Consider the following 57,671-nt stretch of genomic DNA (forward strand, 5'->3'; position numbering starts at 1 on the left):
TGCATTGAGAGTTAGTAAAATACTAATTGACTTAATATTAGAAAGAAATCTTTAGCGGCCATTGGCCGCATTTACTTTAACATAGGCTGATAAGTTGTTGACTGATAGCTGGCAGCTTATAATTATTAAAATTACTTAAACTTTAAAGGATTATTATATTTTTTCATAGAATATGATATGATGTTATTAGTGTTATTATTAAAATAATATCAAGGAGGGTAAAGTTATGTATGATAAAATGGCGGAACCATATAAAATAAAAATGGTTGAAAGAATAAGACTGATCCCTAGAGAAGAAAGAGAAAGAAAGATTAAAGAAGTAGGTTATAATGTTTTTGGTTTAAGGGGAGAAGATATTTTTATTGATTTACTTACAGACAGTGGTACAGGAGCTATGAGTGATAATCAATGGGCTGGAATTATGCTTGGTGATGAATCTTATGCAGGTAGTAGAAACTTTTATAATTTAGAAAATAGTGTTAGAGACATAATTGGCTATAATTATGTAATTCCTACACATCAAGGTAGAGGTGCGGAAAACGTTTTATTCCCAATTCTTATAAAAAAAGGACAGTATGTTTTAGGAAATATGCATTTTGATACTACTAAGGCTCATATCGAGTTAAAAGGTGGTAGAGCAGTTAACTTAATAATTGAAGATGCTTTTGATACACAAAAAGAACATCCTTTCAAAGGAAACTTTGATATTGACAAATTAGAAAGATTTATCGAAGAAAAGGGAGTAGAAAATTGTGCTTTTATTTTAATAACTGTTACATGTAATAGTGCTGGAGGACAGCCTGTTTCAATGCAAAATATTAAGGAAGTAAGAAAAGTAGCTGATAAATATGGATTGAGAGTATTCTTTGATGCTGCAAGATTTGCTGAAAATGCTTACTTCATAAAACAAAGAGAAGAAGAGTATAAAGATAAAAGTATACCAGAGATTATTAAAGAAATGTTCTCTTACGGCGATGGCTTAACAATGAGTGCTAAAAAAGATGGTATAGTAAATATTGGTGGTATGATAGCAATTAAAGAAGATGAAGAATTATATAACTTAGTTAGACAGATGTTAGTACCGATTGAAGGATTCCCTACTTATGGTGGATTAGCAGGTAGAGATATGGAAGCTTTAGCTAGAGGATTAAGAGAAGTAGTAGATGAAGCTTATTTAAGTGCAAGAATTGGTCAGGTAGAATACCTAGGAAGAAGATTAGATGAAGCAGGAATTCCTATACAAAAACCTGTAGGAGGACACGCAGTATTTGTTGATGCTAAGAAATTACTACCACACATTCCATATCATCAATTCCCTGCTCAAGCATTATGTGTAGAATTATATAAAGAAGCAGGAGTAAGAGCAGTAGAGATAGGTTCATTCCTACTAGGTAGAGATCCAGATACAGGAGAACAAATAGAATCTCCACTAGAGTTATTAAGACTTACTATACCTAGAAGAGTATATACAAACAATCATATGGATGTTGTTGCAGAAGCACTTATTAATATAGCTAAGAGAAAAGACCAAATAAAAGGATATGAATTCGAGTACGAGCCTAAAATTTTAAGACACTTTACAGCTAGATTAAAGCCTGTAAAATAATGGGTTGATAACAATCAACCCATTTTTTTATGCAGTTGTGAAAATATAACAATTATGAATAATTAACAAAAATATTATAGTATAAACATTAAAAACTAATTTTTTTTATGATTTTTATACAAAAACATGGCTTTAAAATCTATTAAACTAAGATTGTAAATGACATTATATAAAAAGTATACATGAAGAAATGAAATCCCATTTATATAAAGACTACAAAGGAGTTGGATTAAATTAAAAAGAAACTAGATATTGCTAAAAAAACTTATGGGGGGATTTTATGGAGACAGATACTAAAACTATTATTAAAGAAGAAGAGGTGGGAACTAAAGAAGAGATAACTTATAAGATTAATGACAAACCACCACTTAAAATTGCAATTCCTTTAGCAGTACAACATTTACTTGCAGCATTTAGTGGAATAGTAGCTGTACCATTAGTTGTTGGCGGAGTATTAGGATTACCTTTTGATCAAATGACTTTTTTAGTAAATGCAGCACTTTTTATGGCTGGTTTAACAACTTTTATTCAAGCATATGGAATTGGCCCTGTAGGTGCTAAGTTACCATGTGTAATGGGAACTGATTTTACATTTGTTGGACCTTCGATAGCTGTAGGAAGTACATTAGGTCTTCCAGGCATATTTGGTGCAACTGTAGGAGCATCATTTGTTGAGATGATATTAAGTAGATTTACTAAAAAATTATTAAAATATTTTCCACCTGTTGTTACAGGTACAGTCGTTACATTGATAGGTTTAACAATACTGCCTGTTGCTGTAGACTGGGCTGCTGGAGGATATGGTGCAGCGGATTATGGCAGCTTAAGAAATATATTCTTAGCATTAGCTGTAATGGCAATTATAATTGTACTAAATCAGTGGGGGAAAGGGTTTACTAGATCAGCAGCTATCTTAATAGGTATTATTTGTGGATACTTAATTTCAATTCCTTTTGGCTTATTAGACATCAGCAAATTAACTAGTGCTTCTTGGTTAGACTTTCCAACACCAATTCGATATGGTATTAAATTTAGTATCCCTGCTATAATAGCTTTTATACCAGCTTATTTAGTTACTACAGTTGAAACAGTTGGTGATTTAATTGCTGTTGCAGATGCTAGCAATCATAAGATAACAAGTGACGAATTATCAAAAGGTCTGTTATGTGATGGTGTAGGTAGTTTTCTAGCAGGTATTTTTAATGCAGGTCCAAATACATCTTTTAGTCAGAATGTAGGAATTATACCTATTACTGGTGTAGCTAGTAGATTTGTAGTTATGATTACTGGTATAATTCTTATGTTAGCAGGTATATTTCCAAAGTTGGGTGCTTTAGTTGCTATTATGCCAAATCCTGTATTAGGTGGAGCAGGAATAATTATGTTTGGAATGATAGCATCTTCAGGTATTAAGATATTGAAAAATGTTGAATTTACGAGGAGAAATATGTTAGTAATTGCAATTTCTTTAGGGTTAGGGTTAGCAGTAGTTGTAAGACCAAATATATTGCAATATTTCCCTTCAGCTGTTAAAACTGTTTTAGAATCAGGTATAACTACAGGTACTTTAACTGCTTTATTACTTAATATATTATTGCCAAAGAATTTATAGAGCATGTAAGCTTGATGCTTACATGCTTTTTAAATTATAGCTGATACCCAAGATATTTTGTTAAAAGTGTAATTGAAAGGGCTATATTATGTGTTATAATAAATATAAATATTATTTTTATCTTCTGTTTTTGCTAGGAGAGTGGCATATATGAGAGAAGAGATTAGTGCAGGTGGGGTAGTTTATTTTGGAAATGCTATCCTACTACTTCGAAAATATAATGGTGATTGGGTATTACCTAAAGGGAAAGTGGAAAATAATGAAAAACTTAAAGAAGCTGCGACTAGGGAAGTGTTTGAAGAAGGCGGTGTCAAAGCAGAAATAATAAAGTATTTGGGTAAAATAAACTATACATTTAGACATATAAGTGAAAATGAAGAAATAGTTAATAAAACTGTGCATTGGTTTTTGATGGCTGCAAAAAATATGGAGTGTATACCTTTGAAAAAAGAAGGATTTATAGATGCAAGATTTGTTCATATGAATAGAGCTACAGAACTTGCTAAGTATGATGATGAGAGAAAGATTATTATTAAAGCTATAAAAGAAATGTAAAATTGATTAAATTATAGGAGTAGATGTAAAATGTCATTCTCGTCTAAAACTAAAAATGAGTTATCTAGATTAGAAATAAATAATAAGTGCTGTCTTATATCAGAACTGGCAGCACTTATACGTATGAGTGGTTCTATACAAATAATGGGTTTAGGAAAAGTAAATATTAAATTTGCAACAGAGAATGCCGCTATAGCTAGAAGAATTTTCACTTTGTTAAAAAAGTTGTATAATGTACAGTCTGAAGTTATGGTTAGAAAAAATAGACAATTGAAGAAGAATAATAGTTATTTGATGGTAGTAAATAATGCAGATGAAGCAAAAAAAATACTAGAGGATACAGGTATTTTTACGAAGGATAGTTGTAATCATTTTGAAATAAATTATGGAATACCAGACAAACTAATAGAAAATAGATGTTGTAAAAGAGCATACATCCGAGGAGCCTTTTTAGGTGGAGGTTCTTTAAGTGACCCTGAAAAAACATATCATTTAGAATTTGTTACTAATAGTTCCAAACATAGTGAAGATTTATGCGAATTGATAAATTCTTTTGGATTAAATTCAAAAATTGTTACTAGAAAAGATAATTTTGTTGTATATATTAAAGAAGGCGAGCAAATAGTTGATTTGCTTAATATAATAGGAGCTCATAATGCATTATTAAAGCTTGAGAATATTAGAATACTTAAAGATGTTAGGAATAATATAAATAGGATAGTAAATTGTGAAACTGCCAATTTAAGCAAAACTATTAATGCAGCATTAAGGCAGATAAAAAATATAGAATACATAGATAGAACTATTGGCATTGATAAATTGCCAGAAAACTTAGTAGATATCGCAAAACTAAGATTAATTAACAGAGAAGCAAGTCTTAAAGAGCTAGGGCAGATGTTAGATCCTCCTATAGGTAAGTCGGGTGTAAACCATAGACTAAGAAAAATAGAACAAATAGCAGAAGAACTAAAAAAAGAGAGGGGGGAATTAGATGGAAAAGAGGACGATTACAGTAAAAAATAAAACAGGATTACATGCTAGACCAGCAGCACTATTTGTACAGACAGCTGGAAAGTTTTTGAGTGAGATTACTGTGAAAAAAGATGATAAAGAAGTTAATGCAAAAAGTATAATGGGAATAATGGCTTTAGGAGTTTCTCAAGGCAATGAAATTACAATAATAGCTAGAGGTGAAGATGAAAAAGAAGCTGTTGAAGCTTTAGTAGATTTATTAGAAAATAAGCTAATAGAAGAGTAGGAAGTACCTACTCTTTTTTTGTTCTTTAATTAACTAGTAATACAGTACTATTTTTCCATATTGTCAGATGTTTTTTTTGTTTAATTTAGACATTTAAAAGTTTTTGATTTATAATATTATTAATGACTATTATGAAGAGGTTGGGCAAATATGAAATTAATAACAATTGAGAATCTGACACAAGGGATGAAAGTAGCAAAAACTGTCTATAAATCGAATGGCAGTGTTTTGCTAAGTGAAGGAATAGTACTCAAAGATTCATATATACAAAAGCTAAAGGAATTAGACATAAAACAAATATACGTTTATGATGATGAATTAAAAGGTATACATACTCAGGATATAATAAGAGAAGATACTAGAAATAAAGCAAAAATGATAATAAAGAACATAATGGATGAATTAAATGTTTCGAGTAATGTACATATTGATAAGATTCTTATTATTGTAGACCAGATTATAGAGGAAATACTTTCCCATGATGAACTTCTTATAAAGCTAGAAGAAATTAGAGCAGTAGATGAATATACTTTTGGGCATTCTGTTAATGTATCTGTTTTATCAATTATTACTGGTGCTTGTTTAGGGTATACAAAAGAAGAGCTAAAAGAATTAGGGCTTGGTGCAATGTTGCATGACATAGGGAAAGTCAGAGTACCTGATAATATATTAAATAAGCCAGGTAAATTAACAGAAGAAGAGTTTCATGAAATTAAAAAACATACAATCTATGGTTATGAGATACTTAAAACTATAAAAGATATAAGTGAAACGAGTAGACTTATAGCATTATATCATCATGAAAGAGTTGATGGTCAGGGATATCCTCTAAGTATAAAAGGAGACGAGATACACGAATTTGCAAGAATTGTATCGATAGCAGACGTATATGATGCTTTAACCTCTGATAGAATTTACAAAAAGAGGATAAAAAACTATCAGGCTGTTGAGTATCTATTAACGATGAGTGGGCATCAATTTGATTATGATATTGCAAAAATATTTGTTAACAATATAGCTTTATATCCTGTTGGTGAAGGAGTACTTTTAAATACTGGTGAGAAAGGATTCGTAATAAAAGTTAATAAAGATTTTCCAACAAGACCTGTTATAAGAATTTTATATGATAGTAAAGGAGATAGATTAATTAAACCAGTAGATGTTGACTTGATGTTTGAGAATTCAAAAGTAATAATAGATACTGTTGATGATATAAAGTAATAGTTTTTTGGTATAATTAAGATAGTGATTTATCACTATCTTTTTTTCTATTCAATTTCTGCATCATTAAGGAGTGTTTATTAAATGACTAAACATGAAAAAATAATTAAATATATAGAAGAGTTAGAAGTTGGCTCAAAAATTTCCGTAAGAAGTATTGCACAGCAATTGAATGTTAGTGAAGGTACAGCTTATAGAGCTATAAAAGATGCAGAGAGTAGAGAGCTTGTTAAAACAATGCCGAGAGTAGGGACTGTCAGAATAAAAAAAGTCGAGAAAGGTAATATTGAAAAATTATCCTTTGCTGAAGTTGTTAACATAGTAGAAGGTTCTATACTTGGTGGACATGAAGGTATCCATAAAATGTTAAATAAATTTATAATAGGAGCTATGACTATAAAGGAAATGGAAAAATATTTACAGCCTGGTAGTCTAGTTATAGTTGGAGATAGAGAGGAAGTTTATGAGGAAGCACTAAACAAAGGTTGTGCGATATTGATAACTGGTGGGTTTGGATGTAGCGAACGTATAAAAGAAAAAGCGAATATGAAAAAACTTCCTGTAATAACAACAGCTTATGATACCTTTACAATAGCTACTATAATAAATAAGGCTATATATGAAAGAAAAATAAAGAAAGATATTTTGTTGGTTGAGAATATAATGGACAAGAATCCACCATATATGTTTGAAGATCAAAATATTGGTGAATGGAAGCAAAATGTAATTACACGTAAATTAAGCAGTTTTACAATTGTTGATAAAGACATGAACGTAGTTGGAGTAGTAACTCCTAAAGATGTTACTGGTATTGAAGATAAAGTACTTTTAAAAGAAGTAATGACCAAAGAACCGATTACTTTGCCGAGAACAACTTCTGTTGCTTATGTTTCTCATATAATGACTTGGGAAAACATAGAAATAATTCCTATAGTAAAAGGTAGAAAATTAATAGGAGTTGTAAATAGACAAGATGTAATTAGAGCTTTAAGATATATGAAAAGCCAGCCACATATAGGTGAAACTGTAGAAGATATGATTATCGATAATTTTAGTTTGGAGATAATGAGTAATGGATTAAGATTCAAAGGTGAAGTTATGCCATTAATGTTAAATCAGTTAGGAGCTGCAAGCTGTGGTACAATGGCTATGGTTATGGCAGCAGCAGGGTCAATTACTCTTAAAGAGAAGAAGCATTATGATGTATTTACAGATAGTTTTATGGTATATTTTATAAAACCTTTACAAGTTGACAACAAAATTGAGATAGTTACAGATATAATAGATATGGGGAGAAACTTTTGTAAGGTTGATATAGAAATTTTACACAATAAGGGTGTAGTAGCTAAAGCAATGATGTCAGCAAAAATTTTGAAAAAATAAGTCTTGACGAATAGCGAATATCGAATGACTAACGAAAAGCGAATGGCGAACGACCAATAACGATATTAATAAGGATGTGTTAATATGGAAAGCTCTAAGAAATTTGTTCATTTGCATGTCCATACTGAATATAGCTTATTAGATGGAGCTGCTAGGATTAGTAAACTTATGGATAGGGTTAAGGAGTTAGGAATGGATAGTATAGCTATTACTGATCACGGCTCCATGTTTGGCGTTGTAGAATTTTATAAAACTGCATTAAAAAAAGGAATAAAGCCAATTATTGGTTGTGAGGTATATATCTCGAGAGGCAAATATACAGAAAAGGACCCTAATAGAGATAAGTTTCAATACCATTTAGTTTTACTTGCTGAAAATAATGAGGGATATTCTAATTTAATCAAGATAGTTTCAGAAGGGTATGTAAATGGATATTATTATAAGCCTAGAGTAGATTCAACTATATTGAGTAAATATAGTAAAGGTATAATAGCTTTGAGTGCTTGCCTTGGTGGGGAAGTTCAGTATCATATACTTAACAATAATTATAAAAAGGCTAAAGAAGTAGCACTTAAATATAGAGAAATATTTGGTGAAGATAATTTTTATTTAGAACTTCAAGACCACGGAATGAAAGATCAGAAATATGTAAATCATGAGTTAATCAGATTGAGCAGAGAAACTAACATACCGCTTGTTGCTACTAATGACGTTCATTATATTAATCAAGATGATGCAAAAGTGCATGATATTCTCTTATGTATCCAAACAGGTAAGACAATTAACGATAAGGATAGAATGAGATTTCCAACTTCTGAATTTTATTTAAAATCACCTGAAGAGATGTCGAGTCTATTCCCAAATGCACCTGAAGCAATTGAAAATACAGTAAAAATAGCTCAAAGGTGCAATGTAGAGTTTGATTTTAATACTTTACATTTACCTAAGTATAATGTACCTGAAGGATATACCAATTCACAATATTTGAGAAAATTATGTTATGAAGGACTTAAAAAGAGATATAAGGTAGTTACAGATGAGATAAAAGAAAGGCTTAATTATGAAATTAGTATTATAGAAAATATGGGCTATGTTGACTATTTCTTGATAGTTTGGGACTTTATCAAATTTGCAAAGGACAATGGAATAATGGTAGGTCCTGGTAGAGGTTCAGCAGCAGGAAGTCTAGTTTCTTATACTTTAGGAATTATAGATATAGACCCTCTTAAATATGGTTTAATTTTTGAGAGATTTTTAAATCCTGAAAGGGTTACTATGCCTGATATAGATATAGATTTTTGCTATGAGAGAAGAGAAGAGGTCATAAGCTATGTTATAAATAAATATGGAGAAGATAGGGTAGCACAAATAGTAACTTTTGGTACTATGGCAGCAAGAGGTGCTATAAGGGATGTTGGTAGAGCTTTAGATATGCCTTATGGAGATGTAGACTATATAGCCAAACAGATACCTATGGAATTAGGGATAACTATAGATAAAGCTTTAGAGACCAACAATAAGTTACTTAACTTATATCAAGAAGATGAAAAAGTAAGAGAGTTAATCGATTTGGCAAAAGCTGTTGAAGGAATGCCAAGACATACTTCAATACATGCTGCAGGAGTAGTTATTTCAAAAGAACCTATAACAGAATATGTTCCTTTATCAAAGAATAATGATTCAATAACTACTCAATTTACTATGACTGAGCTTGAAGAACTAGGATTACTAAAAATGGACTTCTTAGGTCTTAGAACGCTTACAGTAATTAGAAATGCTATTCAGCTAATTAAACAAAACTATGGAATTGAAGTAGATTTTTCTAATTCTAATTATGATGATAAAAAAGTATATGAAATGTTTAGTAAAGGTGAAACTCTAGGGGTATTTCAGTTCGAAAGTTCTGGAATGAGACAATTTCTTAAAGAATTAAAACCTACGTCATTCGAAAATATTATAGCAGCAAATTCACTATTTAGGCCAGGTCCAATGAAGCAGATACCAAAATATATCGAAAATAAGAACAATCCTAGTAAGATAAAGTATGCTCATCCAAAACTTGAGCCTATATTAGGAGTAACTTATGGCTGTATGGTTTATCAAGAACAAGTAATGCAAATAGTTAGGGATATTGGCGGCTTTAGTATGGGACGTTCAGACCTAGTTAGAAGAGCTATGGGTAAAAAGAAAATGGACGTAATGGAAAGGGAAAGAAAACATTTTATATATGGTAAGTTAAATGAAAATGGAGAAGTTGAGATTCCTGGGGCAATAAGAAATGGTGTAGATGAAGAAACAGCAAATAAGATATATGATGAGATGATAGATTTTGCAAAATATGCATTTAATAAATCACATTCTGCCGCCTATGCTGTTTTAGCATATCAAACAGCGTGGCTTAAATGCTATTATCCAGTTGAGTTTATGGCTGCTTTGATATCAAGTGTTATGGGAAATACAAATTCAGTTTCATTATATATACAAGAGTGTAAAAGACTTGGCATTGAAATATTACCACCAGATATAAATGAGAGTTATAGTAATTTTACGGTTAATGGAAGAAAAATAAGATTTGGATTAGCTGCCGTAAAAAATGTAGGAAAACCTGCTATCGAAGCTATTATTAAAGCAAGAGAAACAGATGGAAAATTTAAAAGTTTTACAGATTTCTGTAAGAGAGTAGACTTAAATTCTGTTAATAAAAGGACGGTAGAAAGTTTAATAAAATGTGGTGCATTTGATTCTTTAGGCTTAAAAAGAGCACAGCTTTTGGCAGTATATGAGAGAATTATAGAAAGTATACATCAAGATAAGAAGAGAAATATTGAGGGACAATTTTCACTGTTTGAAACTATTTCCAAGTCTGATAAACAAGTTTACACAGATGATTTACCGGATATAGAAGAATTTCCTGATAAAATACTTTTATCTATGGAAAAGGAAATGCTAGGAATTTATTTAAGTGGTCATCCATTAGCATCTTACGAAAAAGAATTAAAAAGGATTTCTAATATAACTACAAGTGAAATATATGAATCCCTTGAAAAAACTGAAGAAGAAAATGAAAGCTTTAAGCTTATTGACGGTAAAGAAGTTGTAATTGGAGGGGTTATTACAAATAAAAAGAATAAAATAACCAAAAATAATAACATTATGGCTTTTGCTACATTAGAAGATTTATATGGTTCTATAGAGCTAATAATTTTTCCTTCAACATATGAGAAATATTCAAATTATATAAATGAGGACAGTTTAGTAATAGTAAAAGGAAGACTAAGTATACATGAAGAAGAGGAGCCTAAAATTATTTGTGATAGTTTTAGACCCCTCACTAAAGTGAATATGGAGAAACTATATTTAAAGGTATCTAGGAATAAATCCTTGAGTGTGCTAAATGAGATTAAAAGCATACTTTCAAATTATACAGGTAATGTCCCTGTATATGTATATTTAGAGAATAAGAATAAAACAATAATGGCTGAGAGGGATTATTGGGTAGATGTAACAAATGATAAATTACTAAATAATTTAAAGAAACTATTAGGGCAAGATTGTGTTAAAGTTTGCTAGAGTAGTTTTATTAAAGATGCTGAAGCTATTACACATATTATTTCATCAAGGAACGTATTTATAGTATTCTTAGATAAGATATCTTTAAGTACATCATTTTTGTAATTTATTAAATATGAAAAGTATGTTACTGCTTGTGGACCAAATTGATTTATAACACCCATAGCTAATACTTTGTCTAAGTCGAATAATTGGTCTTCTCCAGAAATGATTTGAGATAGAGGTTCAGGTAGCAAGTTATTTTCTGTATAGATATCTAATATAACTCCTAGAGTTACGTAATCTTGAATTTCTTTAATAGATAAAATGTTTAATATGGATTTTTCAATATCATCAGCGTCTGATGAATCTGTTTTTAAGTATTCGGTTAATTTAATAATATCTTTTATTTGAATTCCTCTATTTTCTAGTAATTCAAGAGTTGCATTTTTCAAAATAATCCCCCCTAATAAAATTAATTATTAGCTGACAGCTAATAGCTATCAGCTGTCAGCTTGTTTTTAGTAAATTGAAAATTAATTAACGTTCTAAAGTATAGATTAATAGAAGGCTATTTTTAGTGTGAAAATCTACTTTATATGTTATAATATGTGTATTGGTTTTGTTTGGTGCATTAATTTTAGAAAATATATTGAAATATATAATTAGTTAGGGTACAATAGAAAATTATAATATTAGTATAAAAAATAATTTTTATGATACCTGGGACGTTTTATGACCATGATGGTAGAAAAGTGAGGAGGTAGTAAAATGAAAACTATAGGTGTTTTAACAAGTGGTGGAGATGCACCTGGTATGAATGCTGCAGTTAGAGCAGTTGTAAGGACAGCAATATACAATGGACTTAAGGTAATGGGAGTAAAACAAGGATATAATGGACTTATCAGTGGCAATATTGAAGAAATGAACTTATCATCTGTAGCAGACATTATACATAGAGGTGGGACTATATTAAGAACAGCAAGATGTGAAGAGTTCAAAACTGAAGAAGGTAGAAAAAAAGCTCTTACAGTTTTAAAAGTTTTTGGAATTGAAGGTCTAGTAGTTATAGGTGGGGACGGTTCATTCCAAGGAGCAAAAAAATTAAGTGAGCTAGGTGTTCCTACAATTGGTATTCCAGGTACTATAGATAATGATTTAGGGTATACTGATTATACAATAGGTTTTGATACAGCTGTTAATACAGTTCTAGATGCAATTAGTAAAATAAGAGATACATCAACTTCTCATGGTAGAGCAGTAATAGTAGAAGTTATGGGTAGACACTGTGGAGATATAGCTTTATATGCAGGTCTTGCTGGAGGAGCAGAAAGTGTTATTGTTCCAGAAGAAGGATTCGATATAGATGATGTATGTAAGAGATTAATTCAAGGAAGAAATAGAGGTAAATTGCATAGTATAATTTTATTAGCAGAAGGTGTAGGTAAAGCTTACGAATTAGGCGAGGAAATTCAGGAAAAAACAGGTATAGAAACTAGAGTTACTGTTTTAGGCCATATTCAAAGAGGAGGAAGTCCAACAGCTTTCGATAGGATTTTAGCAAGTAAAATGGGAGCTAAAGCTGTAGAATTATTGTTAGAAGGCAAATCAGGTAGAGTAATAGGTGTTAAAGGAAATGAATTATTTGACATGGATATTGATGAAGCACTTGCATTAGAGAAAAACTTTGATAAAGGTATGTATAATTTGACTAAGATACTTTCAATATAATAACAGGAGGTTATGCAAATGAAACGCACAAAAATAGTTTGTACAATAGGACCTTCATCAGAGAATGAAGAGGTTTTAAGACAACTTATTTTAAACGGTCTTAATGTTGTGAGACTAAACTTTTCACATGGTGATCATGAAGAACATAAAAAAAGAATAGATTTAGTTAAAAAATTAAGAGAAGAATTAGATATGCCTGTAGCTATTATGTTAGATACTAAGGGACCAGAGATTAGAACTGGTAACTTCGAAAAAGGAGCAGAAGAATTAAAAGAAGGGCAGGAATTTATTCTTACGACAAGAGAAGTTTTAGGTAATGATAAGATTTGTAGCATTACTTATAAAGGATTACCTAATGATGTGAAAAAAGGAGATACTATACTTATAGACGATGGACTAATTGGTTTAGAAGTTGTAGATATCATAGATGGTACTGATATAAAATGTATTGTGAAAAATGCTGGAACAATTAAGAATAAAAAAGGAGTTAACGTACCAGGAGTAAAAGTAAATCTTCCTGCTATTACTGAAAAAGATAGAGCAGATATAGAATTTGGTATTGAAAATGGAATAGACTTTATAGCTGCTTCATTTATTAGAAAAGCTGCAGACGTTATAGAGATAAGAAAAATTTTAGAAGAAAATAATGCAGAACATATACAAATTATTTCAAAAATAGAGAATCAAGAAGGTGTGGACAATATAGATGAAATTCTAGAGGTATCTGATGGTATAATGGTAGCAAGAGGAGACCTTGGAGTTGAAATACCAACAGAAGAAGTACCACTAGTACAAAAAATGATTATTAGAAAATGTAATGAGTTAGGTAAACCTGTAATTACAGCAACTCAAATGCTAGATTCAATGATAAGAAATCCAAGACCAACAAGAGCAGAGACTACTGACGTAGCAAATGCTATTATGGACGGAACTGATGCAATAATGCTATCAGGTGAGACTGCAGCAGGTAAATATCCTATAGAAGCAGTTAAAACAATGGCTAACATAGCAAAGAGAACAGAAGCATCGCTTGATTACAAGGCAATTTTAAGATCAAAAACAGTGGGTAAAGACATTACAGTTACAAATGCAATAAGTCATGCGACTTGTGCAACAGCTGAAGATTTAGGAGCTACAGCAATTATAACAGCAACTTCATCAGGATATACAGCAAAAGCTGTATCAAAATTCAGACCAAGTGCTCCAATTATTGCAGCTACACCAAACAAGCAGGTTATGAGAAGATTAGCTGTAGTTTGGGGAGTATATCCAGTATATGCAGAACATTCTGGTTCAACTGATGAAGTAATAGAGTTATCTGTAAGAAGTGCACTTGAAAAAGGTTATATAAATAATGGTGATTTAGTAGTTATTACAGCTGGAGTTCCTGTTGGAGTAGCTGGAAGCACAAACTTAATTAAAGTGCACATAGTAGGAGATGTAATATTAAAAGGTACTGGTATAGGTAATAAAGCTGCAACTGGTAAAGTATGTGTAGTGCAAAATGCAGAAGAAGCTGAAAATAAGTTTAATGATGGAGATATTCTAGTTACAGTAAATACTGATAGAGAAATGGTTAAATATATGGAAAGAGCAGCTGCTATTATAACAGAAAAAGGCGGATTGACATCACATGCTGCTATTGTTGGTATCAATATAGGAAAACCTGTAATAGTAGGAGCAGAAAATGCAACTAAAGAATTAAAAGATGGAGAAACTATAACTGTAGACTGTATAAGAGGTCTAGTATATAAAGGAAAGACACAAGTATTATAATTTAAACTAAAAAGTAGTGGTGATTTTTGCCACTACTTTTTAGTTTTTAGTAGGAATATTTAAATATTTTAGAGGATAATAGAAGTTTTTAAAGAATAAAATATTTAAATAGAAATAATATATACATATACTGGAGGGGTTTGATGATTAACGAAACAGTTATCAGAGTAAGATATGGTGAAACTGACCAGATGGGGATTGTATATCATGCAAATTACTTTGTATGGTTCGATATTGGAAGAACAGAATTTTTTAGAGAAATTGGAATGGAATATAAAACACTTGAAGAAAAAGATGTACTTCTGCCAGTAATTGATGTAGGATGTAAATATATTGTTTCAGCAAAATATGATGATGAGATAATAATAAGAACAAAAGTGACGGAGTTAAAAGGAGTTAGGCTAAAGTTTAATTATGAAATAATTAGGAAAAACGATATGGTTAAATTAGCTGAAGGTTATACAGCTCATGCTTTTGTTAATTCTGAATTGAAACCTATTAACTTTAAAAAGAAATTCAAAGACATATGGGATAAGTTAGAAAACTCAATAGAATAATTATAAAATGTTTAGGAGGTAATTATGTTTTTCAAATTAATTTTACTTTTTACAGTAACGCCGATAATTGAATTGTTTTTGCTATTACAATTATCAAAAGTAACTAGTGTGTGGACTACTATTGGTATTGTGTTAACTACAGGTATAGTAGGTGCATATCTTGCTAAAAGTGAAGGTAAGTTAGTTTTAAGTAAAATCAGAACGGAACTAAACTATGGAAGAATACCTGGAAATGAACTTCTAAATGGACTTTGTATTTTAATAGGTGGTGCATTGTTATTAACTCCAGGTTTAATAACTGACACATTAGGTTTTGTATTAGTAATACCAGGTACAAGAGAGATATTTAAGAGTATCTTAAAAAGAAAATTCAAGAAAATGATTGAATCAGGAAATATCTATTTTTACTTTAGAAGATAGGGGGTTTAATATGCACAAAAGAAGGCTTGGAAAAACTAATTTCGAGGTTTCTGTAATAGGTTTTGGAGGTATTCCAATTCAAAAAGTAAGCAAGGAAGAAGCCATAGATTTAATTATGGTTGCAAATAAACAAGGGATAAACTTTATAGATACTGCTCGAGGATATGGAAAAAGTGAAGAGTTAATAGGTTACGGTATTGAAAAATGCGGAAGAGATAAATTTATAATAGCGACTAAATCACCAGTTAGAGATTATGAAGGAATGAAAAAAGAAATAGAAACTAGTTTGAAGTTATTGAGAACTGATTGTATTGATTTATATCAATTACATTTGGTTAGAACAGAAGAGCAATATAAAATGGTTATGAGTGAAAATGGAGCATTAAGAGCTTTAAAAGAAGCAAAGTCTAAGGGACTTATAAAAGAAATAGGAATTACAAGCCATGATGTTCATATATTAGAAAAAGCTATAGAAACTGGAGAGTTTGCTACTATTCAGTTTCCATATAGTCCAGTTGAAAGACAAGGTGAAAAATTATTTGAAAGAGCCAAAAAGCTAGATATAGGAGTAATTATTATGAAACCTGTAGCTGGTGGGGCAATAAGAAATGTTAGTCTTTCATTAAGGTTTATAATAGAAAATCCTAATATTTCAGTAGTAATTCCAGGAATGGACAAAATAAAGCAGGTTATTGAAAATAGTAGTGTAGGAAAAGATGTAAGACCTTTAACAGATGAAGAAAGAGCAGTTATAATGAAGGAGGCCGAAGAACTAGGTAGTGAATTTTGTAGAAGATGCGGATATTGTGCTCCATGTCCTCAGGGGATAGATATACCTACTCAATTTGTATTAGAAGGTTATTATTTAAGATATGACTTAAAAGACTGGGCTAAAGAAAGATATCAAAAATTACAGTATAAAGCTAGTGATTGTATTGAATGTGGACAATGTGAACCTAGATGTCCTTATGATTTACCAATAAGACAAATGCTTAAACGTGTATCAAGAAACTTTAGTGATGATTAGAAAAATAAAATTTTGTTAATAATATATAGATAGTTTGGTATAATAGGGGCATACTGATTCTAATTTATCGGCACACCATAGGTGTGTCTTCTTTTTGATTATATTTGGGAAGGAGTTAAGGAATGAGCGTAATTAAATTAAATGAAATATATGAAGCAAAAATAGAAGATATTAATCATAAAGGTCAAGGAGTAGCTAAGATAGAAGGGTTTACTGTATTTATAGATGGAGGATTACCAGGAGATAAATGTAAGGTTAAGTTAGTAAATATAAAGAAAAATTATGGAGTTGGAGAGATTGTAAGTATAGTAGAACCTTCAACAAAAAGAGTTATACCTAAATGTAAACTTAGTTATGCTTGTGGAGGTTGTCAAATACAAGGGCTTGATTATCAAGAACAATTAAAAATAAAAACTAATAAGGTGAAAAATGATATTAAAAAGATTGGACATTTAGAAGATGTTACAATACATGATACTTTGGGGATGGATAACCCTTATAGATATAGAAATAAAGCCCAATTCCCTGTAGGAAGAAAAAATAAAAAAATAACAATAGGTTTTTATAAAAGAGGAAGTCATGAAATTGTTGATACGAGTTCATGTATTATACAACATGAAGTGAATGACAAGGTAATAGAGTTAATTAGAGCATATATGAAAACATATAACATAAAGCCTTACGATGAAAAAACAGGAAAGGGTTTAATTAGACATATACTTACAAAAACTGCATTTAAAACAGGAGATGTAATGGTTGTAATTATTACAAATGGCGAAAAACTACCATATAAAGATAAATTAATTGAAATTCTCAAAAGTAATATAACAAATTTAAAAAGTGTAATACAGAATATAAATACTAAAAAGACTAATGTTATTTTAGGGGATAAAACTAAAGTATTATTTGGTAGTGAAAAAATTATAGACTATATAGGAAATTTAAAATTCAATATATCAGCAAAATCATTCTTTCAGGTAAATCCTATGCAGACAGAAGTGCTTTATAATAAGGCTTTAGAGTATGCAGAACTTGAAGGAGATGAAATAGTATTTGATTTATACTGTGGTATAGGAACAATTTCTCTATTTTTAGCCCAAAAAGCAAAAAAAGTATATGGAATTGAGGTTGTAAAGGAAGCTATAGTTGATGCTAAGGAAAATGCTAGGATAAATGGTATTGAAAATGTTGAGTTTTATGAAGGTATAGCAGAAGAAATATTTCCAAAACTATATAATCAGGGCATAAGAGCAGATGTAGTTGTAGTTGATCCTCCTAGAAAAGGGTGTGACAAGGAAGTATTAGATACAATAGTTAAAATGTCACCGAAAAGAGTCGTGTATGTATCATGCAATCCATCTACGTTAGCAAGAGATCTAAAATATTTAGATGAAAAAGGATACAAAACTATTGAAATACAGCCAGTAGACATGTTTCCACATACAACTCACGTGGAGTCAGTAGTATTGATTAAAAGAAAACACAGTTAGAAAGTAAGTTCCCGCAAACAATTGCGGGGCTTTTTTGTTTGTTTTGCTATGTTTGCATAGACGATGGGAGAAAACAATAATCTTGTAATTTAATTATTATGATTTAAGAAACATTTTATTAATATTTAAAAAAAGTTGTTATGTTATAAGGATGAGAAACGAAAATATTAAGTTTATAAAATGATTAATGATATTTAAGAAATTTACAAAGCTAAAGTATAAATCTCTGGGAGATATCTATATGTAATAGATTATTATGCAAGTATAGTAAGATTGAATGAAGCAATAAAAATATAAGAAAGAAAGTAAAAAGATTAAATAATTGATGAAGTAAGTATAAAATATCTTGAGTAAGTTTTTATAGGTGTTATTCAGAGTGATAATTGAGCAAATTTAAATATAGTATGTTACTTATAGGTACTGTAAATAAAGGATCTCATAAGTAAATATAGTTGTCAATTTTACGTGTAGCTAATGAAGGGATAAATATTATTTGCAATTAGGATGGAGTTATTGTAAACTAATATGTGAGCATTTTCAAAGTTTGCACTATTTAATTATTGAAAAATTATAATTGCATTTTATATGTGGTTAGATGACAACTAATAGTTACTATATGATTATTATATTTGAGAAAGATTTCTAGATAGATATAAAAGATCGCTTCGAAGTTATAGTTTTTTCAGATAGAAATAAGAAATCAGTATAGATTTTAGAAATGAAGATAAGATAGTTTTTTATATGACTAAGGAATCTGTATTTGGAGTTATAGTTGGAATTGACTGTGGTGAATATTTTTATAATGATGTAAAAATTTGGAGTGATGAATGTGATTTATGGTTACATAAGATGTCATGTGAACTAATATGTTATGAAGATAGTATAGATAAAACAGTTTATTATTAAAGATATTTAGGATAACTTGGAAATTATAAAAACAAAACATAAGTGGAGTACTTAAGTTCAAAGGAACTCTAGAAGATTAAGTGAGCATGATTTTCTAGTTATTGAAAGAACATTAAAAAGGAGGTGTTATGAAATATGAAAATAATATCGTTATTTTCTGGAGCGGGTGGTATGGATTTAGGTTTTTTATTAGCTGGCCATAAAATAGTATGGGCAAATGATTTTGATAAATATGCTATAGAAACATATAAGCATAATATTACAAGATTCCATCCACATGAGGTTGTTTTTGGAGATATAGAAGAAATACTAAATATATCAATCGATGAAATTGATAAATTAATTCCAGATGGAGATGTAGTTATAGGTGGATTTCCATGTCAAGGCTTTTCTATTGCAAATATAAATAGAAGCATGGAAGACAGTAGAAATCACTTATATCTTCAAATATTAAAGGTTATTGAAGCTAAAAAACCTAAATTTGTACTGTTGGAAAATGTCAAAGGATTGGAAAATATGGAAAAAGGAAGAGTTCTTGAAATGATTTTAAATGATATTGAAGAAGCCGGGGTAAAAAATGGTGGACCTGGTTATGAAGTGAGATACAATGTTTTTAATGCTTTAGATTTTGGAGTTCCCCAGAATCGTGAACGTGTGATTATACTGGCTGTAAGGAAGGATTGTTTAGATTATTACAATATACCTGAATCGATTACAAATTTAACAAATCTGAGGAAAACACTTTATATTAAGCCAACACATAGTTCGTATAGTAAGATTATTGATAATAAACCAGCTCATGTAAAGGTAGAAGAATTATATACACTGTGGAAAAAAGGAGAACTAGATTTCCAACTAAATTATTTTGAGAGTGAAATTATTTATTCTTATTTAGATATTAAGAGTGCAATAGGAGATTTACCTAAAGATTTTGATCCTACATATTTTATTAGTAATCATGTTGGAACGAAATGTAAAGTGTTAGATAAAAATGATCCTAAAAGCAATCGTGTAGGTAATAGACCAACTGATTGGAATAAATATGCTCCAACAATTATGGGAAGAGGGAGTGGTACTGGTGGTCCATTAATTATTCCACATCCAGATCATAAAAGAAGAATGTCTGTCAGAGAGGTAGCACGCATACAATCGTTTCCAGACTCTTTTATTTTTAAAGGGAGTAATTCTGCAGCGTATAGACAAATTGGTAATGCAGTACCTGTACTAATGGCTTACCATATAGCTAAAATCATTCCACTTGACATATAGGTATAGTAACATACCTATATGTCATGATAAAACTAACTTTACTTATTATATGAAAATTACTTAGTTATATGAGTATTAATATAATTTTCTATTTGCTTACTTAAATCGTTTAAAAAGTTTTTTAGTTCTTTATTATTAAAGCTATTTTCTAAGTTAATAGAAATTTCGTAATATGGCAGTTTATTATTATCCATTACAGTAAGCATATCTTTCCATCTAATTCTAAGATTATTATTCTCCCATCTATAAAAAATTTTTTCGAAGCTTGGTTCAGAGTATTCATATGCGTATATTAATGATTTAACAAATGATGAATTAGGAATTAGGAAAAAATCAATTCTATAATGAGATTTTAAAATTATATATACATCTTCTTCATACACATATTCTAAAAACAGTTTAAGTCTATTTAAAAAATCATTTTGTTTAGATTTATTTTTTATTGGGTCAAAGATATTTTTTCTTAATTGTTTTCCTGATCCAAGCCCACCTTTTCTATCGCTTAATTGGATTATTTCTTCATCAGATAGAATACCTTTTAATAAAGCTCGATACGAAAAGCTACCAATATTAAGCTCATTATTAAAGCTATTATCTAAAACTTCATTATTTGATCCAATAATAGGCCCTTTTAATGTTTTAAGCGATATAGAATAATTTCCTAAAATCAAATCAGCCTTTTCACGTTTATTTCCTGATAAATCAGATGAGATTTTCCAATCTTCATTCTTACATAGCGAATCTAAAGCCATAATTTGAGGTGTACTTTTAGGGTTTGATCTAGTTTTTTTATCACTTGGAGTTTGTGCAAACAGAGCTGAGAAAATATCTTCAAATATACGTGGAGTAGTATTGCGATCTCTGATTTCTTTGTTTGATACAAATGAAAATAAAATATTTGCTATTAAGGCACCTTCAAATTCATTTTTGTCAATACTTTCTTTTAGGGTTTGCAAAAAGGTAAACATTTCTTCAATATTACGAGGATAATCAATTAATCCAGCACGTTCTAAAAGTGTTTTGCCTATAATATTAACCTTTGATAATAGAATTTTGTCTAGCAACATAACATCACATCACCTCTTTTCAACTTTTATTAAAACTTTTAAATAATAGATATGAAGTTTGACTAAAAAATAAATATCCATAAAAATCCATTTTATTATATCATAATAAATAATAAAAATCTATAGCACTATGTAAGTGTAGTTATTTTATGATAATGTCATTTTAAGATTTTAAAAATATTACTTTAATGACAAATATATAAATATGAGAAACGAGGCGCGTTATCAAATGGATCAAAAACAATTGAATAGATACAAAGTTATTCCTATGACTATAGAAGGTAAGTTGACCAATAAAGAAGTGGTCGAAGTTCTAAATTTAAGTAAAAGGCAGATTATTAGATTGAAAAAAGGAGTAAAGGAGGAAGGAGCATCATTTCTAATTTATAAAAATACTATATCTAGTGTAATAGAGAGATTAAATAGATAAATTTTTAATGGGATAGACAATAACTATGTATATGACTTTACATATTTTAAAATGAATTTCTTCATCAATAGTTATTGTTTCATCAATGGTACTTTTATCAAATTTATTAAAATTAGAAAAAGTATTATTTTCACATTATACTTTTGTATATTTCCAATTTGGCAGAATCTGTTCCAAATTAAAATTATGTAGATTTGCCGCAGATTTTATAGAATCTTGCATTTTCTGGGTTTTTATGTTTCCATTCCTATTCTTGTATATAATCATTCCATTTTCCTTAACAGTAGTTAAACAGCATTGTGCCACAAATACGACAGTAGATAGCTTCAGAACTAAATTCCTCATTTTGACATCTGGGGCATTTAACAACTCTTAAGTTTTATCCATTGAATATCTATCTTTATAATACACCTTATAATCATCTCTTTATATTGTACTTGGAATCACTTTAAAGACATAATTAGTATTATCTTTTTTAATAAGCTTTTCATAATATATATTTTCTGCTTTCAGCCAGCTAGAAAGAAGATTGTATGAGTAGAATATAGAGTACAGACAATTTTGCTCAACAGTTCTCTGATTTAAGCAAAAATACTTCATAGGTAGATACATGTATGGAATGTTTTTTTGGGATGTAAAAAAGGACTATACCTTATTGGTATGTCCTTTTTTAAAATTTCGTCTTGCACGTGCTTTACGCTGGCTTACAGCATTTGCGCATTTGATACTACAGTATTTTTTTCTCGTGTTTGAATGGAGAACAGAGTAATAGTTAGAACAAGTAGGATTAGCACACTTCTTAATAATCTCAAAATTTGGATTTAAAAAGAAAACTGAAAAGTAAATTGAGCTAATCAAGTCAGGTATACTCCAGGAACCTAACAAAGCGTCGGAATTATAACTTGGAATTATCTTACTTGTATTATGGTCAAGTTCTGTCTTGATTACACATTTTGCAACTTTTTTTATTATATCTACATGTTCAGCGTTAATAGAAAGAGTTGATTTTTTCTTTAACTTTGGAAGAATTACGCCATTTTCTGAATCTATAGACTCAATTTCTGAAATTGATAATACATAATCTAAAAGAGAGAATTGATTTAATATGTCGCTTGGTAAAGACTCGCGGAATACATAGTGATAAGTCCTATCATATTCTTGTTCATCAAAAAAAGTTTTAGATACAACTTTAGAATCAGATTGCATAGAAGTATAAGCTTCAGGATTATAATCAATGTCTAAAGGTATGGAAGTTAGAATGTTTAAGCTTTTTAAAATATCTTGTAGTTCATAAGATGTAGACTTATAAATTACAACTGATGTTTCTCTGGTATCAGAGTTAGTTATAGATATAGTAAGTGGACCAGTAAGAAGAAAATATAATATATTCTTTATTAAAACATTAAATGATGGAGTTTCTTTTTGCAATTCCATAATTAATTCAACTAAAAACTTGACTCGCCTAATTACTAAAAATAAATCAGTGCAAGAATATAAGACGTATTCTTTGGTTGAATTTTGAAATATAAATCCATTTTCTTCGAAAAATCTTATCAACTTTTTTTCATTACCATATGGAATTGATATAAAATCCATAAGAATGTTATGTTTTTCGGCAAAATCTGTTTTTCTATAAAGACCTTGCTTAAAGTGAAATTCAATTTGCTTTTCAGCAGAATTTTTTACTCGTATATTTTTATATTGATTTCCATTCCTGTCATGAACAGTGTCTAGTAAAACATTACAAGAAGGATTTGTAAAACTAAAGCTGCTATTTATAACGGGTAGTCCATAATTTATATTATTTTTATCGTTATTTGTCATTCATTCCACCTACCTAATTTATTGTATATCATTGATTATATCATAAAAAGAATTTTTATAAAAAAATAATAACATACAATATAATACATTTAGCATATATACTTTGAAAGTAATATAAAAAGTAATAAATAAACAATATACACTATCAAAGTCATATAAAATTATGGATTTTAATATTACTTAATTATTATTACAATATAGTTAAGGATGAATTATTTAAGTTAAATGAAAACTAATATTCTTCAAATACATTTATTTTAATAGTAAAGAAAACTGTATTTTAGTTAGTATAAATATTTACATAAAAGCTTATAAAACAAGGTATTAAAGGAGGATGTCATATGGCAACAAAAGTAAAATGTCCAGTATGTCCAAATAAAAGACTATTGGATATGGTATCAGCTGAACAAGCTGAACTAATAATAAAATGTCCAAGGTGTAAGAACATTATCAATTTGTCTTTTGAAAACAATAAAATAAAAGCAAAAGCAGTGTAATTCATACCGAGCAACGGAGTCTGAAATAAGAGCTACCAAATAGCCGGATGATCGCTAAGTAATTAGCGGTTGTCCGGCTATTTTTTTGTGCTTATTTTTCTGAATTTGTTTAATTCACAAGTTTTTAAGACCTTAGTTCAGTTCCATTACAATTCTTTCTTTTTCTCAGAACAAATCATTAATCACCCAAAAATCAAATTTCAAAGGAGAGATGTAAATATGAAAATCACATATGAATTTATTACAGGTGAAATTGTTGAAGTTGATGTAGAACAAAACTTTTCAGAAGTTATTGTTGAAATTGAAAGAGTCGAATATAACAGTAATCGTAGAGAAACTCGCAGACATAATTCTTTAAATGCAATGCAGGAGCAGGGCATTCAATTGGCAGATACCAGTGCTGATGTTGAATCAGAAGTTGAATTAATAGAAAGAAATGATGCTCTTTATAATGCAATTTCTAAGCTTCAGCTACAGCAGCGAGAATTGATTAAGAAAGTTTACATAGAAGAAAAGCCAATCAAAGAAATTGCAGCTGAAGAAGTTGTAAGTTCACCGGCTATAAGTAGGCGATTAAACAGAATTTATGAGCAACTGAAAAAACATTTAGAAAAAATTTAATTTAGGGAGTTAATTTTTGCTTTTCTGGTGACTTATATATGAAGGGGTTATTACTACTCTTCTAAAAAAGGCACTGGGAGGTGAACAAATATGCAAACAATTAGAATAACAATTAAAAGCCCTGAGACTTCAGAAATTAATATTAAGGAAATTATTTCAGAAGATGAAGAGAAAGAAGCAAAAAGCATCAAAGATAATTTGACAGAAATATTTAATAAGTTAGAGAGAAATACATCTAGATGTGAGGTTTAAAAATGCAGGTAAATATTGAATATGTTAATTCATTTATTAGCAGAAAAGACATTAGTCAAAATGAACTAGCAAGGCAAATGAATCTCTCTAAAGGGACACTGAGTAATGTTCTGTTAGGAAGAAGAGGAGTAGGAAGAAAGTTTATAGCATCTTTTCTTCGAGTATTTCCTGAGGCAGAGATAGAAAAATTAGTGATTAACAGTAAAGCAATTAAATGAAAGAGGTGAAGAATTTGAATATTAAAGTTGATGTAAACATAACAGCTCCTGAATTAACAGCATCGATTAATAATTTTACTAAGATGTTAAATGATGTTTTAAATTTAAAAGCCGGGAGCGGTTTTACATATGATACAGAGCAGACTGAAGTACAGAAAATAGAACAAGTTAATGCAACAACTAAAAGCAAGAAAATATTACAGAAGAAAGAAGAAAAGCGGATTACTTTAGAAGAAGTAAGAGCAAAGTTAGTTTCACTTTCTCAAAATGGCAAACAGGCTGAAGTAAAGGCACTTATTCAGAAATTTGGTGGGACAAAACTAAGCGACATTCCAAAAGAAAAGTACCCAGAGCTTCTTGAAAAAGTGGAGGTGCTCTAATGGGTGAACATGCATTACTCTCTGCTTCAGGAGCTTATAGATGGCTTAAATGTCCTCCATCTGTCCGACTTGAGGAATTGGTAGAGGAAGAATCTAATGAATATGCAAAGGAAGGAAGTTTTGCTCATACATTGGCCGAATTAAAGCTTTCATACTACCTAGGGAATTTGAATGAAGCACAATACAATAGGCAGCTTAAAGCAATGAAAAAGGACAATTACTACACAGCTGAGATGGAGCAGTTTATTGAAACCTATACAACCTTAGCTATTGAAAAAATCAATGAAGCAAAAGTACGAACGAAGGATCCTATCATTATGATTGAGATGCGGCTTGATTACTCTCCTTGGGTACCTGAGGGTTTTGGTACTGGAGATTTGGTGCTGGTAACTGATGAGATCTTGGAGATAGTGGATTTGAAATACGGAAAAGGGATTAAGGTATCTGCTATAGGCAATCCACAAATGAGACTTTATGCTTTAGGAGCTTTAAACCAATATAGCTGTCTATATGATATTCAAAAAGTAAAAGCCACTATTTGCCAGCCAAGGCTTGATAACATTTCAACAGAAGAAATAGAAGTAAATGACCTTCTAAAGTGGGCAGAAGAGGTTGTAAAACCAAAAGCAAAACTCGCCTGGAATGGAGAAGGTGAATTTGCAGCAGGAGAACACTGTGTCTTTTGCAAAGTAAAAGCTACCTGCAGAGCGAGGGCTAACGAAAATTTAAAATTAGCTTGTATGGATTTTAGAGAGCCACCTCTTTTAACAGATGAAGAAATAGTGGAAGTCTTAAAACAAATAAGAGAGCTTCAAAAATGGGCATTGGATGTAGATAGCTATGCCTTAGCTGCAGCTATAAATGATGGGAAAAAGTGGCCAGGTATGAAGCTTGTAGAAGGCAAAAGAAGCAGAAAATATACATCAGAAGAAGACGTGGCCCAGAAGTTATTAGATGCAGGGTATTCAGAAGATATGATTTATTCGAAATCACTTCTTAGTCTTACTAAGCTTGAAAAGAAAATAGGCAAAAAGGAATTTGAAAAGATTATAGGAGACCTAATAGAAATTTCCTCTGGAAAATTAAAGCTAGTACCTGAAGATGATAAAAGACCAGAGGTGAAAAGCACTGCTGAAATAGATTTCAAATAAAAGAAAGGAGAAATGAAAATTATGAAAAATCAAAGTACAAAAGTAATTACAGGGAAAGTTCGTTTTAGTTATGTAAATGTATGGGAGCCTAAAAGCGTTAATGGTAGCGACCCTAAATATTCAGTGAGCCTAATAATTCCAAAGTCAGATAAAGAAACCATTAGAAAAATTAAAGCAGCTATTGAAGCAGCCAAGAAGGAAGGACTATCCAAGCTTGGAGGTAGAATACCAGCTAATTTAAAAACCCCTCTTCGTGACGGAGATTTAGATAGACCAGATGATGAAGCATATAGAAATAGCTATTTTGTAAATGCCAATAGTACTACTAAACCTGGAATAGTAGATAAAAATGTTCAGCCAATACTCGACCAAACAGAGTTTTATTCAGGATGTTATGGTAGAGCCTCTATCGTATTTTATGCCTATAATGCCAACGGAAATAAGGGAATTGCCTGCGGCCTTCAAAACCTTCAAAAGCTAGAAGATGGAGAGCCGTTAGGCGGCAAATCAAGACCTGAAGATGATTTTGGCCTATTTGAAGATGAGGACATTTTAGGGTAGTAATTATGAGAACTTTAGCAATAGATATTGAAACATTCAGTAGTGTGGACCTCACCAGGTGTGGGGTCTACAAATATACTGAATCACCAGACTTTGAAATACTGTTATTTAGCTATGCCTTTGATGATGAAGAGGTAACAGTAATTGATTTAGCCCAAGGTGAAAAAGTACCAGATGAAGTAATGATGGCTCTAACAGACTCAGCAATAATTAAAACAGCTTTTAATGCTAACTTTGAAAGAACATGTCTAGCAAAGTATTTTAATATACCTATGCCACCTAATCAGTGGCGTTGTAGTGCAGTTCATGCACTAACATTAGGCCTTCCTGGAAGTCTTGAAGGAGTTGCTAAATGCCTAAATTTATCTCAGCAGAAAATGAAGGAAGGAAAGGCACTTATAAGATATTTTTCAGTTCCTTGTAAACCCACAAAAGCAAATGGAGAAAGAACTAGAAACTTTCCTAAGCATGACATAGAAAAGTGGCAGAACTTCAAAGATTACTGCAAACGGGATGTAGAAGTTGAAAGGGTTATACGTAAAAAGTTAGAAAGTTATCCCATGATAGAAAAGGAACTTAGGCTTTGGCAGCTGGACCAGAAAATTAACGATACTGGTGTTAGAGTAGATAAGGTGTTAGTGGATAATGCAATTAAATGTGATAGAGCTTATCAAGATAAACTCCTAAAGGAAGCCATTCATTTAACAGGACTTGAAAACCCTAACAGTCCAGCTCAGTTAAAAGAATGGCTTGAAAAGGAAGGGATAAAGATAGAAAGTCTTTCTAAAGAAAAGGTTGTAGAGCTACTAGAACAAACTAAAAATCCTAAGATTAAAAGAGTATTAGAGCTTAGACAGGATATGTCAAAGACTTCTGTTAAAAAGTATGAGGCTATGGACAGATCCATGTGTAGTGATGAAAGAATAAGAGGCCTCCTGCAGTTTTATGGAGCTAATAGGACTGGAAGATGGGCAGGTAGATTAGTACAAATTCACAACCTCCCGAGAAATAACATGAAGGATTTAAGTCTTGCCAGGCAGCTTCTTAAGGACGGAGATTATGGAACTTTAGAACTTCTATTTGATAGTGTACCTGATTTACTATCTCAACTCATTAGAACAGCTTTCATACCATCTGAAAATTCACGATTTATAGTTGCAGATTTTTCAGCAATTGAAGCGAGAGTTATTGCATGGCTTGCAGGGGAGAAGTGGAGAATGGATGTATTCAATTCCCATGGCAAGATTTATGAAGCGTCAGCTTCTCAGATGTTTAAAGTACCAATAGAAAGTATTACTAAAGGAAGTTCTTTAAGGCAGAAAGGGAAAATAGCAGAACTCGCCCTTGGATATGGTGGAAGTAAAGGAGCACTCATAGCTATGGGAGCTTTAAATATGGGACTGACAGAAGAAGAACTATCAGAGCTTGTTTCAGCTTGGAGAAAGTCCAATCCAAACATTGTAAAGTTGTGGTGGGATTTAGAGATGGCTGCGATAAAGTCAGTGAAGGAAAAATCAGTGGTAACTATGCAGTATGGACTTAAGTTTTATTACAAAAATGGAATGCTGTTTATAAGACTTCCTTCAGGAAGAAACCTTGCCTATGTTAGACCGAGGATTGAAATTGATGAAAGATTTAATAAAGAAATGCTTACTTATGAAGGTATAGAACAGGGAACTAAAAAGAGGAGAAGGCTTTCTACCTATGGAGGGAAGCTTGTGGAGAATATTACTCAAGCCATTGCAAGGGACTGTTTGGCTGAAGCTATGCTTGGGCTTGATGAAGCAGGATATAACATAGTATTTCACGTCCATGATGAAGTAGTTTTAGATGTTCCTAATGGCATTGGTTCATTAGAAGAAGTAAAAGAAATAATGGGCAGATTTATTGATTGGGCACCAGGATTACCTTTAAAGGCAGATGGATTTGAAACTGAATTTTATAAAAAAGATTAATGATTCAAGAAACTTATTAATTTTTGTTTGTTTGAGTGTCTAAGAACCTTTGAGCGTGTAGGACAAACTAATGAATATATATACAAAAACTATGCATAACCCTTGAAAAGAGAGGTGTTTTACTTATGAGAAAAAGACCGTTTATTTATGTTTGTTCTCCCTTAAGGGGAGATATTGAAGGTAATATTGGGAAAGCAATAAGGTACTGTAGATTTGTTTATACAAAAGGTAGCATTCCTTTAGCACCCCATGTTATTTTTACCACCTTTCTTGATAACAATATCCCTGAAGAAAGAAAAGTAGGTATTGAGATGGGACTAGATTTACTTTTGAAGTGTAATGAGCTTTGGGCCTTTGGTAAAAGAATATCCGAGGAAATGGCAGAAAAAATAAAGATGGCTGAAGCACTAGGACTTAAAATAAAAAGATTTAATGAAAGATGTGAGCCCTTGGAGGTGGTAGATGGTGAGTTTAAATCTTAAGGAAGCTAAGTCATTAAAGCATGATGGAATTATAACCATTGCCACAGGGAGAAGTAGAAAAGAACTAAATTGGAAGAATCGAGAGATGCTTTGGTCAGATTTAGTTAAAAGGCTGAGTAATACTATTAGAACTTCTGAAACCTATGAAGAATATAAAAAGCTTTCAAAGGCTAAACGGGGTGAAATAAAAGATGTAGGTGGCTTTGTTGGTGGAACTTTAAAGGGTGGTAGAAGAAAAGCAGATGCAGTAGTATGGAGACAGATTGTTACTCTTGATGCTGATTATGTTAAAGGGGATTTATGGGCTGGAGTAGAGACAATACTTGGTTATGGAGCAGTGATGTATTCTACCCACAGCCACAGCTCATTAAGCCCAAGATTAAGGCTAGTTATTCCTTTAAAAAGAGCAGTAACACCAGATGAATATCAGGCAGTAGCAAGACGTATTGCTGAAGATTTAGGGATAGATTTCTTTGACGATACAACGTATGAGCCCCACAGGCTAATGTACTGGCCTTCCACTTCATCTGATGGACAATTTGTTTTTAAAGTATTAGACGAAGAATGGATAGATCCTGATGAAGTTTTAAAAAGATATCCTGACTGGCGAGATTCATCTTATTGGCCTGAATCTTCAAGAACAAAGCTTCAGAGAAAAAGACAGGCAGAGAAGCAGGGAAATCCTCTTGAAAAGAATGGTCTTGTAGGTGCCTTTTGCAGAACATATTCAGTATACGAAGCAATAGAAAAGTTTTTAAGTGATATATACTCACCATGTAATGACCCTAACAGATATACTTACATACCTGGTACATCCTCGGGAGGACTTGTGGTATATGAAAACGGACTTTTTGCTTACTCTCACCACGGCAGTGACCCTATAAGTGGTAAGCTTTGTAATGCTTTTGATCTTGTTAGGCTTCATAAGTTCGGTGATTTAGATGAAAATGCAAAGGAAGGAACACCTGTAGTAAGACTTCCTTCATATAAGGCTATGCAGGAGATGATAGTAAAAGATGTACAGGTAAAAAAACAGATAGCCAGTGAAAGAATTATGCAGGCTGGTGAAGATTTTCAAAATGAAGAAGAATGGCAGACAGGCCTCGAGATTAATAACAAAGGTGAACTAAAAAACACTCTTACAAACATGATACTGATACTAAGACATGATCCTGCATTAAATGGAATTTTTTATAACGAGTTTACAGGAGGTATTGATGTTAAAGGGCAGGTGCCGTGGAAACGTCTAAAAGCTGGTTGGAATAAAACAGATGAAGCTTCTCTTGCAGGATATATCGATGAAAAATATAAACTTTATTCTCCTGGAAGACTTAAAGAAGCAGCACTTAAGGTGACAGTTGAAAGGTCTAGGCATCCAGTTAAAGATTATCTTTATAGTTTACCTAAGTGGGATGGTGTAAAAAGAGTAGACGAGCTTTTGATTAAATATCTAGGAGCAGAGGATAACGAATATACAAGATTAGTTATGAGAAAAACCTTAGTAGCGGCAGTAGCAAGGGTGATGAAACCAGGGATTAAATTTGATACAGTTCTTGTATTAAATGGTCCTCAGGGAGTAGGGAAAAGTACTCTTTTTGCTAAGCTGGGAGGAAAATTTTTCAGTGATTCATTAGCAATCTCAGATATGAGGGATAAGACAGCTGCAGAAAAGCTTCAGGGCTACTGGATTATAGAGGTAGGAGAGCTTGCTGGTATTCGTAAAGTAGATGAAGAAACTTTAAAATCATTTTTATCAAGGCAGGATGATAAGTATAGAGCTAGTTATGGGTATACTGTAGAGGATCATCCAAGGCAGTGCATCATTGTAGGAACTACCAATCAAGAAGCTGGATTTTTAAGGGATATAACCGGAGGTCGTCGCTTTTGGCCTGTTAAGACTCCGGGCAGTAAGGGAGAGAAGCCTTGGGATATAAAGGCTGAAGAAGTAAAACAGATATGGGCTGAAGCTTTTGACTTATACAATAAAGGTGAGTCTTTGATTCTACCCGATAGTCTTATTAAAGAAGCAGAAAAGGCTCAGATTGATGCCCTTGAAAGTGATGAAAGAGAAGGGTTAGTTAGAGAATATTTAGAAAAACTTCTTCCTTCTAACTGGGATGATATGGACATTTATGAAAGAAGAAGTTTTATAAGAGGAGATGAATTTAGCAAAGAAACAGTAGGTACTGTAAGAAGAGATAAGGTATGTGCTATGGAAGTTTGGTGTGAACTTTTTGAAAAAGAGCCGAGCAGCATGAGAAAAATAGATTCCTATGAGATAAATGCAATCCTTCGAAAGATTGAAGGTTGGGAGAAATATACAGGGACTAAAAATGGAATGATGACAATACCTATTTATGGGAAACAAAGAGTTTATATAAGGAAATAGAAGGAACAAGAGAACAAGAATTAAATCTTGTTCCGGCATCTTGTTCCACTCTCACATATTGATTATTACTATATTTATTAAGTATATGGAACAAGAGAACAAGATTACTATATATAAATAAATAAAATAAAGAATATATAGATATAATTATACTCTATAAATTCTATAATTAAGAATACTCTATAAGAAAATCTTGTTTCTTGTTCCGTTAAAAGTTTTTAAAATATCATCAAACTAGCTTAATACAAGGGATTGAAGGACTTTTATTTAAAAGAACAAGGTTAAAATCTTGTTCCAAAATAGGTGATAGAAATGAGAGAGAAAGAAATAGAATCCAGATTAAAGCGGGAAGTAGAAAGAAAAGGTGGACTAGCTCTTAAATTTACCTCGCCAGGAATAGCAGGAGTGCCAGATAGATTAGTTCTTTTTCCTGGAGGTAGGACCTTTTTTGTAGAAATAAAATCTCCAGGTAAAAAACTAAGGCCACTTCAAGTAAAAAGAAAAAAACAGCTTGAAGCATTAGGATTTAAAGTTTATGTTATAGATTCATTAGAAGCAGTAGAAGAATTTATCCAGGAGGTGGTTAAGTGAAATACATACCTTATCCATACCAGGAATATGCAACAAAGTGGATTATAGATAAAGAAAAAGCAGGCCTTTTGATGGAGATGGGTCTCGGGAAAACGGTATGTACTCTAACTGCCATTAATGAACTTTTATACGATTACTTTGATGTTGTAAGAGTATTGGTTATTGCACCTCTTCGAGTGGCCCAGAGTACATGGGACGAAGAAGCGGCTAAATGGGACCATCTTAAACACTTAAAAATATCAAAGGTGCTAGGGACAGAAAAAGAAAGGATTGATGCTCTTAACACAAAAGCTGATATCTATATTATCAATCGAGAGAACGTAAAGTGGTTAGTGGATTTATATAAAACAAATTGGCCCTTTGATATGGTTGTTATAGATGAGCTTTCTAGTTTTAAATCCCATAAAGCTAAAAGGTTTAAAGCATTAAGAAAAGTAAGGCCACTTATAAAAAGAATTGTAGGCCTAACTGGTACTCCTGCACCAAATGGGCTAATTGATTTGTGGCCTCAGATATATCTTTTAGATGGTGGAGAAAGACTTGGAAAAACCATAACAGGATTTAGAGAGAAATACTTTCTGCCAGATAAAAGAAATAGAGAAATTATATTTTCCTACAAACCCAAAGATGGTGCTAAGGAAGCAATATATAAAAAACTATCGGATATATGTGTCAGTATGAAAGCTAAAGATTACTTAGACCTTCCAGAAAGACTTGATAATATCATAACTGTTCATCTGGATGATAAAGCAAAAGGACAATATAGGAAGTTAGAAAAAGATCTACTTCTACCTCTAAAAGATGCTGATATAGTAGCAAATACTGCTGCAGTTCTTACAAATAAACTTCTTCAACTATCAAACGGAGCTGTTTATGATGAAAACAAAGATGTAAAAGAAATTCATGATGCAAAACTTAAAGCACTTGAGGATGTAATAGAAGCAGCTAGCGGAAAACCGGTACTTGTATTTTATTCCTATAAGCATGACCTTAAGAGAATCAAAGATCATTTAAAAAATAAGATATTGAGAGAACTCAAATCAGCTAAAGATATTGAGGACTGGAATAAAGGAAATATAGAAGTGCTTTTAGCCCATCCAGCTTCAGCGGGACATGGATTAAACCTTCAAACTGGAGGTAATATTATCGTTTGGTTTGGATTAACCTTTAGCCTTGAGCTGTACAGCCAAGCTAATGCAAGGCTTCATAGGCAAGGTCAAAAAGAAACAGTAATTATTCATCATTTAATAGCCAATGACACCATAGACGAAGATGTGATGAAAGTACTTAAAGATAAAGAAGCTACGCAAGAAGCACTTCTTAAGGCTGTAAAGGCAAGAATAAATAGAGTTGTTTAGGAGGAAATAGCAATGAATGAGAAAGATTGTTTTGCTTATAAAAACAAAAAATGCAGCATTTTAAAATCTAAAAAATGCGAAGGTACTCAGTGTGGATTTTATAAAACCCATAAGCAATATCAGTTAGGACAAAAAAAGGCACTAGAGAGAATTCTTTCTTTAGGTGAGGAAAAAATGAAATATATTGATGAGACCTATTACGGCGGGAAGATGGGAGTGATGCAGCCATGAAAGCTAAAGAATATTTATCACAGGTCTATAAAATCAATCAAAGAATAGACAGCAAGCTTGAACAGTTAGAAGTACTAAAGAGTTTAGCTATGAAGGTGAATACCTGTTATACCCATACGAAAGTTTCTGGTGGAAACAATGAAAAGAGCCGCATGGAAAATACCATTGTAAAAATTATTGATTTAAGCCACGAAATAAATGATGAGATAGATAGGTTTATAGATCTTAAAGTAGAGATTATGGAAACTATTCATAAAGTAGAAGATGTAAATTGCCAACTGTTACTGGAAAAAAGGTATATTAACGGAAAGTCGTGGGATGAAATCTCAAAGGAGTTGAATTACAGTATAAGAGGAGTATTTAAAATTCACAGTAAAGCTCTAAAAGAAATTGATAAAATTTTAAAAGAGTGCAGTAAAGTGCAGTGAAGTGCAGTTGAGAATTTGCTATAATATAAAGTGAAAAGATATAAAAAATACTTAAGATATGGCCCTAGGAGACTAAGGGCTTTTATTTTTTAGGAGTTGAAAAGAAATGAAAAAGATTTGTAAATATAAAAATTGCCGAAATGAAGCTACCACAGACAGCAATTACTGTAAATATCATTTGAGAATGGTTGAAATAGAAAATAAAGGGCCACAATGGTTAAATGAATTGATTGAAAAAATGGCAAAGGAAAGATGTGTAGATAGGAGATACTAAAAATGAGAAAATGCAAAAAATGTTTATGGGGAACATGGCTTACACGAAATAAAGTGTATTGCATGTTCCCTGTTTGTTTTAAAGAAAAATTGAAAAAGGAGAAAAGCTATGCCCAGAAAACCAAAACGCATGTGCAGCTACCCCGGCTGCCCAGAACTAACCGAAGGAAGGTACTGCGAAAAACATCAGAAGGAAGAAACAAAAAAATACAACAGAAGTAGAAAATATAAAAAACTCTATAATAGCAGTAGATGGCAAAGATTAAGAAAAAAGGTATTAACAAAGCATCCTCTCTGTGTAGAGTGTGAAAAAGCTGGAAGGCTTACTACAGCAACAGTTGTTGACCATATCATACCCCACCGAGGTGATGAAGATTTGTTTTGGGATGAAGATAACCTTCAATCCTTATGTAAGTCATGTCACGATAAGAAAACAGCCAGAGAAGATGGTCGGTGGGGAAGAAAAAATAAAGTGTATAAATATTAAAATAGCTATTTACTTTTAGTAGGGTTGTAATTATTAAGAATCTCAATATTGAATCCAAATTCTTCAGCTAATTCCTTACTGATTTCTTTTTCTACTTCGTAAATGATATATTTTATTAGATTACCTTTTGTCTCATAGTCAATTTGTCTTGCATTGGTAGCTATTCTAAAATCAATGAAAGACCATAGATGAGATCTACCATATTTAGGAGAAACTTTTATATACATAAAATCACCTCAAGATAATTTTACCATTAAAAACAAATATATGTAAATCAATTAGTGTATGAAACCAATGATATATTTAATCTTAGGATTATAGGGGCAGGGGGTATACAATCCTAACAACCCTCAAACCCAGGAACGGGGCGGCCCTCACACGCTAAAATTCGCAAAATTCAAGGGTGGGGGTATAAGACTAGTGAGAAAGCTGAATTCCTTGAAAATACAAGGGTTTTTAAAACCAAACAGTAGGAAAAGAACAGTTAAAAAGTATTGATTTTTGAAAGTTTCTCAAGCACGAAGGAGAGTGAGAAAATTGGATATACAAAAAGTATCAGTAGATAAATTAAATCCTGCTAAATACAATCCAAGAAAAGATTTAAAACCTGGCGACCCTGAATATGAAAAGCTCAAAAGGTCCATTGAAACCTTCGGTTATGTAGAACCAGTTATTTGGAACAAAAGAACAGGACATATTGTAGGAGGTCATCAGAGATTCAAGATATTAAAAGAGCAGGGAGTAAAAGAAATAGAATGTGTCATTGTTGATATGGATGAAAAAGAAGAAAAAGCTCTAAATGTAGCTCTTAATAAGATTAATGGTGAGTGGGATATACCAAAACTTGCTGATTTAATTGGTGAGCTAGATGAAGTTATGTTTGACATATCCATTACAGGTTTTGATGCAGCAGAGATTGAGGATTTATTTTCGAAGGTACATGACAAAGATATCAAAGATGATGAATTTGATGAAGTAAAAGCACTAGAAGATATTGAGGAGCCGATAACAAAACAAGGAGATATATGGTTTTTAGGAAAACATAAACTTATTTGCGGCGATAGTACAAAACAAGAAACAATTGAAAAGCTTATGGTTGGGAAGAAAGCCAACCTGTGTGTAACAGATCCACCATACAATGTAAATTATTCAGCAGGCAAGGAGAATGAAAGAAAAATAAAGAATGACAATATGGAAGATAAAAAGTTTTATGAGTTTTTATTAGCAGCTTTTAAAAATATATTTACTGTACTTGATGATGGTGCTGGTATTTATGTATTCCATGCTGATACAGAGGGGCTAAACTTTAGAAAAGCTTTCAAGGATGCAGGATTTCATCTTGCAAATGTGTGTATATGGGTTAAAAATTCTTTAGTTCTTGGTAGAAGTGATTATCAATGGCAGCATGAACCTATTCTCTATGGTTGGAAGCCGACAGGAAGGCACCGCTGGTATTCTGATAGAAAGCAAACGACCATTTGGAATTTTGACAGGCCTAAAAAAAGTCCAGACCATCCTACTATGAAGCCAGTACCTCTTGTGGCGTATCCTATTCAGAACAGCACAATGACAAACTGTATTGTACTTGAACCTTTTGCGGGAAGTGGGTCAACTCTTATAGCCTGCCAGCAGACGGGAAGAATATGCTACGCAGTAGAATTGGATGAAAAATACTGTGATGTAATTGTTAAAAGATATATTGAAACAGCTGGAGAAGATGAAATTTATCTAGTTAGAGATGGAGAGAAAATACACTATAAAAATATCGCATAATCTCTTGACTTATCTGTGTTTTAGAGTGATTAATGTAATAACAAAAAAACACAGAAAGGGGATTTGAAAGATGAGAACTGAAAGAGAATTTCAAAACTGGCTTATGGAGGTTATTTACGAAGGAAACGAAGCTTTATTTGAAGGTGAAGAAATAGAAATTACTACATTTGAAGAAGAAGGACTTTTAACTAATAACAAAGGTTTAGTAATAAAGCTTGAAGATGGGACTGAGTTCCAATTGACTTTAATAAAGAGTAGATAAAAAGGAGAGAACCCGCAAAATTAGCGGTTTTTTTTCAATATAGATTAACTAAACAATCGCTAATTTCCTTGACTTTTCCTGTGTTTAGAGTGATATATGTTATAACTAAAAACACAGGAGGGGTTTATAATGAGTAGAAAGGAAATTGTAAAGGCATTAGAAACACACTTTGGAGTGAAAGCAAATTACTTAGGAGCACCAACCTTTGCATACCAAGTGGAAACAGAAGATGAAACTTACATCATTAACAGAGAAGGAAAGATCATAAAAGCATCAGGAGAAGAAATAAAACTTGATGAACTTTTTAAACAAGCTGAAGATGAAAATGGAACAGTAGAGAGCGCTGAAGCAAAGGGCAGTGAAGAACTTGATACAGAAACATACTTTGAAGTAACTCTTCCAATGGAAGGCCACAGCGGTAGAACCTTAAGGAATCTAGTTAACATGATTTACAGCAAGCAGAACCTTATTAAAAAATCATTTGAGATTGAAGAAGATTTAGTAGGAGAGGATTTTGCCATTGGTATTAATGAAATCAAAATTGAAACCTTGGAAGATTTTAAAACTGCCCTTGAAGATATAGGCGAAAGAAGCTGCCAGGGAATTGAATTTGATTTTTATGCTAAAACGATAACCTTTAAATTTTTACAAGGGGAAGAAAATCCTGAAAAGAAAGAAGTTTTTAAGCAGTTTGTATCCATTTTAAATGAAAACGCTAAAAAATTAAAATATGCTTCAGTAAAAGTTAAACCTACAGATAACGAAAAATACACTTTAAGAACATGGCTTTTAAGACTAGGGATGATTGGGGATGAATATAAGTTTGCAAGAAAAGAACTACTTAAGAACCTATCAGGCAATGGAGCTTTTAGAGATGCAAATAAACGAAAATTAGAAAAATCCCAAGAAGAAGGTGTCTATAATGAATAAGTGGCTTATAAGAACAACTCTTGAAGGTCTTATTTTTACTGCAAAGGAAAAGCAGTGTGTACTTGGTAAGGATGCTAAAGAAGATATAAAGAAAATTAAAGATATTTATGAAGAATTGGTTAGATTTTGGGATTTAGATGAAAGATTAATAGATGAATTTGAAATAGAGATAGGGGCTGATTAACATCAGTCCTTTTTTAGTATTGAGTCGGAGGTGAAAAGCAATGGCGACACGAGGAAGGAAACCAAAACCAACTGCTTTAAAGGTTCTAGAAGGGAATCCAGGCAAAAGACCTCTTAATAAAAATGAACCAAAACCAGAGAAAAAGGCTCCTAGATGTCCGTCATGGCTTGAGCCTGAAGCAAAAAAAGAATGGAAAAGGATGGCTAAAACCCTAGAAACCATAGGAATACTAACCCAAGTAGATGCAGCTGCATTTGCAGGTTATTGCCAAGCCTATGCCAGGTGGAAGGAAGCAGAAGAATTTCTATCAAAACATGGTACTATTTTTAAGACACCATCTGGATATATTCAGCAGGTACCACAAGTATCTATAGCCCAAACATACCTTAAAATCATGAAGGATTTCTGCTCTGAATTTGGACTTACTCCATCTGCTCGTTCAAGAATAAGAGTAGATGGGGATACATCTACAAACGATGACCCTATGGAAGAACTATTGAGGGTGAAATAATGTTTGATGAGAAAAAAGCACAGCGTGTAGTTAAATTTATAAACAACCTAAAGCATACAAAGGGTATATGGCATGGAGTCCCATTTGATCTTCTACCTTGGCAGGAAAAAATCATTAGAGATATATTCGGTACTGTAAAAGAAGATGGATATAGACAATACAATACGGCATATATTGAAATTCCAAAGAAAAATGGAAAGAGTGAACTTGCAGCGGCTGTAGCCCTTTACCTTACCTGTGCAGATGGAGAGTGGGGAGCTGAAGTTTATGGCTGTGCAGCAGATAGGCAGCAGGCATCTATTGTATTTGATGTAGCAGTAGAGATGGTTGAACAGTGTCCAGCACTTAAAAAAAGAATAAAACCTGTAATTTCACAAAAGCGATTGGTGTATATGCCGACTGGGAGTTTTTATCAGGTCCTATCGGCAGAAGCATATACGAAACATGGTTTGAATGTTCATGGAGTAATATTCGATGAACTTCATGCCCAGCCTAACAGACAACTTTATGATGTTATGACAAAAGGAAGTGGTGATGCAAGAAAGCAGCCTCTTTTCTTTTTAATAACAACAGCAGGGAATGATAGAAACTCTATTTGCTGGGAAGTACATCAGAAGGCAGAGGATATATTAAGAGGGAAAAAGATAGATCCTACGTTTTACCCTGTGATTTATGGAATAGATGATAATGATGACTGGACTGATGAGAAGAACTGGTATAAGGCTAACCCATCATTAGGTCATACCATTGATATAGAAAAAGTAAGAGCTGCCTTTTTAAGTGCAAAAGAAAATCCTGCAGAAGAAAATATTTTTAGGCAGCTAAGACTCAACCAGTGGGTGAAACAATCAGTCAGATGGATGCCTATGGATGTATGGGATAAGTGTTCTTTTCCTGTCCACCCTGAAAAGCTAAAAGGGAGGATATGCTATGGAGGACTTGACCTTTCAAGTAGTATTGATATAACAGCTTTTGTGCTAGTTTTTCCACCAATATCAGGAGATGATAAATACTATGTACTGCCTTATTTTTGGATACCAGAAGATAATTTAAAGCTTAGAGTAAGAAGAGATCATGTTCCTTATGATATATGGGAGCAGCAAGGATTTCTAAAAACAACAGAAGGAAATGTAATACACTATGGATTTATTGAAAAAATTATAGAAGAACTTGGAACTAAGTATAACATTAAGGAAATCGCCTTTGACCGCTGGGGAGCAGTACAGATGGTACAAAACCTTGAAGGACTTGGATTTACAGTAGTTCCTTTTGGGCAAGGTTATAAAGATATGTCACCACCAACTAAGGAACTTATGAAACTTACCTTAGAAAAGAAAATAGCCCATGGTGGTCATCCTGTACTAAGTTGGATGATGGATAATATTCATGTAAGAACAGACCCAGCAGGAAATATAAAGCCGGATAAACAAAAAAGCACCGAGAAAATAGACGGTGCTGTGGCAATGATTATGGCACTTGATAGGGCGATAAGGAATGAGAATAAAGAGTCTGTGTATGATGAGAGGGGGATTTTAGTGTTGTAATATTTTGTTAAATTATGTTATAATGTATGCATGTCCAAATATATCATTGGATAGTAAATCATGACAATGGGCCAAGGGGGGCAATTATGGCAGCTATTGGAATAAGGGTTACACCTAATGAGATATTTTACTCTATTGTTGATGAAGAAGGAGATGGATATTCGATTATTAGCATTTCAAGTATTAAAATACCAAAGGCATTAGATAATCCATGTAGACTGAGTTATGTAAGAAATATACTTAGTACAATCATTAAACAATACAAAATTAATAAAGCAGGAATAAAGTTGATTGAAGGGAATGCTAGAACTAAAGTCAATTCTAGTACTTCTTTTAGACTTAACTTAGAGGGAGTAATTTTAGAACTCTTTGCAAATAGTTCAATAGAAAAATATTTATTAGGCGTTGCTCCAAATATTTCAGCAATTTTAAAATTAAAATCTAAACCAGTTAAGGAGATGGCAGAAGATTTAGGAATAGATGATTCTGATAAAACAGATGAAGGACGAAAGTTAAAAGATGAAAATAAAGAATCTTTAGTTGTTGCAGTAGCAGCATTAAATCAGAGGTGATACGTGTGAAGTTCAGACGAACGAATCTTGATTTTCAAAAAATAAGACCTATAGGAAATAATGAGGGTAAAAACTCAAAAGTATTTTTAGCTAAAGATGTACAACTTAATACTGAACTTGTTATTAAAGAAATTGAAAAGGCTAAATTTTCAGATATGGACAAATACTTTTTAGAGGCTGAAATACTTTATGATTGTAAACATCCTAATATAATGGAAATACAATATGCTTCACAAGATGATAAAAATATTTATTTATCAATGCCTTATCATAAAAAAGGATCTTTAAATGCTTTGATTGAGAAGAAGTATTTAACTGTACGTGAAATAATAAAGTATTCATTAGATTTATTAAACGGTGTTGCATATATTCATTCAAAAGGATTAGTTCATTTAGATATTAAACCGACTAATGTGCTGTTAGATCAATCTAATAAGGCAATATTAACTGATTTTGGACTATCAAGATATTTAGATGTAAATGGAGTAGCAAACCAGCCATATAATTATAAACTACATATAGACCCAGAATATTTTTTACATTCTGGTAGAACAGTATTATCTGATATCTATCAAATCGGCTTAACATTATATAGACTATGTAATGGAAATGATGTTTTAAAACAACAATTAGAAGATTTAAAAGTTGATTCTAATGACAAACTAAAAGAAGTAATATTAAGTGGTAAATATCCAGATAGAGATTATTTTTTACCACATATACCTATAAAACTAAGAAAAATAATTAAAAAATCCTTGGATATTGATACAAATAAGAGATATAATAATGTTATACAAATGATGAATGATTTAAGTGAAATAGATGAAAATCTTGATTGGAATTTTACCGGAAATCCAAAAGAATTGTACTATTTATATAAAAATGGCAATAAGATATCTATAAGTATAGAGAACATAAATAATAAATTTGGCATAATATGTACTAGGACTAACTTGGAATCAGGAAAAACTATTAAAATGAATAGATATTGTAGTAAAGGGTATAATTCAATTAAGTTAGCATATAAACAAATTGAGAAAATTATTAAGGAAAATAATTAATTAAAGAAAAGGGAATGGTTGGATTATGAAAAAGATAGTAAAAAAACAAAATAGATTAAGTAGAGAAATTTTAGCTAACCCGTTCCCAAATGAAACACTACGAGAGCGTTTAGTGAATTCAAAAGTAATAGACTATAAAGATAACTGTATTTTAGAGGATTTTGGTAATGGTTATATGAGAATTTCACCAAAAGATGAAAAAAAGTTATTAAGATTATAATTAGCATCTGTTAATTACAGGTGCTTTTTTTATATCCAAAACAAGGAGGTGAATCCTTGAAAATACCCTTCATAACAAAACTATTTGAAAAACGTAACGCCAGTCTTGATGATCGCATCAAGGCTTTTTTAATGGCTGAAGATATAGGAACAAACTCTAATGCAGGAAAAAAAGTATCTGAATATAATGCCATGACTTCAACAGCTGTTTATGCCTGCGTTAGAGTAATTGCTGAAACAGTTGCTAGTTTACCTCTACCTCTTTACATTAGAAAAACTAAAGGAAAAGAAAAAGCTATAAAACATCCTTTATATTCAATTCTTCACGATTTACCCAATGAAGAAATGACCAGTTTTTCCTTTAGAGAAACAATGATGGTCCATCTTTTACTTTGGGGGAATGCTTATGCTGAAATAGTACGAGATGGAGCAGGTAATATTGTGGAGCTTTATCCACTTCAGCCTGATAAGATGGTGGTAGAAAGAGATAAGGAAACTAAGAAAATTAAGTATAAATATTTTATTGACGGTAGACAGATAATTTACCCAAAAGAGAAAATCTTTCATATACCTGGACTTTCTTTTAATGGGATTACTGGGATATCTCCTATAGCAGCTGCAAGAGAGGCAGTTGGTTTATCCCTTGCAGTTGAGGAATTTGGAGCTAGATTCTTTGGAAATGGAGCAAGACCGGGAGGAATACTTGAACATCCAGGGGTTTTAAAAGACCCTGAAAAACTTCGTAAACAGTGGGAAGAGGTGTATAGAGGGGTAGGAAACTGTCACAAAGTAGCTGTACTAGAAGAAGGAATGAAATATCATGAAATCGGTATACCACCGGAAGACGCCCAGTTTTTACAGACAAGAAAATTTCAGATAAACGAAATTTGTCGAATATACAGAGTTCCTCCTCACCTTATTGGAGATTTAGAACATGCAACTTTTTCAAATATTGAGAATCAGTCTATCGAATTTGCAGTTCATACCATAAGACCTTGGCTTGTAAGATGGGAACAGGCCATTCATAAATGCTTACTTACTCCTAGTGAGAGGAAAAAATACTTTGCAAAGTTCACAATAGATGGCCTGCTTCGAGGGGATTTTAAAACAAGGATGGAAGGCTACGCTATAGGCAGGCAAAATGGCTGGTATAGTGCCAATGACATAAGGGAATTGGAGGATATGAACCCCATTGGTGAAGAAAAAGGTGGAGATTTGTACCTTATCAATGGAAATATGCTACCACTTAACATGGCAGGTGCCTTTGCTAAATCAAAAACTGAGGTAAATAATCAATTTAAGGAAGGCGGTGATATTAATGAAACTAGAGAGACGGACGGTAAACTTGACTGAATTGAGGGTACAAAATAAGCCTAATGGAGCAGATGGTGATAAAATAGTTAGAACTATTGAAGGGCATGCAGCAGTATTTAATCAGTGGAGTGAAACATTAGGTGGATTTTTCCCATATAAAGAAAGGGTACTTCCCGGAGCTTTTAAAGATTCAATAGAAAAGGATGATATAAGAGCACTTTTTAACCACAATCCCGACTATGTTCTTGGTAGAAATAAATCGGGAACTTTACATCTTGAAGAAGATGAAAAAGGGTTAAAGGTTATAATTTATCCACCAGATACCCAGTGGGCAAGGGATTTGATGGTATCGATAGAAAGGGGAGATATATCCCAAATGTCCTTTGGTTTCATTGTAGAATCGGACCGATGGGGACTTGAAGATGGGGTAGATGTAAGAGAACTTCAGAAAGTTAAGCTTTTTGATGTATCACCAGTAACTTATCCTGCTTATTCTCAAACAGATGTAGGAGTTAGAAGTATGGATGAGATTTTTAAGAAGCACCGGGAAGATGAAAGACAGAAAAAAGCTAAACATGCTAAGCAGAAGTTAGATTTATATAAAAGAAAAATTAAATTATTAAGTAAGTATTAAGGCACTTTCTTAAGGAAATGCAGAAGGTGCTATTTTTATACCCAAAAAACAAAGAAATGGAGTGATTTATTTGAAAAATATAGCTGAAATGAAGCAAAAAAGAGCAGAGCTCATTAGACAGGCAAGGAGTATTCTCGATACAGTAGAAAAGGAAAACAGAACATTAACAGATGAAGAAGAACATAAGCTTAAGGATTTAAATGCAGAAATTGATAGAAGGCAAACAGAAATTGAGTTTGAAGAAAGACAGCAAAGGTTAGAAGCAGAGCTTAGGACAAGGGATTCTGAACCTGTTCGCTCTGAACCTCAAAATTCAAATTTATCAGGAAATGAAGGTATATTTAGAAGCTTTGGTGAGCAGATGATGGCAGTTTACAGGGCTGCATGCCCTAATGCAAAAGTTGATCCAAGGCTCACAACTAGAGCTGCTTCAGGACTTTCAGAAAGCTTGCCAAGTGATGGCGGCTTTTTAGTCCAGCAGGATTTTGTTGGAGAGCTTCTAAAAAGAGCATATAATACTGGAGTTATTGCTTCAAAATGTAGAAAAATACCGCTTAGTACAAACTCTAATGGCCTTAAAATCAACGCTATTGATGAAACATCAAGGGCTAATGGATCAAGATGGGGAGGTATACAAACTTACTGGGAGAATGAAGCAGACCAGCTTATAGGTTCTAGACCTAAATTTAGAGTAATGGATTTAAGTCTTAAAAAGCTTACGGGCCTTTGCTATGTAACAGATGAGCTTTTAACTGATGCAGCAGCTCTTGAATCTGTACTTATGCAGGGATTTGCTGAAGAGTTTGGCTTTAAAATTGACGATGCCATAATTAATGGAAATGGTGCAGGACAGCCTCTAGGTATTTTAAATTCTGGTGCTCTTGTAAAAGTAGCAAAAGAAACTGGTCAAGCTGCAAAAACTATCACTGTTGAAAACATTGTAAAGATGTGGTCTAGAATGTGGGGGAGAAGCAGACAAAATGCCGTATGGCTTATAAATCAAGATGTAGAACCTATGCTTTATACAATGTCACTAAAAATTGGAGATGGTGGTGTGCCAGTTTATATGCCAGCTAATGGTCTTGCAGACAAGCCTTACAGTACACTATTTGGAAGACCTGTTATACCTATAGAGCAGTGCAGCAGTTTAGGAAGCTTAGGAGATATTATACTTGCTGATTTTAGTCAGTACCTTCTAATAGATAAAGGCGGCATTAATGCAGCTTCATCTATACATGTAAGATTCCTTTATGATGAGAGTGTATTTAGATTTATCTACAGAGTAGATGGTCAGCCTATTTGGAATAAGACTCTTTTACCATATAAAGGAAGCAGTAGTTTATCACCTTTTGTAGCCTTAGCAGATAGAAAATAAACAGTAGAAATTTAAAATAGATGAATAGACAGGGATGGCTTTAATGCTATCCCTTTAATTATGAAATGGAGGAGATACGATGAAAAATACTTTTCATATAATATCGGTATTACCACCTAAAGCAGATGCTTTTGCTGGAACAGTAACTACAAATGCAGTTGACCTTTCAAACTATAACCATGCAGCCTTTATAATCACCACAGGAATTGGTGATACAGGAACATCAACAATAACAGTGGAAGCCTTAAGTGATGAAGTGGGAACAGAAGCTATACCTATTGAATTTAGATATAAAGAAGCACTATCAGGAGATAATTTTTCAGATTACATTCTAGCAGATACTTCAGGTTTTACTACCACTGTTGGGGAAAATAAAACTTATATTATTGAAGTTGATGATAGAAGTCTAGCAAAATTAGAATATAAATTTGTAAGAATAAAGGCTGTTGAAGTAGTAGATGCACCAGTAGAAGGAAGTATAGTTGCAATTTTGACTGGTGCAAGGTACAGTGATTAGTTATGGATGTAAAAATAATAGAAGAAATAGGGCCAGATATTGTAACTCTTGAAGAAGTAAAAGGGCATCTTCGATTAGAGCATAGTGATGAAGATGCTTATATTACTTCTCTCATAAAAGTAGCAACTGAATACTGTGAGAATTTTACCGGCAGATTCATAAAGCAAAAAACTGTAGAGATTATACTAGATAATTTTCCTAATAAAGTTTTAAAATTGCCTATTACATCTGTAATTGATATCAATAGTATTTACTATACTAATTCAAAGGGTGAAGAAGTCCATATAGAACCCTCAAATTATGTGAAAGTACTAGGAACAGAGCCACCAATTGTAGTTCATAAAGATATATGGCCAAAGGATGTAATAAATATTCCGGGGAAAGTAAGGGTAGAAGTTAAAGTAGGTTATGAAACAGTACCTCAGAGTATTAAGCAGGCGATACTTCTTCTTTGTAGTCATTTTAATGAAAATAGAGAGGCAGTAAATAAGAAAGGGGAGTTTAAAGAGCTTCCTTTTTCTATTTCTGCCCTTCTTTACCCATACAAGGTTTTTAGGTGGTGATGTTATGAATATAGGTGAATTTAAACACAGAATAACCCTTCAGATACTAACCACATCAATTAACGATAATGGTTTCGAAGTAAAAACTTGGGAGCCTTTTAAGACTGTATGGGCAAAAGTAGAGAATCTTCATGGAAGAGAATACTTTACTGCTGCACAGGTAAAGGCAGAAAAAACAGTAAAGTTTACTATAAGGTATCTTGAAGGGTTAGATGAAACTATGAGAATTTCTTTTAAAGGAAAATTCTACAACATCACTGCTATTGACAACATAAAATATCAAAACAGATTTATAGAAATCAAAGCCTTAGAAATAGAAGGTGATACAGATAGCTAGAATGACACTTGAAGGTATGCAGGAACTAATCGATAAAGTAAACAAACTAGGGAAGCAGGGAGAAAGTATAAAGAAGAAAGCTCTTGATAAGGCTTCAGCCTTAGTAAAAGATACAATGGAGAAAAAGGCACCCAGATCAAAGCTTAACAAAAAGCATATGGCTGATAACATAAATACTTCTGATATTCTGAAGAAAAATGGTGTTGATTATATTGAAATAGGTCCGAGTAAAGGGGATAACTCTGAATTTTTTTATTCAAAGTTCTCTGAATTCGGTACGAGTAAGCAACCGGCACAACATTGGGCAGAAAAATCTGTACTTGAAAATAAAAAGAAAATAAACGACATTATTGCAGAAGAACTTATGAGGGGGCTTGAGGAGATTGATAAATAAAATAATTATTGATGCTTTAAAACCCTTAAGTATCCCTGTCTCTTTTCAAAGATATACTGGAAAAGCAAAAACGTATATAACATTTCATGAGTATTTTACAAGTGGAGAAGAGTATGAAGATGATTTTGAATTCTATACAGGCCACTATATTCAAGTCGATGTATGGTCAAAAGAGGATTATACAGATATTGTTAAGGAAGTTAAAGGTAAACTACAGAATATAGGATTTAAACGGCTTAATGAAGCTGATTTATATGAACCAGATACGGGGATATATCATAAAGCACTAAGATTTTTTTATTTAGAAGAGAAGGAGGAAGGTTAATGGCAAGACAAATAGGACTTAAAGATATTCATATAGCAGTACTTACCCAGGATGATAATACAGGAGTGACTTATGATACACCGATTAAACTTGAAAGGGCCATAAGTGCAAGGTTATCTCCTAAGGTTAGTTCAGAGAATATTTATTCTGATGATACTGTAGAAGATGTCATTACTGCTTTTGAAGGCGTAGATGTAGAAATAGAAATAAATCAGCTTTCTCTTGAAAGTAGGGCAAAGCTACAAGGTGCAAAGGTAGTAAAGGGAGTACTTATAGAAAGCAAGGAAGATATCCCTCCAACATTAGCACTTGGCTTTAAATCAAAGAAAAATAATGGAAAATACCGATATGTGTGGCTTCTTAAGGGTAAGTTTGAACTGGCGTCAGATGAATATGATACTGAAGGTGAAAAGCCGCAGCCAAAGAGTGCAAAGATTAAAGGAACTTTCTTTGCAAGGGACTATGATGGAAACTATAGGTTTATTGCTGATGAAGATCAGGCAGGTATTGACCAGACAATTATTGATGGATGGTTTACAGCAGTTCCTGATGAGCCAGTTGAAACCTCATAGACTATGCATTGATACAGATCAGGGGTTTTAGTATAATTTAGTATATAATTGCTATTAAGTGGAGGATATACGATATGAATAATTATAAAATAACTCCTGAGTCCTTTGTCTCTAAAGTAATAGAGTTATATAGACAAGCAAGAAAAGCTAAAGTTAATAATAGTAGAGTTAAACGAGGGAGAAGCCATAATATTTCAAGTCATGTAGAAGATGTATTTGCTGAGTTTCTAGCTGAAAACTTAGGAAAATATACTTACCTTGTAGATCAACCAATTACTGTTGAGGGTCAGAAAAATCCTATCTACCCTGACATTGTATTAGTAGAAGATAATAAAATAATAAATTTTTTAGACTTAAAAATGGATCTAGGATGGAATCGAAATGGATTTATTAACTTTTGTAATAAAAAGGAAACTTTAATTTCAGATATAAGAAATAAAAGTTGTCGATTAAAGGATGGTATAACTAAAGAAATTAAATCGTTTGAGATAGATGAGAATGTAAAATATCATATTGTAATAATAAGTGATACTAATATTCCTAAAAAACAGATGAAAGTGAATATTGAAGGTGTTAATAGTTTAAGTAATGTTTGTGTTTATTTGCTTACATCTAATCAACATCCTAATACCTATGATGAAAGTAAACTTAGGGATATAAAAATAAATAGAGATCAATTTGATAAACTTATAAATAGTTTAATATAACATTTTTATTTGGAGGAATTGTAAATGGGGGTAATTACAAATAATGAAAATAAGCTGTTTAAATTGTGGTCTCAAAATAGACCAGGATTTGTTTCGGATGGTGTAGTGTGTGAAGATAGTTATATATCCGCTAAAATAAAGATAGTATATATTTTAAAAGAAGTAAATGATATCGATGGAGGTAATTGGGACTTAAGAGAATTTGTTAGGAATGGAGCTAGAGCAAATACATGGAATAATATAACACGTTGGACGTTAGGAATAATAAATATTGATAAAGAATTATGTTGGGATGAAATTGAAAATATTACCATAGAACAGAGAAAAAAATATTTAAAATCTATTTGTGTTATTAACTTAAAAAAGACACCAGGAAATTATGTTTGTAATGAAGATGAGCTTTGTAGAATTGCAAAAGAAGATAAGTTATATTTAAAAAAGCAGATTTCATTATATGATCCAGATTTAATAATATGTTGCGGGACAAGCGACATATATCACTCTATTTTTAATGAACCTGTAGAGTGGAAGAGAACAAATAGAGGGATTTGGTATTATGAGTATAAAAAAGATAAATATTTAATATCATATCTACACCCAGAAGCTAGAGTTAGGGACAATCTATTATTTTATGGTTTAATCGATGCAATTAAGGAGATAAAAGGAATAGAGAAATAGAATGTTTTGATTACATCATTTAAACTTATAAAAGTAATTAATTTTAAGATTATAAAAAATTATAATCGAGATTAATTGCAAAGTAATAATAAGATTTAAAAGGGATTTACTTTAAAGGTAAGTCCTTTTTTATTTTATAATTGGAGGGATTAATATTGAAAGCATCAGAACTTAAAAATAAAGGAATAAAATTTACCTTAGGTAATAAAGAATATGAGCTAAAACTTAACATGAATACCTTTTGTGAACTAGAAGAAATCTATGGGGATATCAATAAAGCCTTTGATGATTTACAGAACATGAAGATAAAAGCTATTAGAGCTTTAATTTATGCAGCAATAAAAGCGCAGGAAGAAGATATAACCTTAAAGGAAGTAGGAGAGAGGCTGGGGTTAAAGGATTTAGAACGACTTTCAGCTGCTATTAATAAGGTACTAGACAGTTCTATGCCTGAACAAGATGAAAATATGGGGGAAATATAGGCCACTCGAATCCTGGAAGTTGGGATTGGGAGTGGCTTTATTATTTAGCTACAAACTTACTTAAAATGACGGAAGAGCAGTTTTGGGAAAGTACTCCTAAAAAGCTTCAGGCCCTTTATAGAGTGTATAAAAAAGTAAATGGCATAGAAGATGAGGATGAGTTTGACTACATAGATAACGTGCTGTTTTAAGGGGGGAGGGTAGAGATGGCAAGAAGCAGTGGCAGTGCAGTAGTTGCAAGAATAGGACTTGATGATAGGGGTTTTCAAGAAGGTGTAGCCAGAATACAGAGAAGTCTAAAGGTAGTTAGAAGTGAATTTGCAGCAGCTAGTTCAAAACTTGGAGACTTTGGAAAATCTACTGATGGATTAAAGCTTAAGGCAGATAGTTTAAACAAGCAGATGGAGCTTCAAAAGGCTAAGGTTAAAGCACTTACAAGAAGTTATCAAGAAAGTGTAGAGAAAAAAGGTGCAGATGCCAAGGCTACAGAGAATCTTAGGATAAGGCTTAATTATGCAATAGCAGAAATGAACAAAATGGAGAATGAACTTAATCAAATAAATAGAGAAATTAAGGTTCAAAGTAGCAGGTTTACAAAGCTTGGTAAAAGTCTTGAAGGCATAGGCAGTAAAATGAAAAACATAGGAGATGGCTTTTCAAATATTGGCAAAAAATTGTCTATGTCTGTAACAACCCCTATTGTTGCTGCAGGAACAGGCCTTGTAAAGCTGGCTAATGATTTTGAAACAGCTCAAAATACTATTCGTATTGGTACAGGAGCGACAGGGGAAGTACTAAAGGGACTTAAAGAAGATTTCAAAGTAGTCTATACTTCGTTTAATACCAGTATGGAAGATACCAGCAGAGCCATTGCTGACCTTAACACAAGAACAGGCCTTTCAGGTAAGCCACTGCAAAAGCTCTCCCTTCAAATGCTGAAGCTCGCTAAAATTACTAAAGAGGATATAAATACCCTTATCCCTGCAGCAACTAGAATGTTTCAAGATGCCGGTATTGGTGTAGAGGATTATGCAGAGGCTCTTGATTACACCTATAAAGTAAGCCAAAGTACAGGCATTGGAGTAGGAAAACTGCAGAAACTAATGACTCAATTTGGTGGACCACTAAGACAGATGGGATTTGACTGGAAGACTTCAGCAGCTATGCTTGGTAAGTTTGAAAAGGAAGGGGTAAATACAGAACTTGTATTAGGTTCTCTTAGAATTGCCCTTGGTAAAATGGCTAAGGAAGGCATAAGTGATCCAAATAAGGCCCTTCAGGAAATGATTACCCGCATTAAAGAAGTAGGCACAGCTGGAGAAGCTAATGCCATGGCTCTAGAGATGTTTGGTGCAAGGGCAGGTCCAGATATGGCAGCAGCCATTAGGGAAGGAAGGCTTAACCTTGATGAGTTACTTACAAGCATAAAAAACAGTCCTGAAACTATAGAAAAAGCAGCAAAGGATACAGAAACGGTAGCAGATAAGTTTGTAGTACTTAAAAACAAAATGGCTGTTTCTTTAGAACCTCTTGGAAAAAAACTTCTTGATGCCATAGAAGGTGCAATGCCAGCCATTCAAAAATTAATACAAGGAATAACCAGTATCATTGAAAAGTTTAATGCCCTTTCTCCAGCCCAGCAGGATATGATTTTGAAATTAGCCCTTGTAGCAGCAGCCATTGGCCCAGTTTTAACGGTTATTGGGAAGCTCATATCAGTTGGAGGGACACTTTTTTCTACTATAGGGTCAATTTCTACAGCTCTTGGTGCTGCAGGTGGAGCTTTAGGAGCAGCCTTCACGGCTTTAACCGGGCCTGTTGGGATAGCAATAGCCGCCATTACTGCTGTAATTGCAATAGGTGTTTTGCTATATAAAAACTGGGATATTATAAAAGAAAAAGCCGGGGTTTTAAAGAATGCAGTTTCAGAAACATGGGAAAAATTAAAGGATAGTACAGTTGCTAAGTGGGAATGTATTAAAACATCTATATCAAATTCAATTAATTCAGCAAAAGCTGCTGTAAAGAATGGGCTTAATCAAATTTTCAACTTTTTCAGGAATCTACGCCTTCCAAAGATTAAAATTCCTAAAATTAAACTTCCTCACTTTAAATTAAAAGGTGAATTTAGTTTAGCACCTCCAAGTGTACCTAAGCTGAGTGTTAATTGGTATGCAAGTGGTGGTATTTTTAATAGGCCAAGCATTATCGGAGTAGGGGAAGCAGGTGCAGAAGCAGTTCTACCAATTGATAGATTAGATGATATCTTAGCAAGAGCCCTTGAAAAAGTGAAAGGCACTGCAGACTTTGGAGGAATTACCCTTCACATAGATAACTTTATTAATAACACAGATAAAGATATAGAACAGTTAGCTTATGAGCTTGAATTCTACAGACAGAGAATTGCAGTGGGAAGGGGTGGTGTATAGTGCTGAGCTTTGATTTTAATGGAAAAGATAGTTATTTAGACTTTGGAATACTGATTGCAAAAAGACCAACTATTCCTTCTCCAAAGCGTAGAGTAAGTTATATAGATATTCCTGGAAGACACTCAAGATTAAGATATGATGAAGGTACCTTTGAAGATATTACTATTGCTGTTGAATGTGTAATAAAATCAGAAAACAGTTTAAATGAAAAAATTGATGGAATTAAATCATGGCTGTTTAATGCAGGAGAAAGTGAATTGATTTTCAGCTTTCAGCCGGATAAAAAATATATTGCTCAAGTAGTAAACGCTATTGATTTCGAGCAGATATTTAAATACACTTCAAGATTTCCTATTATTTTTAACTGCAGACCATTTAAATACGCTGCTTTAAATAACCTACTTACAATTACAGAAAGTGGAAGTAATATTTCTAATCCTGGATCAATAGAGAGTCTTCCGGTTATTAGTATTTATGGAACAGGAAATATAAACCTTATAGTAAATAGTGAAGAGATAGAACTAACTGATGTTAATAACAAAATTATTTTAAACTGTGAAATTGAGGATTGCTACGATGATAATTTAAACAATTTAAACTCAAAGATGATAGGGAAATTTCCAAAACTTGCGCCGGGACAAAACCTTATTGAGTGGACAGGAAATGTAGAAAGAATAGAAATACTACCTAACTGGCGGTGGCTTTAATGATTTGCATTTATGATAAGAAAACAACAAAGGGGAATTTTGATAATAACGGTTTAGCAGTTTTAGATGAATGTATAACCGCTGAAATAACGGAAGAACTTAATGGAGAATACAGTTTATACCTTGAGTATCCTGCAAATTCTAAAAAAGCAAATTTTCTTATAGAATTCAATATTATAAAAGCAGATAATCAGCTCTTTAGAATATATAAGATTGAAAGGGAGCAGGGAAACATAAGAAAGATAAAGGTTTGGGCAAGGCATATATTTTACGACCTTGCTTTTTACTTTATAGAAGCAGTAAATCTTTTAAATGCTAACATGAAAGAAGCTGTAGAAGGCACTATGCCACCTGAAGCCCAAGTAGTATTTGAATTTACAGCACCTGAAAAGAATATATATCCTGTGAAAATGAGGAATGTAAATGGGCTTGAAGCTATTTTTAAACTCATTGAAATATATGGTGGGGAGTTAAAACGAAATAACTTTGAGGTTCAAATAGTAGAAAAGCTGGGGGAAACGAAAAATATCACAGTAAAATACGGTAAGAATATTAAGGGATTAAGGGCTATTATTGATACAAATGAATTTGCTACAAGGATATACCCCATTGGAGAGAACAATTTAGTTCTTCCTGAAAGATATGTAGAAGCTGACAGCAGTATAACAGATCTTCTTCCATACCCAATTACAAGAAAAGTCGAGTTTTCAGGCATTAAAGATGTAGAGCAGCTTAGGGATTTAGCTAAAGAATATATGAAAAAGATTTCAAATCCTTTCATTAATATTACAGTTGATTTTTTAGAACTCAGCAAAACGAAAGAATATGAAAAATACGCAAATTTATTTGAGTTAAAACTTGGGGATATAGTAAGTGTTGAACATGAAAAATTAGGAATCTATTCAGAACTTAGAGTCATTAGAATTGTTAAGGATCTGTTAAAACCTATAAATACTAAAATAGAACTTGGGAATCCACTTAATACAATAATAAACAAATTAGATTTTACGAGTATTATAGAAAGGTTGGAAAGCAAAATTGAAGGAAGTCAGAATGCTGTTATTATTAAAAAGAACAGTGAGGTACTGGCAATAAGTTCAACTTCCTTTTATCAATCAATCGCCGTAGGAATTTCGGCTTTAGCAGATACTAACTTAACCTGTAATCTAATCATCAACGGCAGTGCTTCAACAGACCTTACACTTTTTATGAAATTTTCATTAGATGGACAGTACTATGAATTTCAGCCTAGTCAAAATTTATCTAGTGGTGAAAATGTAATTAATTTAACTATTCCTATTCCTCAAGTAACTTTAGGTCAGCATGCATTTGTAGTGGAAATGGAAACTTCAACAGGTACATTTAATATTGATAAAAACAACCTGCAAGTAATGATAGAAGGAAGGCACTTAGAAGGTGGATTAAATCCAAGTCTACCGAGGGCAGAAGTCATGCAGTTTGTGCTATATGCATTGTTTTTAAATAAGATACAGAGTATCAAAGACAATTTAAAAACTGAAGTAAATATTAATAATCTATTAGAAAATAAATTGCAGAATTTACAGCAGATAAGCTATAGCGAAGCATTAAATAAAGGTCCAACAAACTTAAATACTGATATAGATATAACAATGCAGATTATGGGGATTAGTCAAATTGCTGATGAAAACTTTTATTTAAATCTTATTTCAGATGGATGGGTGAAACACTTTAAAGAGCTAAAAGATATGGGAGATGGAAATTGGGAAGAAGATAATTATATTACTATTAAAGAACTAAAGCCAACTACGGAAGGAGAGTTAGGCTCAGTGCTTGGGACAGGTGCTATGTTTACTGTTCGATTTTCAGATCCAACACTATATAGAGAATTAACAAGTTTTGAAGTTCAGTTAACGGAAGTTTAATCAAATAGGTGGTGTCTAAAATAAATGCCTAAAATAGAAACCTTTGAAAATGAAACATTGATATTTAATTTTACAGGAGATTGGGAAAGAACTACCCAAAGGGCTTACGATGGAAGTTATTCTTATACAAGTAAAGATATTTCTCACAACCAGCAATCTAATGCCTATTTAACAATTATTACAGATTATATCGAATTTTATTGGTATGTCAGTTCTGAAAGTGGTTATGATTATTTTGAATTTTATATTGACGGTAATAGAGAAATTAGACAATCGGGAACTTCAGGGTGGAATAAGTTTTCAAAATCATTAACTAAAGAAGAACACACCTTTCATTGGAAATATTATAAAGATGGTTCTGTGAGTAGTGGTGATGATAGAGCCTATATAGACAATCTAATTTTAAATATTGGGGAAAGTCGTTATTTTATAGAAGATGAAGGAGTGTTAAAAGTTTGGAATGAAACAAATCAGCAGTATGAGGTAGTTCAAATAATTGATCAGCAGACTCAGGAACTAGTGGATTTAACGCCGGATAAACTAACAGATGAGATATTTCTAAACTATGGAATGGAGTCACTAGAAGTCAGTAAACAAGGTCTTGTTGATTCTCAGCCTAAAATCTATTACTTTACAAATGAAGATGAAGTAGTAAGTAGCCCTGAAAACTTTTATCTTAAGCTAATTGAAACAGTAAAGAGTCTTCCTAAAATAGTAGTAGAAAACACAGGAAGAATACTGGGACAAACAATTAGTTCAATTGATATTGATGACTTTGTTAGTGGAACTAGTGATTTGCAGTACGCCATAAGCAAAGATAAAAACACATGGTACGCTTTTGATACTACAAATATGGTTTGGCAAGTTGTAGACATTACGAATGATACAGATTTTGCAGCAAAAGGAATGAGGAAGGATGACTTTAATGCAGTAACAGATATCCATTTTGGAGAAATATTTCACGCAGGGGATGAGCTGTATTTAGCATTTCGCTTTTATAAAGGAGAAGAAACAGATGAATGTAAATTTAAGGGAGTAAGAATAAACTATACTACTCCTTTAGATATTACTATTTAAAGGAGGTGTGCTATGGCTGTAAGAGAAGTTATAAGCTATAGTAAAGATTATTTAACAGGAGAAGTGCATACAGATAAAAAGAAGAAAAAAGACACAGGAATAAAAGGCAAAGTACTAATTGAGCTTTTTGATGCGAAAACAAATAAAAAAGTAAAGGAGGCCTATACAGAAAATATCATTCCAGATATTGTTTTTAAAGAACTCTTTTTAAGATTTTTCTCAGGAGATGTGATGGGAATAGATAGTAGTTATATTGATAGATTAGAGGATTTATTCAGTTATATATATCTTACAGATTCAACAAAACCTGAAAGTGCTAGTTCTGAAAAAATATCTGGAAATATAATAGGTTATGCAGATAGAAATTCACCTTATTCAGGGACAGATACAAAGAAAGGGACAATTAACAAAACTGAAACAACTCTTGAGATTAATAACGGAAAAATCAGATTAAACTTTGTATTTGACTTTCCAACCCATGCTGCAAACGGAACCTTCGAAAGCATATATTGGGGAGATGATCCTAATAATCTAGATTATTTCCATATAGGCCCACCTATTGTTGGAAGGGGTCAATCTGGCGATGGGAAAATATATGCAAGAAGTGATAATGATACCCAAGATATATACTGGAGCATTTATTATTTTATGCACGGAAGTGCAGCTAAATATACAATATATACAGACTATAATAAAGGTTATGTTTGCTTTAATGGGTCATACAGCAGTGCAATAAATTCTACCTACTTTGCTTTTCCTGAACACTTAAAAGGATACCAACTTATAGTACCATTCAACTACAACATAAGGGGTTTTGCAGATTGGAATAATGCAATCAAGCTTTTAAATGATAGCGGAGAGCCTATTACTTCTTCTGACATAAGTGGAGCTTTTCCAATATTAAATGAAGCAGGGGAAATAGATTATATAATTGGCTGGTATTTTACTACAAGCAGCAGTGGCTCATTAAAGGTTTATAAATGGAGTAGTGTTGGGGTTCAGCAAGAGTTTTATGAAATAACTAATATATCAACTACATTTCAAG

The 57,671-nt window shown here is 32.2% G+C and carries 65 protein-coding genes (2 of these 65 cut by a window edge); 61 read left to right on the forward strand and 4 right to left on the reverse strand.

Going from position 1 to position 57,671, the window contains the following annotated elements; translation table 11 throughout:
* The 9 genes from BFN48_RS00565 to BFN48_RS00605 all read left to right on the forward strand — a co-directional run.
* Nucleotides 1–55 carry the final stretch of a gluconeogenesis factor YvcK family protein gene (locus BFN48_RS00565; protein WP_069648937.1) on the forward strand. 1,259 nt of this gene lie to the left of the window's left edge, so only the last 55 of its 1,314 coding nucleotides appear in the window; its start codon lies beyond the left edge, outside the window; the stop codon is at nt 53–55.
* 171 nt (nt 56–226) lie between these two features.
* Nucleotides 227–1,606 carry a tryptophanase gene (locus BFN48_RS00570; protein ID WP_069648938.1) on the forward strand — a complete coding sequence of 460 codons (1,380 nt, stop codon included), beginning with the start codon at nt 227–229 and terminating at the stop codon, nt 1,604–1,606.
* A gap of 280 nt (nt 1,607–1,886) precedes the next feature.
* A complete protein-coding gene (locus tag BFN48_RS00575; protein ID WP_069648939.1) occupies nt 1,887–3,218 on the forward strand; it encodes a nucleobase:cation symporter-2 family protein in 1,332 nt (443 codons plus the stop codon).
* Nucleotides 3,219–3,368: 150 nt separating this feature from the next.
* Nucleotides 3,369–3,773 carry an NUDIX hydrolase gene (locus BFN48_RS00580; protein WP_069648940.1) on the forward strand — a complete coding sequence of 135 codons (405 nt, stop codon included), beginning with the start codon at nt 3,369–3,371 and terminating at the stop codon, nt 3,771–3,773.
* Nucleotides 3,774–3,803: 30 nt separating this feature from the next.
* The gene (gene whiA, locus BFN48_RS00585; RefSeq protein WP_069648941.1) at nt 3,804–4,796 is read left to right on the forward strand and encodes a DNA-binding protein WhiA; all 993 of its coding nucleotides are present in this window, start codon (nt 3,804–3,806) and stop codon (nt 4,794–4,796) included.
* On the forward strand, nt 4,765–5,031 hold the full coding sequence (locus BFN48_RS00590) for an HPr family phosphocarrier protein (protein ID WP_069648942.1): 267 nt from the start codon (nt 4,765–4,767) through the stop codon (nt 5,029–5,031). The genes whiA and BFN48_RS00590 overlap by 32 nt, the downstream gene beginning before the upstream one ends.
* Nucleotides 5,032–5,181: 150 nt before the next feature.
* The gene (locus BFN48_RS00595; protein WP_069648943.1) at nt 5,182–6,252 is read left to right on the forward strand and encodes an HD-GYP domain-containing protein; all 1,071 of its coding nucleotides are present in this window, start codon (nt 5,182–5,184) and stop codon (nt 6,250–6,252) included.
* Nucleotides 6,253–6,336: 84 nt separating this feature from the next.
* Nucleotides 6,337–7,635, forward strand: coding sequence for a DRTGG domain-containing protein (locus BFN48_RS00600; protein ID WP_069648944.1), 1,299 nt, complete (start codon nt 6,337–6,339; stop codon nt 7,633–7,635).
* A gap of 84 nt (nt 7,636–7,719) precedes the next feature.
* Nucleotides 7,720–11,205: a DNA polymerase III subunit alpha gene (locus BFN48_RS00605; protein WP_069648945.1), complete on the forward strand. Its 3,486-nt coding sequence runs from the start codon at nt 7,720–7,722 to the stop codon at nt 11,203–11,205.
* On the opposite strand, the gene BFN48_RS00610 is transcribed toward BFN48_RS00605, so the two are convergent.
* Nucleotides 11,202–11,639: a hypothetical protein gene (locus BFN48_RS00610; protein WP_069648946.1), complete on the reverse strand. Its 438-nt coding sequence runs from the start codon at nt 11,637–11,639 to the stop codon at nt 11,202–11,204. The genes BFN48_RS00605 and BFN48_RS00610 overlap by 4 nt on opposite strands.
* A gap of 316 nt (nt 11,640–11,955) precedes the next feature.
* Here BFN48_RS00610 and pfkA point away from each other — a divergent pair, with 316 nt between their 5' ends.
* The 8 genes from pfkA (at nt 11,956) to BFN48_RS00645 (ending at nt 20,360) form a co-directional block, all read left to right on the forward strand.
* The gene (gene pfkA / locus BFN48_RS00615) at nt 11,956–12,915 is read left to right on the forward strand and encodes a 6-phosphofructokinase (protein ID WP_069648947.1); all 960 of its coding nucleotides are present in this window, start codon (nt 11,956–11,958) and stop codon (nt 12,913–12,915) included.
* 18 nt (nt 12,916–12,933) lie between these two features.
* Entirely contained in the window at nt 12,934–14,691 is a 1,758-nt protein-coding gene (gene pyk / locus BFN48_RS00620) for a pyruvate kinase (protein WP_069648948.1), read from the forward strand.
* Between the two features lie 143 nt (nt 14,692–14,834).
* Entirely contained in the window at nt 14,835–15,248 is a 414-nt protein-coding gene (locus BFN48_RS00625; RefSeq protein WP_141706098.1) for an acyl-CoA thioesterase, read from the forward strand.
* 24 nt (nt 15,249–15,272) lie between these two features.
* Nucleotides 15,273–15,668 carry an FxsA family protein gene (locus tag BFN48_RS00630; protein ID WP_069648950.1) on the forward strand — a complete coding sequence of 132 codons (396 nt, stop codon included), beginning with the start codon at nt 15,273–15,275 and terminating at the stop codon, nt 15,666–15,668.
* A 10-nt stretch (nt 15,669–15,678) separates the two neighbouring features.
* Nucleotides 15,679–16,695 (forward strand): aldo/keto reductase, encoded by a 1,017-nt coding sequence (locus tag BFN48_RS00635; RefSeq protein ID WP_069648951.1) that lies wholly within the window; start codon nt 15,679–15,681, stop codon nt 16,693–16,695.
* 122 nt (nt 16,696–16,817) lie between these two features.
* Nucleotides 16,818–18,185, forward strand: a complete 1,368-nt coding sequence (gene rlmD, locus BFN48_RS00640; RefSeq protein WP_069648952.1) for a 23S rRNA (uracil(1939)-C(5))-methyltransferase RlmD — start codon at nt 16,818–16,820, stop codon at nt 18,183–18,185.
* Nucleotides 18,186–18,926: 741 nt separating this feature from the next.
* Entirely contained in the window at nt 18,927–19,091 is a 165-nt protein-coding gene (locus tag BFN48_RS12290) for a hypothetical protein (protein ID WP_176718781.1), read from the forward strand.
* Nucleotides 19,092–19,226: 135 nt separating this feature from the next.
* Nucleotides 19,227–20,360, forward strand: coding sequence for a DNA cytosine methyltransferase (locus tag BFN48_RS00645; RefSeq protein WP_069648953.1), 1,134 nt, complete (start codon nt 19,227–19,229; stop codon nt 20,358–20,360).
* Between the two features lie 56 nt (nt 20,361–20,416).
* On the opposite strand, the gene BFN48_RS00650 is transcribed toward BFN48_RS00645, so the two are convergent.
* Entirely contained in the window at nt 20,417–21,427 is a 1,011-nt protein-coding gene (locus BFN48_RS00650) for a hypothetical protein (protein WP_069648954.1), read from the reverse strand.
* Nucleotides 21,428–21,671: 244 nt separating this feature from the next.
* On the opposite strand from BFN48_RS00650, the gene BFN48_RS00655 reads away from it, so the two are divergent.
* A complete protein-coding gene (locus tag BFN48_RS00655; protein WP_176718782.1) occupies nt 21,672–21,857 on the forward strand; it encodes a hypothetical protein in 186 nt (61 codons plus the stop codon).
* Between the two features lie 645 nt (nt 21,858–22,502).
* On the opposite strand, the gene BFN48_RS00665 is transcribed toward BFN48_RS00655, so the two are convergent.
* Nucleotides 22,503–23,681 carry a CGNR zinc finger domain-containing protein gene (locus BFN48_RS00665; protein WP_069648957.1) on the reverse strand — a complete coding sequence of 393 codons (1,179 nt, stop codon included), beginning with the start codon at nt 23,679–23,681 and terminating at the stop codon, nt 22,503–22,505.
* Between the two features lie 341 nt (nt 23,682–24,022).
* Between BFN48_RS00665 and BFN48_RS12295 the strand changes: the two genes are divergently transcribed.
* From BFN48_RS12295 to BFN48_RS00730, 16 genes are all read left to right on the forward strand, one after another.
* Nucleotides 24,023–24,178, forward strand: coding sequence for a hypothetical protein (locus BFN48_RS12295; RefSeq protein ID WP_176718783.1), 156 nt, complete (start codon nt 24,023–24,025; stop codon nt 24,176–24,178).
* Nucleotides 24,179–24,397: 219 nt separating this feature from the next.
* Complete coding sequence (locus tag BFN48_RS00670; RefSeq protein ID WP_069648958.1) at nt 24,398–24,799, forward strand: RNA polymerase sigma factor; 402 nt, start codon at nt 24,398–24,400, stop codon at nt 24,797–24,799.
* A gap of 90 nt (nt 24,800–24,889) precedes the next feature.
* Nucleotides 24,890–25,051, forward strand: coding sequence for a hypothetical protein (locus tag BFN48_RS12300; protein ID WP_176718784.1), 162 nt, complete (start codon nt 24,890–24,892; stop codon nt 25,049–25,051).
* Nucleotides 25,052–25,053: 2 nt separating this feature from the next.
* Entirely contained in the window at nt 25,054–25,269 is a 216-nt protein-coding gene (locus tag BFN48_RS00675; protein ID WP_069648959.1) for a helix-turn-helix domain-containing protein, read from the forward strand.
* Entirely contained in the window at nt 25,266–25,649 is a 384-nt protein-coding gene (locus tag BFN48_RS12530; RefSeq protein ID WP_207644677.1) for an rRNA biogenesis protein rrp5, read from the forward strand. Before BFN48_RS00675 ends, BFN48_RS12530 begins: the two co-directional genes overlap by 4 nt.
* Entirely contained in the window at nt 25,649–26,800 is a 1,152-nt protein-coding gene (locus BFN48_RS00685; protein WP_069648961.1) for a DUF2800 domain-containing protein, read from the forward strand. The genes BFN48_RS12530 and BFN48_RS00685 overlap by 1 nt, the downstream gene beginning before the upstream one ends.
* Before the next feature lie 21 nt (nt 26,801–26,821).
* Nucleotides 26,822–27,361 carry a DUF2815 family protein gene (locus BFN48_RS00690; RefSeq protein ID WP_069648962.1) on the forward strand — a complete coding sequence of 180 codons (540 nt, stop codon included), beginning with the start codon at nt 26,822–26,824 and terminating at the stop codon, nt 27,359–27,361.
* Between the two features lie 5 nt (nt 27,362–27,366).
* The gene (locus BFN48_RS00695; protein WP_069648963.1) at nt 27,367–29,316 is read left to right on the forward strand and encodes a DNA polymerase; all 1,950 of its coding nucleotides are present in this window, start codon (nt 27,367–27,369) and stop codon (nt 29,314–29,316) included.
* 125 nt (nt 29,317–29,441) lie between these two features.
* Nucleotides 29,442–29,798, forward strand: a complete 357-nt coding sequence (locus tag BFN48_RS00700) for a DUF7768 domain-containing protein (protein WP_069648964.1) — start codon at nt 29,442–29,444, stop codon at nt 29,796–29,798.
* Nucleotides 29,779–32,187, forward strand: coding sequence for a virulence-associated E family protein (locus BFN48_RS00705; protein WP_083238716.1), 2,409 nt, complete (start codon nt 29,779–29,781; stop codon nt 32,185–32,187). Before BFN48_RS00700 ends, BFN48_RS00705 begins: the two co-directional genes overlap by 20 nt.
* A 312-nt stretch (nt 32,188–32,499) precedes the next feature.
* Entirely contained in the window at nt 32,500–32,778 is a 279-nt protein-coding gene (locus BFN48_RS00710; RefSeq protein WP_069648965.1) for a PDDEXK family nuclease, read from the forward strand.
* Nucleotides 32,775–34,136, forward strand: a complete 1,362-nt coding sequence (locus BFN48_RS00715) for an SNF2-related protein (RefSeq protein WP_069648966.1) — start codon at nt 32,775–32,777, stop codon at nt 34,134–34,136. Before BFN48_RS00710 ends, BFN48_RS00715 begins: the two co-directional genes overlap by 4 nt.
* Nucleotides 34,137–34,148: 12 nt before the next feature.
* A complete protein-coding gene (locus BFN48_RS00720) occupies nt 34,149–34,367 on the forward strand; it encodes a hypothetical protein (RefSeq protein WP_069648967.1) in 219 nt (72 codons plus the stop codon).
* Complete coding sequence (locus tag BFN48_RS00725) at nt 34,364–34,795, forward strand: DUF1492 domain-containing protein (RefSeq protein WP_069648968.1); 432 nt, start codon at nt 34,364–34,366, stop codon at nt 34,793–34,795. Before BFN48_RS00720 ends, BFN48_RS00725 begins: the two co-directional genes overlap by 4 nt.
* Before the next feature lie 106 nt (nt 34,796–34,901).
* On the forward strand, nt 34,902–35,069 hold the full coding sequence (locus BFN48_RS12305; protein ID WP_176718785.1) for a hypothetical protein: 168 nt from the start codon (nt 34,902–34,904) through the stop codon (nt 35,067–35,069).
* 108 nt (nt 35,070–35,177) lie between these two features.
* Nucleotides 35,178–35,555, forward strand: a complete 378-nt coding sequence (locus tag BFN48_RS00730; RefSeq protein WP_069648969.1) for an HNH endonuclease — start codon at nt 35,178–35,180, stop codon at nt 35,553–35,555.
* A 5-nt stretch (nt 35,556–35,560) separates the two neighbouring features.
* Here the strand turns inward: BFN48_RS00730 and BFN48_RS00735 are convergent, their stop codons facing one another.
* Entirely contained in the window at nt 35,561–35,782 is a 222-nt protein-coding gene (locus BFN48_RS00735) for a hypothetical protein (protein ID WP_069648970.1), read from the reverse strand.
* A 301-nt stretch (nt 35,783–36,083) separates the two neighbouring features.
* Between BFN48_RS00735 and BFN48_RS00740 the strand changes: the two genes are divergently transcribed.
* The 27 genes from BFN48_RS00740 to BFN48_RS00865 all read left to right on the forward strand — a co-directional run.
* Entirely contained in the window at nt 36,084–37,328 is a 1,245-nt protein-coding gene (locus BFN48_RS00740; RefSeq protein WP_278287277.1) for a site-specific DNA-methyltransferase, read from the forward strand.
* Nucleotides 37,329–37,398: 70 nt separating this feature from the next.
* Nucleotides 37,399–37,590, forward strand: coding sequence for a hypothetical protein (locus BFN48_RS00745; RefSeq protein ID WP_069648972.1), 192 nt, complete (start codon nt 37,399–37,401; stop codon nt 37,588–37,590).
* A gap of 129 nt (nt 37,591–37,719) precedes the next feature.
* Nucleotides 37,720–38,520 carry a virulence-related protein gene (locus BFN48_RS00750; RefSeq protein WP_069648973.1) on the forward strand — a complete coding sequence of 267 codons (801 nt, stop codon included), beginning with the start codon at nt 37,720–37,722 and terminating at the stop codon, nt 38,518–38,520.
* Nucleotides 38,513–38,704 (forward strand): hypothetical protein, encoded by a 192-nt coding sequence (locus BFN48_RS00755; RefSeq protein WP_069648974.1) that lies wholly within the window; start codon nt 38,513–38,515, stop codon nt 38,702–38,704. Before BFN48_RS00750 ends, BFN48_RS00755 begins: the two co-directional genes overlap by 8 nt.
* 40 nt (nt 38,705–38,744) lie before the next feature.
* Nucleotides 38,745–39,215, forward strand: a complete 471-nt coding sequence (locus BFN48_RS00760; protein ID WP_069648975.1) for a phage terminase small subunit P27 family — start codon at nt 38,745–38,747, stop codon at nt 39,213–39,215.
* Nucleotides 39,215–40,759 carry a terminase large subunit gene (locus BFN48_RS00765; RefSeq protein WP_069648976.1) on the forward strand — a complete coding sequence of 515 codons (1,545 nt, stop codon included), beginning with the start codon at nt 39,215–39,217 and terminating at the stop codon, nt 40,757–40,759. Before BFN48_RS00760 ends, BFN48_RS00765 begins: the two co-directional genes overlap by 1 nt.
* A gap of 86 nt (nt 40,760–40,845) precedes the next feature.
* Complete coding sequence (locus BFN48_RS00770; RefSeq protein ID WP_069648977.1) at nt 40,846–41,331, forward strand: hypothetical protein; 486 nt, start codon at nt 40,846–40,848, stop codon at nt 41,329–41,331.
* A gap of 5 nt (nt 41,332–41,336) precedes the next feature.
* On the forward strand, nt 41,337–42,392 hold the full coding sequence (locus tag BFN48_RS00775; RefSeq protein ID WP_069648978.1) for a serine/threonine-protein kinase: 1,056 nt from the start codon (nt 41,337–41,339) through the stop codon (nt 42,390–42,392).
* Nucleotides 42,393–42,417: 25 nt separating this feature from the next.
* Complete coding sequence (locus BFN48_RS00780) at nt 42,418–42,612, forward strand: hypothetical protein (RefSeq protein WP_069648979.1); 195 nt, start codon at nt 42,418–42,420, stop codon at nt 42,610–42,612.
* 56 nt (nt 42,613–42,668) lie between these two features.
* The gene (locus BFN48_RS00785) at nt 42,669–43,964 is read left to right on the forward strand and encodes a phage portal protein (protein WP_069648980.1); all 1,296 of its coding nucleotides are present in this window, start codon (nt 42,669–42,671) and stop codon (nt 43,962–43,964) included.
* A complete protein-coding gene (locus BFN48_RS00790; RefSeq protein WP_069648981.1) occupies nt 43,930–44,559 on the forward strand; it encodes an HK97 family phage prohead protease in 630 nt (209 codons plus the stop codon). The genes BFN48_RS00785 and BFN48_RS00790 overlap by 35 nt, the downstream gene beginning before the upstream one ends.
* Nucleotides 44,560–44,629: 70 nt before the next feature.
* Complete coding sequence (locus tag BFN48_RS00795; RefSeq protein WP_242863185.1) at nt 44,630–45,934, forward strand: phage major capsid protein; 1,305 nt, start codon at nt 44,630–44,632, stop codon at nt 45,932–45,934.
* A 79-nt stretch (nt 45,935–46,013) separates the two neighbouring features.
* A complete protein-coding gene (locus BFN48_RS00800) occupies nt 46,014–46,451 on the forward strand; it encodes a hypothetical protein (protein WP_069648982.1) in 438 nt (145 codons plus the stop codon).
* A gap of 2 nt (nt 46,452–46,453) precedes the next feature.
* The gene (locus tag BFN48_RS00805; RefSeq protein ID WP_069648983.1) at nt 46,454–47,014 is read left to right on the forward strand and encodes a head-tail connector protein; all 561 of its coding nucleotides are present in this window, start codon (nt 46,454–46,456) and stop codon (nt 47,012–47,014) included.
* A 4-nt stretch (nt 47,015–47,018) separates the two neighbouring features.
* Nucleotides 47,019–47,351, forward strand: a complete 333-nt coding sequence (locus tag BFN48_RS00810) for a phage head closure protein (protein WP_069648984.1) — start codon at nt 47,019–47,021, stop codon at nt 47,349–47,351.
* 1 nt (nt 47,352) lies between these two features.
* Nucleotides 47,353–47,745: an HK97-gp10 family putative phage morphogenesis protein gene (locus BFN48_RS00815; protein WP_242863186.1), complete on the forward strand. Its 393-nt coding sequence runs from the start codon at nt 47,353–47,355 to the stop codon at nt 47,743–47,745.
* Complete coding sequence (locus BFN48_RS00820; protein ID WP_069648985.1) at nt 47,735–48,070, forward strand: hypothetical protein; 336 nt, start codon at nt 47,735–47,737, stop codon at nt 48,068–48,070. The genes BFN48_RS00815 and BFN48_RS00820 overlap by 11 nt, the downstream gene beginning before the upstream one ends.
* On the forward strand, nt 48,070–48,642 hold the full coding sequence (locus tag BFN48_RS00825) for a major tail protein (RefSeq protein ID WP_069648986.1): 573 nt from the start codon (nt 48,070–48,072) through the stop codon (nt 48,640–48,642). Before BFN48_RS00820 ends, BFN48_RS00825 begins: the two co-directional genes overlap by 1 nt.
* A 74-nt stretch (nt 48,643–48,716) precedes the next feature.
* Nucleotides 48,717–49,349 (forward strand): hypothetical protein, encoded by a 633-nt coding sequence (locus BFN48_RS00830; protein ID WP_069648987.1) that lies wholly within the window; start codon nt 48,717–48,719, stop codon nt 49,347–49,349.
* Between the two features lie 24 nt (nt 49,350–49,373).
* The gene (locus BFN48_RS00835; RefSeq protein WP_069648988.1) at nt 49,374–50,027 is read left to right on the forward strand and encodes a uracil-DNA glycosylase family protein; all 654 of its coding nucleotides are present in this window, start codon (nt 49,374–49,376) and stop codon (nt 50,025–50,027) included.
* A gap of 155 nt (nt 50,028–50,182) precedes the next feature.
* Nucleotides 50,183–50,509 (forward strand): tail assembly chaperone, encoded by a 327-nt coding sequence (locus BFN48_RS00840; protein ID WP_069648989.1) that lies wholly within the window; start codon nt 50,183–50,185, stop codon nt 50,507–50,509.
* Nucleotides 50,510–50,574: 65 nt separating this feature from the next.
* The gene (locus BFN48_RS12735; protein WP_278287278.1) at nt 50,575–50,700 is read left to right on the forward strand and encodes a hypothetical protein; all 126 of its coding nucleotides are present in this window, start codon (nt 50,575–50,577) and stop codon (nt 50,698–50,700) included.
* Nucleotides 50,701–50,715: 15 nt separating this feature from the next.
* Nucleotides 50,716–52,938, forward strand: a complete 2,223-nt coding sequence (locus tag BFN48_RS00845; protein ID WP_069648990.1) for a phage tail tape measure protein — start codon at nt 50,716–50,718, stop codon at nt 52,936–52,938.
* Nucleotides 52,938–53,645, forward strand: a complete 708-nt coding sequence (locus BFN48_RS00850) for a distal tail protein Dit (RefSeq protein ID WP_069648991.1) — start codon at nt 52,938–52,940, stop codon at nt 53,643–53,645. The genes BFN48_RS00845 and BFN48_RS00850 overlap by 1 nt, the downstream gene beginning before the upstream one ends.
* On the forward strand, nt 53,645–55,549 hold the full coding sequence (locus tag BFN48_RS00855) for a phage tail spike protein (RefSeq protein ID WP_069648992.1): 1,905 nt from the start codon (nt 53,645–53,647) through the stop codon (nt 55,547–55,549). The genes BFN48_RS00850 and BFN48_RS00855 overlap by 1 nt, the downstream gene beginning before the upstream one ends.
* A gap of 24 nt (nt 55,550–55,573) precedes the next feature.
* The gene (locus BFN48_RS00860; RefSeq protein ID WP_069648993.1) at nt 55,574–56,626 is read left to right on the forward strand and encodes a hypothetical protein; all 1,053 of its coding nucleotides are present in this window, start codon (nt 55,574–55,576) and stop codon (nt 56,624–56,626) included.
* 12 nt (nt 56,627–56,638) lie between these two features.
* A protein-coding gene (locus BFN48_RS00865; protein WP_069648994.1) for a hypothetical protein crosses the window boundary here: on the forward strand, nt 56,639–57,671 show its 5' portion. It continues 635 nt past the right edge of the window; only the first 1,033 of its 1,668 coding nucleotides appear in the window; the start codon lies at nt 56,639–56,641; the stop codon falls past the right edge of the window.

The organism is Caloranaerobacter ferrireducens (assembly GCF_001730685.1).
Taxonomy (GTDB): domain Bacteria; phylum Bacillota; class Clostridia; order Tissierellales; family Thermohalobacteraceae; genus Caloranaerobacter; species Caloranaerobacter ferrireducens.

Coding starts and splice junctions, on each gene's coding strand:
- BFN48_RS00570 (WP_069648938.1), top strand. CDS start 227: ATGTATGATAAAATGGCGGAACCATATAAAATAAAAATGGTTGAAAGA.
- BFN48_RS00575 (WP_069648939.1), top strand. CDS start 1,887: ATGGAGACAGATACTAAAACTATTATTAAAGAAGAAGAGGTGGGAACT.
- BFN48_RS00580 (WP_069648940.1), top strand. CDS start 3,369: ATGAGAGAAGAGATTAGTGCAGGTGGGGTAGTTTATTTTGGAAATGCT.
- whiA (WP_069648941.1), top strand. CDS start 3,804: ATGTCATTCTCGTCTAAAACTAAAAATGAGTTATCTAGATTAGAAATA.
- BFN48_RS00590 (WP_069648942.1), top strand. CDS start 4,765: ATGGAAAAGAGGACGATTACAGTAAAAAATAAAACAGGATTACATGCT.
- BFN48_RS00595 (WP_069648943.1), top strand. CDS start 5,182: ATGAAATTAATAACAATTGAGAATCTGACACAAGGGATGAAAGTAGCA.
- BFN48_RS00600 (WP_069648944.1), top strand. CDS start 6,337: ATGACTAAACATGAAAAAATAATTAAATATATAGAAGAGTTAGAAGTT.
- BFN48_RS00605 (WP_069648945.1), top strand. CDS start 7,720: ATGGAAAGCTCTAAGAAATTTGTTCATTTGCATGTCCATACTGAATAT.
- pfkA (WP_069648947.1), top strand. CDS start 11,956: ATGAAAACTATAGGTGTTTTAACAAGTGGTGGAGATGCACCTGGTATG.
- pyk (WP_069648948.1), top strand. CDS start 12,934: ATGAAACGCACAAAAATAGTTTGTACAATAGGACCTTCATCAGAGAAT.
- BFN48_RS00625 (WP_141706098.1), top strand. CDS start 14,835: ATGATTAACGAAACAGTTATCAGAGTAAGATATGGTGAAACTGACCAG.
- BFN48_RS00630 (WP_069648950.1), top strand. CDS start 15,273: ATGTTTTTCAAATTAATTTTACTTTTTACAGTAACGCCGATAATTGAA.
- BFN48_RS00635 (WP_069648951.1), top strand. CDS start 15,679: ATGCACAAAAGAAGGCTTGGAAAAACTAATTTCGAGGTTTCTGTAATA.
- rlmD (WP_069648952.1), top strand. CDS start 16,818: ATGAGCGTAATTAAATTAAATGAAATATATGAAGCAAAAATAGAAGAT.
- BFN48_RS12290 (WP_176718781.1), top strand. CDS start 18,927: ATGACTAAGGAATCTGTATTTGGAGTTATAGTTGGAATTGACTGTGGT.
- BFN48_RS00645 (WP_069648953.1), top strand. CDS start 19,227: ATGAAAATAATATCGTTATTTTCTGGAGCGGGTGGTATGGATTTAGGT.
- BFN48_RS00650 (WP_069648954.1), bottom strand. CDS start 21,427: ATGTTGCTAGACAAAATTCTATTATCAAAGGTTAATATTATAGGCAAA.
- BFN48_RS00665 (WP_069648957.1), bottom strand. CDS start 23,681: ATGACAAATAACGATAAAAATAATATAAATTATGGACTACCCGTTATA.
- BFN48_RS12295 (WP_176718783.1), top strand. CDS start 24,023: ATGGCAACAAAAGTAAAATGTCCAGTATGTCCAAATAAAAGACTATTG.
- BFN48_RS00670 (WP_069648958.1), top strand. CDS start 24,398: ATGAAAATCACATATGAATTTATTACAGGTGAAATTGTTGAAGTTGAT.
- BFN48_RS12300 (WP_176718784.1), top strand. CDS start 24,890: ATGCAAACAATTAGAATAACAATTAAAAGCCCTGAGACTTCAGAAATT.
- BFN48_RS00675 (WP_069648959.1), top strand. CDS start 25,054: ATGCAGGTAAATATTGAATATGTTAATTCATTTATTAGCAGAAAAGAC.
- BFN48_RS12530 (WP_207644677.1), top strand. CDS start 25,266: ATGAAAGAGGTGAAGAATTTGAATATTAAAGTTGATGTAAACATAACA.
- BFN48_RS00685 (WP_069648961.1), top strand. CDS start 25,649: ATGGGTGAACATGCATTACTCTCTGCTTCAGGAGCTTATAGATGGCTT.
- BFN48_RS00690 (WP_069648962.1), top strand. CDS start 26,822: ATGAAAAATCAAAGTACAAAAGTAATTACAGGGAAAGTTCGTTTTAGT.
- BFN48_RS00695 (WP_069648963.1), top strand. CDS start 27,367: ATGAGAACTTTAGCAATAGATATTGAAACATTCAGTAGTGTGGACCTC.
- BFN48_RS00700 (WP_069648964.1), top strand. CDS start 29,442: ATGAGAAAAAGACCGTTTATTTATGTTTGTTCTCCCTTAAGGGGAGAT.
- BFN48_RS00705 (WP_083238716.1), top strand. CDS start 29,779: ATGGTGAGTTTAAATCTTAAGGAAGCTAAGTCATTAAAGCATGATGGA.
- BFN48_RS00710 (WP_069648965.1), top strand. CDS start 32,500: ATGAGAGAGAAAGAAATAGAATCCAGATTAAAGCGGGAAGTAGAAAGA.
- BFN48_RS00720 (WP_069648967.1), top strand. CDS start 34,149: ATGAATGAGAAAGATTGTTTTGCTTATAAAAACAAAAAATGCAGCATT.
- BFN48_RS00725 (WP_069648968.1), top strand. CDS start 34,364: ATGAAAGCTAAAGAATATTTATCACAGGTCTATAAAATCAATCAAAGA.
- BFN48_RS12305 (WP_176718785.1), top strand. CDS start 34,902: ATGAAAAAGATTTGTAAATATAAAAATTGCCGAAATGAAGCTACCACA.
- BFN48_RS00730 (WP_069648969.1), top strand. CDS start 35,178: ATGCCCAGAAAACCAAAACGCATGTGCAGCTACCCCGGCTGCCCAGAA.
- BFN48_RS00735 (WP_069648970.1), bottom strand. CDS start 35,782: ATGTATATAAAAGTTTCTCCTAAATATGGTAGATCTCATCTATGGTCT.
- BFN48_RS00745 (WP_069648972.1), top strand. CDS start 37,399: ATGAGAACTGAAAGAGAATTTCAAAACTGGCTTATGGAGGTTATTTAC.
- BFN48_RS00750 (WP_069648973.1), top strand. CDS start 37,720: ATGAGTAGAAAGGAAATTGTAAAGGCATTAGAAACACACTTTGGAGTG.
- BFN48_RS00755 (WP_069648974.1), top strand. CDS start 38,513: ATGAATAAGTGGCTTATAAGAACAACTCTTGAAGGTCTTATTTTTACT.
- BFN48_RS00760 (WP_069648975.1), top strand. CDS start 38,745: ATGGCGACACGAGGAAGGAAACCAAAACCAACTGCTTTAAAGGTTCTA.
- BFN48_RS00765 (WP_069648976.1), top strand. CDS start 39,215: ATGTTTGATGAGAAAAAAGCACAGCGTGTAGTTAAATTTATAAACAAC.
- BFN48_RS00770 (WP_069648977.1), top strand. CDS start 40,846: ATGGCAGCTATTGGAATAAGGGTTACACCTAATGAGATATTTTACTCT.
- BFN48_RS00780 (WP_069648979.1), top strand. CDS start 42,418: ATGAAAAAGATAGTAAAAAAACAAAATAGATTAAGTAGAGAAATTTTA.
- BFN48_RS00790 (WP_069648981.1), top strand. CDS start 43,930: ATGAAACTAGAGAGACGGACGGTAAACTTGACTGAATTGAGGGTACAA.
- BFN48_RS00800 (WP_069648982.1), top strand. CDS start 46,014: ATGAAAAATACTTTTCATATAATATCGGTATTACCACCTAAAGCAGAT.
- BFN48_RS00805 (WP_069648983.1), top strand. CDS start 46,454: ATGGATGTAAAAATAATAGAAGAAATAGGGCCAGATATTGTAACTCTT.
- BFN48_RS00810 (WP_069648984.1), top strand. CDS start 47,019: ATGAATATAGGTGAATTTAAACACAGAATAACCCTTCAGATACTAACC.
- BFN48_RS00815 (WP_242863186.1), top strand. CDS start 47,353: ATGACACTTGAAGGTATGCAGGAACTAATCGATAAAGTAAACAAACTA.
- BFN48_RS00825 (WP_069648986.1), top strand. CDS start 48,070: ATGGCAAGACAAATAGGACTTAAAGATATTCATATAGCAGTACTTACC.
- BFN48_RS00830 (WP_069648987.1), top strand. CDS start 48,717: ATGAATAATTATAAAATAACTCCTGAGTCCTTTGTCTCTAAAGTAATA.
- BFN48_RS00835 (WP_069648988.1), top strand. CDS start 49,374: ATGGGGGTAATTACAAATAATGAAAATAAGCTGTTTAAATTGTGGTCT.
- BFN48_RS12735 (WP_278287278.1), top strand. CDS start 50,575: ATGACGGAAGAGCAGTTTTGGGAAAGTACTCCTAAAAAGCTTCAGGCC.
- BFN48_RS00845 (WP_069648990.1), top strand. CDS start 50,716: ATGGCAAGAAGCAGTGGCAGTGCAGTAGTTGCAAGAATAGGACTTGAT.
- BFN48_RS00855 (WP_069648992.1), top strand. CDS start 53,645: ATGATTTGCATTTATGATAAGAAAACAACAAAGGGGAATTTTGATAAT.
- BFN48_RS00860 (WP_069648993.1), top strand. CDS start 55,574: ATGCCTAAAATAGAAACCTTTGAAAATGAAACATTGATATTTAATTTT.